Below are 57671 nucleotides of genomic sequence, written 5' to 3'. Positions count from 1 at the left end.
CAAATTTCCTCATCATTACTCTTGATATGGATAGTGGGAATATCATCCTTCATATGTAACCATATCGTAGAGTGATTATTCAGATCTTTATCAAGAACCTCTGACATCCCCCACTTTCGCTAAAATCTCGGTTAGCAACGCAACAACATCATATTGCATAATTCACCCGTTAATTTTGTAGTAAACCAATAACATCAATGTCCACGCTTTGTGAAATCTCACCGAAGGAGAGCACATCCATTTCAGGATAATGTTCTTCAACCAATTTCTTCACAAAACTCCGAATATCAAGAGACACTATTAAAATAATATCCCTGGCATTGACTCCGTTGCCATGAATACTTTTTTCTAAGCAATGAATAATTCGCTCAGTTTCTGGCGGCGGCAAATTGATAAAGGTTCCCCCGGACGTTTGTCTGATACCATTACGCACCACTGCTTCCAGGTCATGCGACATAACAAATGCACGTATTTTTCCTTCGGTTGAAAAACGGTTTGATATATAGCGAGATAACACACCACGCACATGCTCTACTAACATAATGGGATACTTTTCTTTCGGGGCCTACTGTACCAATGCCTCAAGAATTAACCTCATATTCCTGATAGAAATACGCTCTTGTAGCAAACGTTGAAAAACTTCAGTAATACGCTGAACGGTATTATTTCTGTAACACTCTTTGAGTAGCTCAGGATACTTTTTATCAAGATCGTCAAGCAGTGTTTTCCCCTCTTGGATACCGAAAAACTCGGTAATATTTCTCGCCAACAGGGTCGATGCACAGACGTAAAATTCATCCTGTGCACTGCGCGTATAAAATCCAAGACCGTGTGCTTTCTTGCATTGATCTTCCGGAAGCCAATAGGTTTTTACTTGATTAATTTCATTGACCTGAACATTGCTGTCCAGAACCTGGTACTCATCGCCGCGTAGCAAGATCTTATGCATACCGGGAAAAAATGGGAAAATGGCAGCTTCAATCTCATTAATTAAAATAATTATAGTATTGTGTGGTGTGTCTTTTTTATAGTTCATCATCACATAAGGTAAACGAACACCGTACTCAATAAAAAAGTGACGTTTTAAATATGATGAAAAACCATATTGGTCTACTATTTTCTCATGTCCAGAAAATACGGTAACGATTAAAGGAATGGTTTTTGGGATAAACTTACCGTCGATCACAACAGGTTTCCTCTTATCTTCAACGTCGTTCTCTTTCTGATCTGAACGTGATGCCATCGCTCCTTGTTGTTTCTCTTCCCGCTGGTGTTTGATATAGAGCCCAAACAGCAGTGCGGCCAACAACAGAAATATTGCTAATGGAAAACCGGGCAACAGACCAAGTGCAATGGCAAGAACGCCGGTAACCACTAGTATAAATTTATTGGAAAACATGTCCTGGATGATTTTAGAACCCAGATTATTATCTTCGCTGTTATTTACACGCGTAACAATCAAACCACCGCTAATGGAAATGAGGAGTGCGGGTATCTGTGCTACCAACGCATCACCTATCGTCAACAGCGTATAGACTGAAAGCGCTGCCGACATACTCATTCCATGTTGCATCATCCTAACCGAAATGCCGCCCAGCAGGTTAACAAATATGATGACGATCCCTGCGATTGCATCACCTTTTATAAATTTCATCGCACCATTCAGTGCGCCGTAAAGTTGACTTTCGGCCTCCAATAACGCTCGCCGCTGCCTTACTTCATTTTCGTCAATCACTCCGGCTTTGAGATCGGCATCGATGCTCATTTGTTTTCCAGGCATGGCATCAAGAGAAAAACGCGCTGCCACCTCAGCGATACGTTCAAAACCTTTAGTAATAACAATAAACTGGACGATAGTGACGATAAAGAAAATCACAAAACCGACAATGAGGTTGTCGGCAATCACAAATTCCCCGAAACTGGCAATAATGTCCCCAGCATCGGCATCCATCAACACTAAACGACTCGTACTGATAGATATCGCTAATCGAAAAATAGTACTGATTAATAAAATGGCAGGAAACGATGAAAAATCGAGAATCCTATTAATGTAAAACGATCCTAAAAATATCATCAATGCCATTGTTAAATTAAAACCAATAAGAAAATCGACCACATACGTAGGCAAAGGAATAATTAGCATCACGACGACAATAATCATTATCACTAAGATAATGAATTCAGGGCGGTTTCTAATTTGTAGAATAAAATTATGTAGCATCATATTTCAATGTCATGTCTATATCAAAGTAGTTATGCTTTACATCAGGTGTAGTAATCAGACCATGGACCTTTTCGGCGCTCTTTATCATGAAAAGATGTAAGCAGCGAAGAAATAAAATTCAATAGGTATTGCCGACACTCCGGGTCAATGTACATTCTTTCTGGCGTTTTATTATACACCCCTTTTAATAGCTGAATCACCGTTGCACGTTGCGTTAACAGTAAACGCCGCATAAAATCATGATTAAAATTATAAAGTAAACTTTCAAATTGATGACTTGCGACAATTCAATTAAGGTAAAGTATGACTATATCACTTTCATCTATTATTTTATTTCATTTTTTAAACTCTCAAGAAACGACAGCTTAGAAAATCGTTCATTCAACAGTAAATCCAAAGTATGAATAGTTCTGGCATCAGATAACCGATCGCTTAACGGACCAAATTCATCGAAATGGATACCTGGCTCATTTGATTTCATATCGGCAATAAGCGCATTCATGGTAAAAGCTAATAAACGCTGCCGGTTATGACATCCGTATTTTTCTATCCAATCCTGATAAATAAAGCTGCCTGGCATGTCTAATCCTAAAAAACGCAAGTAACAGTCACGTAAATCCTCAGCAGATAAGCTCTCTTGACCTTCCATGCTGCTAAAACGCTTTGCAAGACAGCCAATATTTATGCCGGAACGCATTTTCGGGCAATCTGAGAACTTTTCGAGCTCGGCCATCGCCTCTTTTATTCTCTTCTTTTGTAACGCAGAAAGTTGACGATTAAGCATCAGCTCACGCAATGCCAGCATGAGGTCACTGTCATTAGGGAAGAGACTTCTGCCATATTTTAACAGCCCATCCTTGTTCAAGGACAATCTGGACACTTGCTTAATCAAGGCATCATGCTTTTCGTCAGCCTTCTCTTCCAACATGGAAGAAAGAAAGTCGTTCTCAATATTGTCGTTCCTGCGGCCCATTCCGCTAAAACGCCCAAATGTACTCAGTACATCAGCAAATTCTTCGGCCGCATTACTGATCTGCTCTTGCAGATTCTTTACTGGCTGATGTTCACTATCCTCACTGGTGGCAGGCACCGTTGACCTGTTGTCTTTCTCCCGAAAATCCATTCGCAGGAGGCTTGCTCGCCCAAGCGGAGGTATCGCCATCTACATGCCTTGCCGTTTGTTCATAAATTGCCGCAACATGGTGACCGTTGATTGCAATGTTGCTGTATCCTCACCAGCAAGATTTCGACCCAGTACCGGGTTATGCTCCCAGCGCCCTTGCCAGGTTTCGCCATAAGCTAATAAGCGAGGCTGAATAAGAAAAAGCCGTACCATTTTTCTATGGCTGGTATAGGTGTAATCAAATAGCTTTCCCACTAGTGGGATATCTTTTAGCAATGGAATACCAGCACCTCGCAACTCATCCTGCTCGCGACTGTAACCACCAATCAACAAGCTGTAGCCCATCGGGACACGGGCTGTGGTGCTGATTTGTGTATTGTTCACAACGGGCAACGCGCCAATACTCTTCATGACTCCATTAGACAGCGGTATTTTTCCATCTTGGATATTGAGTATCATCTCAATTTCCTGACTTTGTTTTCCTAAACGAGGAATAACACTGATCATCGTGCCAAATGTCACTTTCTCTAATGATGAATAACGTTCTCCCAATAACCGAGTGTAGAAACTGCTATTATTATCAAACAACGCAGGGACATTTTCCTGGGTAAGAAGCTTTGGCCGGGAAACGACTTGTGCATTTCCCTTCTCAACCAAAAATTCATACTGCTTGCCGGATTCAATGAGCTTGTTGCGCCATTAAAATCAATACCAACATTTCCTATACTTGCCTGACCTTGCCAAACAATCCCTAAGGTTTCTACATCATTTTTCGAGATGTCGATAATCCATAGAGAGAGTTGGATTTGCTGTTTGGCAATATCTATAGCACGAATAAGATCGTCCACAAAAGCGACCTGTTTTTCACTCCCCTGGATAAGTAAGCTATTGGTATCGGTATCGGTATACGCCACAATATTTATTGTATTACCCGCCACGCCGCTGTAGACATCATCCTGACGGGGACGCTGGCTATAACTCCCTTCTGATAGCGGGAGCAGATTTCTCATTTGGCGAACATATCCCCCATCTTGGGTATAGCGCATATCATTTTCAACGGCATCTGGTTCACCGGATAGGGTTATATTCGCACCACTATAATTCCGTCTGTTGTTAAGCAATTGATTGAGTACTGTAGCCACACCAGGAATAGTTATTGGTGTATCCCGCAGTGAAAATTCCCTATCGTTAACAAAGGTATTTTTCAACTTGATTACCTTGATAACATTCTCTCCTGCACCTGGCTGAGAGTAAGTACTATCAATATACTTTGCTGCTGCAGCTACGAGATCAACATAAACGGGCGGCCCCGACAAATAAAACGAACCAGAACCACTGTGAGATCGAGGTGGAAAACGATCGTCATATAATCTCGTCGATTGTAAGTAGGCCTCAAGACGATTGAATGAAGCATAGGCCAGCTTAATGACACGACTCCGCATCTAATTGACATCGTAAACATAAATCGAACTGCCATCATCATACCAGATTAAGGCTATCCGACTTGATAACACATTCAATAATTGACGTGGGTTAGTCAAATCAAAATTACCTGAAATGCGTTTTTTAGCAGCTTCTGTGCTGACAATAACAGGTTTTTTTAATACTCCACCAAGCACATAAAAAAGTTGCTGCACACTATTATTATTAGCAACATAAGTCGTAGTGCTATCAGCTGAAAAAGCGTCCCTGCTGTTTATTGTATCATGTGGTGTCATGCTCTCTATCGGTAACGCACCAGATACAGGAAAAACCATGCTGATTCCTATAACAACCCCTAGTAGATAAAAATCCATTTTACCTATTCTATTCATTCAGAAAGCCTTCCAAATTCTTGAACTCCCGTGGAGTTATACCAAAAAGCGTTTTTATTTCCGTGGAGAAATGGTACGACGATGCATAACCGTTATTCCAAGCCACGGTCGCAATCGACTCATCATTATCAATCAGTTGCAACGCACTGTATACAGCCCGCCACATTCTGAGCTATTTTTTCGGTCCACAGGTAAACGCGTTATAACAAAGCTTTCTGAAATAAGATTCTGAGACACCACATTCTTTACAGGAATTATACAACTTATGTGACTTCATGCTTTTACTGTTATCAAGAACCTTATCTAGCAAAAACTGTGCAACCCAATAGCACTCAATACCGCGAATGAAATGGCATAGTTTATTGATAACATCCGTGTCGCTGATAAAGTCACGACAAAAAACCAAATCCATAAAACTCATTTGTGCGTTATCAATGACCGCACAGAAGATTTTTTCCTTTTCGAAGAGGATTTTATGTTGTAAAGGCGCAGCATGTGCCCCCCATAGTCGAGAGGACTCTTTAAATCTATATTCAGTGAAAGCTAAAAAGGTCGCCAACTGGGTAATCAACGATCGTCCTACCAGCCATTTGCCATGAAGCGATAACTCAATAGCACTATTTGACACCAATACCGCAGATTGATCTCCCGTAAAGGTGACTCGTTCCCGACTATTCATTATTGAAAAGGTGAATGTCGACTCTGAGGTTAATGGCCTGATAAAGAATAATGAGTCATTAATCCTAAAAATCTCATCCGTGATGACTGAATCCTCAACCATTGCATTATAACCAGGGGTGTATTTACAATTTTGAAAGCTTGTATTAGTGGCAATACTCTTATTCTGAAGCTCTCTAGACATAGTGACCTCTGTATAATTCGCATGACATTTATAGAAAATTGCGTCAGCCATACTGAACTGCGCAACTCATGCGCTCTAGAATAATAGCGAGCCCACGATAGTTATCGGTGCGGTGTGTAGGGCCAGAATATTCACTTAAAAACTAGAGGTCAAGACACATAAAAAAAATGTAAAAATAAATTAATCAAGATATTATATATATCATGGAAATATCATAATTATATTTAACCAAGCCACCAGAGAATACACGTTAACATTAGAATCACGAGATGTTATTTTTTTATCAAACACAAGAATACACATCATAAACTAATGATATTAGAAGAAAATAAATCACCTCGAGCTTCTTTGCTCAAAAAGCATAAAATAACCAAATCAACAACACAAAACATAACAAAAAAATCAATACAATATCATTGCTATATTGAATTAGGTCGCTATCATGTCCCTACATTTTTTTCACACGGTCTATACAGAACGCTATAATCATACGTTGCTAAATGATATATCTAACCGTATCAGTAAATGTGAGCATGAGTGTCATGACTCATCGAAAACCATCATTGTAATCATACATAACTTCATTATTAATTATTAAGAGTAGGGCAACATAAAGAATTGCCACTCATTTTAAAGGAACAAACTGTTTAGGGTAGCCATATGGATGATAGATACATTGATGATAATGCAGAAAATAGAGAAACCTTAACCCTAAAAATCTTTTTTGGCCCTATGTTTGGTTGTGAGTTAAACCTGCCTGCGGATAATTACTTCTTCAACATTCATCCCTAAATAAAGCAAAGTAATGCGGGTGATGATATGCATGAAGGTGTTACAAACATGGCTTCTTTTGCTTGTAAAACCTTATATATACCTTGCGAGGTCAACTCAGATAATCTTCGTATCTCTTTGAAAGATAAATTAGAAATTGATGGGAAACGTGGATATCAGGTTGATATACTGGGACCCGACAACGCACAAATAGCGCTCATCGAAGAGAATATTTTCTTTCAACACAAAAACATTCGATTGGCCCTTAAAAAACATTATGAAGAATGGTAAGATGAAATATCCAATTATAATTGGATCAAGGAAAACCAAACACCCTCTTGTTTTGAATCATTATTAGAAAAAACCATAATAAAAAAATCAAGAAGTATTCGTGTTTTTTTGTTGTGTTGGCACTATTTTTTATTTATATCGCTTGGTATAATTATTAGCAATAATTCAGTCAGGTAGCCTCACTCAATACAATCCTCGCTGGGTCACCCGCACCACTGAAGATTATTAAATCCAACAGTGAGATTTATGTTTTTGGCAAGGGATATCAAGAAATCACTTGGTTACATGATGTTCTTTACAAACTTAATGAAACCAACAAAGTCATCCCTATATGGATAGCAAAAACACGAAAGGAAGTTATAAAAAACTTGCATAACAAGGGTTTTACAGTTGGATTTGATACTGCCTGAATTTCCTCAACTGTATACTTACAGAAAACTTGATAATAAACAGGAAGCGTCATTAAAAATACAGGCACATCAGTCACTCCCATATGCAAAACGTATTGATGTTTTTTTTAAAGATAAAGAATCCCTTGTAAAGCAAGCCCAGCATGGGCTTGAGCGTATTCAGATCCTCTACCGCTGTGTTACTACAGACAGTGGCTTTGCGCTGATTATTAGGGATGACCTTAGTGATAGCACAATAAACTCACTAAATACGTTTATTACTGATTTTTACAATCAATGGGGAGATCAGATCATTATTTTCTCGATCAATATGAACGAAAACATATTGAAAGATAAGTCTTATCTTAATGCTTAGGGGATATCTTTTTATATCCCCTAAGCATTGGTATTTTCCACTAAACAAAAAGGACATAAATTATGGCTGATTACACCCCACAACATATCGACAGTATTTTTCTCGACAAAATGTCTGGCGAATTTGAAGCGGGCGCACAATCCTTAATGGAAAAACTGAACATAGCCAAAGAGGTCCTCACTGCCGATCCCTCAAACCCCTCTGTTCTGGCTAACTATCATTCTAAATTACAGGCTTACACGTTATTTAGAAATGCACAAACAAGCACGATCAAGGCCTATAAAGATATCGGCGCGGTCATTATTCAAAACTTCCGCTAATGCTGTTCTGAATGTTTTTTATATTACTCATGTTAAGGAATGTTCATGGAACTAACAAATAAAAAATTGATTGAGTTGACGCAACTTACACCGGAAAAAAATGATTGGGAAGAGACAGGCTCAACGATAGTCCACGACCAAGCATTTTCCATGCTGGTATCCACTACTTTTAAACAAATGGGTGAAACCGATGAGCAATTTAAACAAGCCATTAATGCCCTAAGCAACTCGCCAGCGTTTTCCAGCAACCCTGAGGCACTATTACAACTGCAAAGCTACCTTGGAGAATACAGTAATTACGTCTCATTAATCAGCACGCTGGCTCGTAAAGGCGTTAGCACGATAGAAACGCTGGAAAAAGCACAATGATGTTTTGGAAATGTGCCAAATTGCTGCTGGCCACACTACTCGCCATGTTACTCATGGCGTGTAATGAGAACCACTTGCTTGAAAATTTGACGCAGCAACAAGCAAATCAGGTATTGGCTGTTTTACAGCAATACGATATAGAAGCCTAAAAGCAAGGTGGTGGAAAAGGTGGCTACACGATCACCATTAACCGGGCTGAGACTACTGCGGCATTGTCGATTATCAATCTCTACCAGTTGCCATGGACAAGTGATGTACAAATCGGGCAGGCATTCCCAGAGAGCGCGCTGGTAGCGTCTCCCAATGCAGAGCAGGCCAGGGTCATATCACTACAAGAACAACGCCTCGAACAGTCATTACGTATTATTAGCCAGGTGGTAAATGCGAAAGTTCACATCAATTATCCATTTTTCAGTAAAGATGCCGCAAATCGTTTCACGTCCGATCATGTAGGAGTGATCATTATTCATAAGGGAAATATTGATGAAAGCGTGTTTATTTCTCAGGTAAAGTCACTCATAAAAAACAGTATCAGTAATATTCGCTACGAAAACATTTCTGTAGTACTTTTTGCTGTCCCCGCCATTCAATACGTTCCCCCCCCACCAAAATGCGTTCTGTCGAGTTCACGGTTTGGCAAGGTGCGCTGATACTCGTTCTACTTAGCGTGCTGATGGCAGGAATATATTTCATCGCAAAGATGATGCGCCGTTCATCCCCCCATGGTGCGGTAACAGCAATGACACATGATAAGGAGCCACCGGCATGAATATCTGCCATGAGCAGCTCTTTCGTATTTTGTACCATCCAGTCGCTTACGCCCACCTCTCTAATTTACCTGAGGCTTGGCGCACAAAAGAGCGTGCCAGTGAACCATTACTGAATTACTGGCTTTATCGGCGCTACCAGCTTACCGCCCCCTCTGAAACCAGGGATGCAGCATATACGTCGGCGGCAGTCATGATAAAGCCGTGGGATCACATGCCGGATATTGCTCATTTATTAGGTGGTTATCTTCTCAAATCATCTATGTCAGATCTCAACCAGGCGCTATTTTCCGATTCACTATTGCTGAGTTTTATTGCATTGCCACTGATCCACCATGTCGACCCCAGCCTGCTAATGCAAGGAGGGTATACGACACAGGCTTGCGGGGTGAGGTTCATATTAAATCACTGTGATCCGATTCCACAGGTTCTACAACAACGATTTATGCTGTTGTTCCCCACCGACATTGAACTCACCAAAATGAACGCGCCACGTACACCCGATCATATCAACTTATTCAATATGGCCACGCATTATGCGAACAATTTCCCTGGCAGAACTGCCTGAAGAGTGCCGCGATTCAGTACTCATTACGGCTAAAAACCGTAAATAACAATGCCGTTCCCAAAATGCCATTGAGCATACGTTACGCCGCTGCCATGAGATTCATGATGAACAAAAGTGGGCAGACGACGAGATAAAAAAACAGAAAGAGAAGGAAGGATTTTCCACAGGTTTCAAGCTGTTCTTCACCACAGTGCTTTCCATGCTGAACGACGATGAAACGCTACAGCATAAACGCTGGACAGAGCAAAGCAACCACTTGCAGAAGGCGCTGGCTCAAACACTACACGATCCGATCGTCGTTGAATACGTAGTTACACAGTTAAACGCGCATTGCCGCCATAGCGAGGCAATGACGCTTATCTTACCCGATGGTGTGGCTGTACCTGACGTATCGCCGCATTTGACGTGTTTAACCACGCATGAAGATCACATTACGCTTTCCTGCTGAAACACTTTGCCAACAATGGATGACACAGGCTGACAACGAAACGCAGACATTCACGCAGCAACTGAATGCATTAACACCAGCGACACTGCAAGAGATTATAGAAATACTGCAACAGGCAATACCCTAAATAATTCGAGTTGCAGGACAAAACGTTTACGTTTTGAACAACACTTGCGCTGGTAAGTGATTCGAGTGACAAATCTGCCGGGAGCAGATTTGAGCGCTGCTTGCAGCCACCTCGTTAACGGTGAGACCCAGCGATGAGCCGAATAACGAACACAGCTAGCTCATCTGCAACTTGGAGTATGACGGGTGTATATCAACCACTACATACACGACTAAGGATGAAGATTAATGATATCTCCCACGCATCTTGAAGGAACGAATACCGTATCAAAGCATGTCCCCAGTTCAGGCACTGATGACTTCGACGCACTGGTTTTGCGCTACCTTACTGTTAATCATCCAGAGGACAATTTACAAAGCATACTTGAAAAGCTGAAAGCCCTTGCGCCAAATTAGCCATTAACGTTAGCAGCGCTGAGTAAAGTAGTGAATGTCGCTAATGCAAAGATGCGCGAAGACCCCGCGCATGCGGAATACGCAAATACAATCCTCAGCAAAAAGGCCATGCAACTTACAGGGACTAATATTTTATACACGACGATGATAAATGAAATATTTTTCCCTACGGATGAGGAGAATACAGTTCTAGAAAAATTTTAAAATAATCATGGCGTTGCTTTAGACATGATCTGAGAGTGACCAACGCCACCTTTACAAGGTGGCAAGGAGCGCGTGTTTAGCGTTGATTCGTCCATTCCGACGACTGAACTTCACCATCATGGTCAATGACAACCGAATGCACGGAGGTCATCGAATTTTTCGTTAAATACCATACAGATAAGCCGTAATGATAAATACGACAACCAGCACGACATTCCTGAGACGCATATTTTTTTTCTTTGGCCTGACACAAGGAGAAATCGCCAATGAATTGACAGGAATGGACGTCAGATTGACCAGCGAGGTTCTGTCATAAACAAACTGCCCACACGACGTGTCGTACTGTGCCGTATAGAGTGTTTCGACTTCTGGGTGGGCGCTAAAAGCATCTTCTACCACACCAGTCTGAGGCTCATCAAAAGAAGGAGTCACCCCAAAACGGTATCCCAACTTAGGGATAGTCACGATGATTTGCTTATCTTTATCCTGCAAATTACGCCGCAGTGCGCGGATCACCTGCGCAATGCTTTGCGATGTTACGTATCCCCCTTCCCACACACATGACAGAAAATCACCCTGTGATACGGGATGAGGATATCTTTCGCAAAGCAAAGCCAACACATCGGACTCCTTTTTCCTCAATTGATATAAGGTGTCACCACAGCTTAATGTCCTGAGCTTGGGGCTAAAAATGAAGCCAAGAAAGTAGATATTGCCATCATTCATTAAGCTAATGTTCATTTGCATATCCGCCTGATATTTTATCTAACAAAGGAATCCACCATCAGGGAATTCTCACTACAAACCATAGTGGCAGTAATTATCTCTCCTCCTTAAATTTCTGCCACCAAGATACTCATCATCCATCCTTATGATAATCGACAATAAAAACGCACCTTAATTGTTTCATGCAGCAGCGAAAATATTTTATAAAAACGTGAAGTGGAAATAATAAAAACGATGTTTTTATTTTTAATACATTGTTTTTCATTAATGCATTGTTTTTTCTTAATGCAATGCATACATGATCATTGTAAATGAGAGGAATTAAAAACTGTTTAAAACTATTAATAACATTGCATCCAATCGATAAGACAAATCATATCAACATAAAAAAAGGCATTTAATAACCAAGTGTAACTATTGTTTCAAATAGGCTGCAAAAAGAAAAAATGAGCCAAAACCAGATATAAAATCGTCATTCCACTGGTGATCCCCTTCACATAGAAAAGTATGGAATAGCATGATTTTAAACATATTTAAGCAGAGAAAATGATATGTCAGTAAAAGACAATCACACCATAACGCCTTCACGAATTCCATGCGCAATCATTAAATAAAATGGTTCCAATATCAATACGGACTAATCTATTTTCCGTTATTCGACTACCATGGCAGATCTTTTAGAGATAAGTCATCAGAGAAAATACGTAGATATATATACAATAATAATTCCCAAGATCGGCTATCACACTTGGCCGCCAGCATATGTTATTTGGCTTTGAGCATAACACTGGCTATATTGAAAATACTTTACCAAGCCAATAAAAATAACAAAACATGATTTTAATATGAAAGCTGTCTTGTTGTGTTGGTTAGACATTGATATCTCCCCCCCTTTTCAAGATATGATTCATTTATGATATAGCACTATAATCTTCCGGGCAGGGTTAATATTGCAAAAAACGATTCTTGCAAAGCTTCCTTACCCTCGCAACTGTAGATAATAAGGGGTGCGCCCAGGTATATCTCTCCGGGCGCAATCGGACCTTATCCGTGCCACTGGAAAGGTTGGTTGATGACTTCCGATACCCCGGTAAAGGTCATACGCGTTTGCAAAATGCCAGAGCCGGAATGGTTGACCCAGCACTCTTTCTTAATTGCAAAGCGATGTGATTTCTCTTGATAGCCCACACTAGCACTCGAGAATATGCTTGGATAAGCGGGATAATTAACATTACGCGTATCACCTTGCCCCTCGACAATCTTGTGAACAATGGTCAACGGAGCCATCAGCCTCTTTTGTACTGGCAAGTAAAAAAGCGTTTTGGGTTGCACAAGCACATGGTGCATTCTGCCAAAATAGCTCCTTTGGCAACCATCATCATATTCTCCTGTGCTGGTGATAATTCTGCACAAATGATGAGAGGTATCCCAGTAGCAGCAGAATATATCCGTCGGTTTGGTCGGGTTGACACTTACCTCAGAAGTGGATGCTGTCCCTTGCAATGTGTCGTGGCCGTAAGCAACCATCTCCACGTGTACACGTTTACCGATATAGTATTCCTGCGGGCTAAAAGCGGTTTCGACGCTACCAGTCGATGAATCGATACGTTGATGATCGAGTGTGCTCCCCGATTCATCGCGTAAAGTCACCTCGACATAGCGCGGGGCATCATAAGGCGTGCTGCTGTTAACCGACCAGATGACGCGCAGTTTATCCACTGTGAAAACCGGGGACCATATATGGCCTGACTCAACAAGGTAGCCATTGTTGCCATATTTTACCCCCGTTATGCTGGGCTTAGGCGTGGTAAACACCAGCACATCGTAAGCACCGGTGCTCGTGGTATAAAACGCATTTTCCTTAATCGTAAGCCGAAGTCGAGTTTTGCCTTTTTTTAAAGGTCCTGAGATCTGCCCTTCAGGCGTGATAACTATGACATCCTGATCGCTCGAACTCCACTCAACGATGGCATCTACGGGTAGATTCACCGGTTCCTGTAGCGTGAATACGCTGAGATCCGTCGTCGTTACTAAATCTGATGCAAAACGAACGGGCACACTTCCCTTGTTTAACACGAATGAAACGTTCACCGACTCAGAGAGAAACTGCTCGGTTTCCTGCGTACGAAGAGAGATCATGGCATTGCCTGGCGCGATTGGACGTAGCTCACCGCTATCCGTTACCCTAACCACGTTTTCGCGATCGCTCTGATAGGTTAACGGTAGCAATGCACCAACATCCGGGTTCGTGAAATGGCCTTCAACTGAATAGGTCTTCCCCTCCCCCCAGACAGCCGTAATCTGTTGAGTGTTGACACTTAACCCAGGCGAAGCCTTCGCAATCTGAAGCTGATAGCTTGCACTGGCGGGATGATATTGCGCATTCCCCGCAGTCTGCACCGTGATGGTCACACTTCCCGCTTTACGCAGCGTTATTTGCCCTGTTCCCCTGGCAACCGATGCAATGTCAGGATCGGAACTTGACCACATTTGTTGCAGCGTCGCAGGTGCTCCTTTTACCGCTTGAGAGTGGCGAAATTGGTGCGTATACGTCACTTTCTGAAGGACATTGTCGAACCGCAAATCCGGCACTGCCCCTACCGAGATAGCTACAGCGCTGCCGATAGTTTTTCCTTCAACGCTCGCAGTCAGAGATACTCGCCCCTTTTCCATGGATGTCGCTCTGGCCTGATAGGAGCCATCGTTGTTATCGTGCACTGGCGTAATAGCGAACCCAGAAAGCGACGCGGCACCATGAAACACCACCGTTTTACCCGAAATCGCATTACCATAAGTATCCCGCAACATGACGTTCAGCAATGTGGCGTCTTTACCGTCTGAACCAATCTCCATTTTATCCGCGTGGAATCGAGAAGCCTGTTGGTCAACAGCTGCGGGATCAATCGTGACATCGGGTGCCCTTTTTTGGTTCTTATCGTTCAGATACGCCGTCATGCGCAAAATACCCGCCGTCTGACCTTTTAGGGTGATATGAGCAACCCCGTTGGCGTCTGTACTCATTATCCGCTCTCCCGCGTTGACATTGCCCTCCAGCTGCCAAAAAACCATCATGCCCGGTAGCGGATTACCATTGCCATCGACAATGGTTGCGCTGTAAGTAATGCCAAGGGGATCGCCAGCAGTCACCTGCGTCCTGTTGACACTCACTGCGTCGATACTCCCTTGGCTGCCATCGCCGGTCACCACTAAGGGTTGCGTAAGACTGAGTGGAACATCATTGACGCGCACGGAAAGTAACACCTCTTGTGCGTGTGTCGAACTTACCTCGATGCGATAGCTACCTTCCGCGAGCTCTTTCGTTTCACCAAACAGTACGTTGGATTTGTCGCTAACAGCAACGACGCTCTGCCCGGTGAGCGGATTACCTTTCTTATCACGCAATACCAGCAGCAAGGCAGCCTTTTCTTTTCCTGCTACCACCGTGGTGGGGTAAACCCGTAACAAGGAATTCGCTTCCGATAAGGCCCCATTGGTGAAGGTTATCGTCTCTGCCGTGCGCGTTGAATGTGGGCTTAATGCGATAACAGTAACACCAAACGCCTGGCTACTTGTTATCGAGGTCACGGCAATACCTTCGTTATTAGAAAAGCTTTGCACGTCGCTAAACCTGACCACGCTAGCATCACGATCGGAAGACCAGTTCACCCTGACACCCGGTACCGGGTTACCTTGAGCATCCTTGATCAGCGCGCGATAGTGCACCGGTGATTGCCCATCCGCAAGGTAAGGTGCCGCGGAGGGTAAGAGTTCAATCACGTTAGCCGTTTGGTGCTCAGGCTAGAATACCAGTGTAACCTGATGCGCGGATGAACCCTTGATATTCGCGGTCACCGTGGTGTTGCCTGCGCGGACACTGGTCAGTGATACCTTAGCTTCGCCTTGTACATCAGTGAACGCGGTCGCACTGATCACCGCGTCATTATCAACCCGTAACTGTATCTGCACATCGGGAACCCGGTGTCCACTGGCATCAGTGACGGTAACGGTAACCCCATTGGTCGCTTTACCGTTGGCCACGGCATTATTCGTTTCCACAACCAAACTGCTAATGACGGCACTTGAGGCATCCACTGTCAACGTGACATGCGTTGTCGCCAGCGTGATGTCACGCGCGGAAGGAGCAATGGTAAACATGGTGGGCTGTGTGCCAGCCGTTAACGTTGCGGCATATTCTCCCGCAGACTGGCGCTCAAATGCAGAAACAACCGAGGCATTCGCACTGCGTTTCGTCCTTTTTGACGTAATGCGAATCTCATTGGGATCCAGATCAACGGGATTTCCATGCAGATCTCTCACCTTAAGCGTTAAACGCTGCTGCGCTTTACCATTGGCAGGGAGCGAGACATTTTCTGGCTCAAGGCTGCTGTTTATTCCGCTTGTAATACCGTCACCTGCGTCGTCGTACTGCGCGACATATTACCTTTTACCTTGCGTATCCACCGCAACCGCACTCATGCTGTAGGTGTTGTCCCCCTGTGGGCGATAAGGCGGCAGTTGGATACTGAAACGATCGCTGCTCTCTCTGATAATTTTCCCGCCTTGAGCCAGTAATGCAGATGCATACCAGTCAATGCGCACCAGGGCATATTTGCTGTTGACCGAAATGGGAAACGTTTTCTGTTCACCGCCATATCCCATCAGTAAAGACGGGGTAAACAGATGAAGCAGGTGGGTTTTACGATACTCCAGGACAATCTGATTATTACGATCGACGAAATCAAACCGGCTGCCAGCGATACGACGCAGAGCGGTCACCTGACCAGGATCGATCTGCTGATGCCAAGGTTCATGAAAACGATAATTGAGTTCCATGCCCCATCGCATCTCGCTCTCTCCTGATTTTCCCTGACGCTGTTCGGCGTTCAGGGTCAAGAGCGGGAATGGCGTATAGCTTGTCCCTATCGTGACAGCATAAGGGTTGCGTTGACGATCATCTTTACCAAACAGAGCAACCTCATTACCATAATATTGTTCATAGACCAGCTTGCCGCCAAGCTGCGGCCAATCTGGAAAATACCCCTCGGCGCGAATATCCCAGCCATTCGCGGGGCGCGCCAGATAATCAACAACATCTGGTGATTGTTTCCAGCCAGTCATGCGTAAATAACTGTTGAAACCAAATTTTAAAAAATCACGCCAATATTCCAAGCCAAAACCGATGCGAGCATGTGACTGAGACAGGTCATAATCAAGAAAGGCGTTCCCCCCAAGAAGATAATTGTTTGAGCTATAACGCACGCCAAGTCCCACATTCGTCTGAAGGTATTCATCATTATTATGTAAACTTGTCTGCATAAAAATCAGCTGGTCTTTCTGTTCCTGCAACGGATATAGCACATCAAATTGAGAACGTTTCAGCGAAAATCCCCGATCCATGCCTAACTGTGCGCGGACAGAAGCATAGGGGCTTAACCATTGCGTAATCGCCTGGTTGGCCTGTTTCGCCGCAACACCACGCGCCATGTCAGAAGAATCGGCTCGATGGCGGTCACTTAACCATCCCCCGTCCCGGGAAGTCCATTCCGCCAGAGTGTGTTCTTCAGCGTCAGCAGACACGACAGCGGGTGCTGGCTCAGCGAATACCCGTGGCATGGAAAATGTACCAATAAGTGGAAAGCAGACCTGAATGCCTATATTTACCCAGGCAAAAAATTTCTGACAGAGTGTCATTTTCCTCTCGAGAGTAATACTCATATTTTATTCACCGTGAAAAAAGAAAAAACGAATTACAACAATCAAGAAATAAGAACATGGCCATCTGCTATGAAAGTCTATTTATTCATCACTAGAAATTTCAAAAACCAATTAATGTCGACCAGAATACGAAAAGGTAGGTTACGCCAAAAGCCGAGACAAACAAATTAACACCACATCAACATGATATATTGGAACATATAACCCCATGAAAGCTCTTCCTAATTTCGATACATCTATTTAAAAAAATAGAAAAAAGCGCACAAACCAAAAACCTACTCAAATAAAATAAAGAAAATGAAAATTATTTCAATATTTTTTCGCGCATTTATCTTTTACCTTCTGACTATCTCAGCATTATCAGGTTACATACTGGGTAAACAGCATTTGCTCTTGGCAGGAATGATTGGTGCTATCATGGAGCCACATCTGTCTGAAACGCTCCTTTGGCTGAAGGGCAAAGAGGGATTTCAACTGCAACGGCCAGAGAGGCATACATCTGAGGTCTGACTAATGAGTACAGCGTCAACAGGTAGCGATGCCCTCTTTGGCACGCTATTGGGATATGCGCCCGGCGGCGTAGCAATTTATTCTTAAAATTACAGTACGTTACCTCCAGAACACGATCACCGAGATGCCAGTTTCCGCAGCTATATTGGCAACGAATATATGAGGCATAAATGGCAGTGCGTTGAGTTTGCCCTCCGTTTTTTGTTCCTGAACTATAGCTCGGTCTTTACGGATGTTGGGATGGCCTATGAAATCTTCTCCTTACGCTTCCTGCGCCAAGTGGTTAACGACAATCTGCTGCCACTTCAAGCCTTTGCTAATGGCTCCCTGCGTCCTCCCGTCGCCGGGGCCTTGCTTATCTTGCAGAAAGGCGGCGAGTTCAAACACACGAGCCACGTCGCAGTGATTACCCAACTGCTGGGTAATAAGGTCAGGATTGCCGAACAAAACGTTCACCACACGCCACTCCCTCCCGGTCAGCAGTGAACACGGGAATTAACGCTGGAAGTGCGTGAAGGCCACTACACCCTCAAAGATACCTTTAGCGACACCACCATCCTGGGTTGGATGATTCAGACCAGCAACACGGAGCACAGTCTACCGCAGCCAACTGTTCCTCCGGCAGCATTGGCGCTCGGTAGCGGGCGGTTGGAAAATAAAGGGCAGTTCGACGGCAAATGGCTCAATGAGGCCGATCCGTTACAGAATGCCTATGCACAGGCAAACGGCCACCGCATTAATGCCGATCCCTGCCGTTACTTCACCATGACGGAACGTGCTGAGCAGGAACTGATCAAGGCCACCAATGAACTGCATTTGATGTATCTGCATGCAACAGATAAGGTCTTGAAAGATGACGATCTGTTAGCACTGTTTGATATTCCCAGAATCCTGTGGCCACGGTTGCGGCTTTCCTGGCAACGCCGGCGTCACCATATGATCACAGGGCGGCTCGATTTTTGTATGGATGAACGTGGACTGAAAGTCTATGAATACAATGCAGATTCAGCATCATGCCATACAGAAGGCGGGCTGATTCTTGAACAATGGATGAAGCAGGGCAATATCACCGCAGGATATAACCCGTCGGAAGCCTTGCTTGACGAATTGGCGGGTGCCTGGCAGCACAGCCACGCCGCTCCCTTTGTCCACATCATGCAGGACAAAGATGTGGAAGAAAGCTATCACGCGCAGTTTATGCTACGTGCACTGACACAGGCAGGCTTTGACAGCAAAATCCTCTACGGACTGAATGACTTAGGCTGGGATAGCGCCGGGCAACTGATTGATAGCGAACATCGCCCGGTTAACTGTGTGTGGAAAACCTGGGCATGGGAAACCGTGGTTGAGCAGCTTCGTGAAGTCAGCGATACCGAATATGCCGCGTAGCCAATTCGTACCGGCCATCCGCAAAATGAGGTGCGCCTTATTGACGTGCTGCTGCGCCCCGAAGTGCGCGTGTTTGAACCGCTGTGGACCATGATCCCCGGAAACAAGGCATACTGCCCGTATTGTGGTCGCTGTTTCCCCACCATCGCTATTTACTCGATACCGACTTTGTGGTGAATGAGGAATTGGCGCAAACGGGATATGCGGTAAAACCGATATCGGGCCGCTGTGGCAACAACATTGATCTGATCAACCGGCATGAAGAAGTGCTGGACCAGACCCACGGCCAGTTTGTTGACCGGAAAAACATCTATCAACAGCTCTGGTGCCTGCCGAAGGTAGATAGGAAGTATCTTCAGGTTTGTACCTTCACCATCGGCGGTAGCTATGGTGGCGCGTGCTTGCGTGGCGATGATACGCTGGTGATCAAAAAGGAAAGTGATATCGAGCCGCTTATTGTTTTGTCTGACGAGGATCCCCAGCAGAACAAATAATGCGCAAAAAGGGTATATACCCTAAATAATTCGAGTTGCAGGACAAAACGTTAACGTTTTGAACAGTGCTTGCGCTGGCCCTTGAGGGCGAGACTCATTTATGAGTCTCGTAACGCGGCTAGTGAAGGAATCCCGATGAGCTTACTCAAGTAAGTGATTCGGGTGAGTGAACGCAGCCAACGCACCTGCAACTTGAAGTATGACGGGTATACCACCATTTACGGTATACCCTCTATTAATCGCCAAAACATCAACGACAATCTTCGGAGATATTAATGAATTTATCGTTATAGATAATAAACTTGCTTCCGTTTTGCTTTAAATACGCATCGCGCAGTACGTCCCCCGGTCGTAAATAGAAAGTACGCCCTTCATCTTCCGTCGCTTCACAGTCAGGTTTGACAATAAACTTGAAGAAGGTATTCCCCTCGTTTTTCAATACCCCAGTGGCTTTGTCAAAAGCCCATTTAAAATTTATTTTCTTCGGTCGAACAACAAAAATGGCATCAATAACCACGATCGGTTCCAGCGTAATGGACGATCCCGAATGTATCGAGGCGTTAAGCGCTTTAGCCGGAATCTCACGAAATGAGATCCGATAATATCGCTCTTTATCATCATGAGGGCCGTTATAGAAGAATTTAAAATAATCCCCCTCTCCCTTTTGCAACGTCAGCGTTTTCGGCGAATAAAGCACTTCCCCATCCGCCGGGCGCGTACGGACCTCCTTTTCACCGGGCTTGTCGATGCCTATGACGGATACGGTATAAACCCTAGCCGAATCATTGTTATTCAACACCCGCTTTGCCATAAAGCTGCCGTCCTGTGGCAACGAAAAGGTCAGGTTACCAATGTAAATGGCATATGCAGCGTGCGGGCTGTAAAAAAAAGCCAGAGCAGCAAGCACACAAAGAGATCTAATTAATGTTACGCCAGGTTGCTTGCACATGAATTTCTCCAGAGGCACTCACCTCGCCAAACCACCCTTCATTATTTACCGTTCTCTGCGAGATCGGGTTATTCATCGGGATCGAAAACCTCACTGTTGATTTATTCAGCAAACCAACATCCCCCTAGCCATCGCTCCACGGCGTGCTGAGCCATAAGGCATCGGTCATGTCACGCCAATTGCCGTCACATCCTACATCATAGGATGTCATATTCCCCGACCTGGAGGTAAACGCCAACGATGCTGGAAACGGCACCTGTGCCACGCCGTCCGGTGAAGAGAAAATACAATAGGCTCGACCTGCAATCGAACGCGTGGGTCCGTTAACTTTAATCAACACCTCATCAGCCGCCGTTTTTCCGCTGGTCGTAACAATGTAGCCAAAGTCCAGCGCGGGACTCTCCGTAGCAACATTTTCTTCTTTAGACGACGCGAAGTCATAATCATCAGAAATAATACTGATACTAAAATCCCGAGGCTTGATAATCAGCCGGTTTGACGTTGAAAATTCATACCAGCCAGATTCTGGCGACGTCGTATTGTAAAATCTGAAATTAAACAAATCACTGATACCCAAAGAAACCATCTTTTTAAACAGATTACTGGAGAAGAAAACATAAATGGAATCTGAGGATTTCATTTGGTTAAACGTAAAGTAATAACTTATCCCACTCACTGGCCGCCATGTGTTCCCATCAAGGCTCAACTGCATATCATATAATGTAACCCCGGCGGAAAGCGCGGCATTATTTATCGACGGAAAAACATGAATTGACTCATTACTCACCCCATTATTGGCTAACGTATAACTAACCATTTTGCAGCTAACGCCAGTTAAAGTACCAATGGTCTGAATTCTGCATTGAGAATTTCCCTCACCCAACGTTGGCCGACCATCACTGTTAATAAACACTTCTGCCAGCGCATTGGTATTAATCAGTTTCAGATGTGCGCCTTTGGTATGTGTCACGTTACGTGTATACCAATACCCTGAAGCCTGATCTTTACAACGTGCGCCCGTATTTGCATCATAAGACACTGACGTCATGCAGGAATTAATGGTCGTCGTGAAACTGCCACCCACAGGCACCTGCTGTAAATAGTGATAAAATGAATCCGACATCATACCGTGCATCCATTTTTGATCGCCGCTCGGTACGGTTACACCGTAAAAACCTTTGGTATCGGTGGTTTGCGGTAAAATCAGGCTGGTATTCAAGTTACAACCATTGTACCAACTGATACAACGCAACCCCTGCAACGGATTGGATACCGGTGGGTTATCCAGCCACATATCAAATTTCCAGTTAGCGTATAACCCCGTATTATAACCATTGTCGATATAGCCGAGGCTCTGTTGCACATAACCGCCCGCCCCGATAGATTTCAACCCGATCCAGCGGTTTGCCCCGGTTATCCGAGGATCCAGTGCACCAGCAGGAGTCACAAAAAGTTGTCATCCGCGTTGTTTTCCACAAAAACATAGGACATCGCGGGCGCATCAGGCCAGTTGGTTTTTGTCACGGCAGCGTTTGCTGAAACAATGACGATCAGCGCACTGCAAGCACTGAGTAAGGCCCATCCATTACCCTTCATGATATTCTCCAGATGACAAATTACTGGCATAGCTACTCAACCCGATACAAACCACATCACCAACCCATACGGCACCTCGAGCCTTGCTCAAATCGAGTTCCGCTTCACAGCGCTGGTTATTGCCATAGCCGTAGTCGATAACCGGATATTTTTTATCAACATCAATAACAAATTCGCCGTTCTCATCCGTACTGGTAGGGCCGATATGGTTATTAATCCGTGCATTCGCTAACAACGAGCCATCCTCAGCGCGAATGCGACCGAATACCGTCACTCGCTGTTTTATTTCTGGTTCAATAACAGCCACGTTGCCGGGATAAAGTGTCAATTGACGTTTGCGGCCGGTCACGATGTCGTAGCTATCAACAGCGTCCTTACTGTTCTGAATCTCAATTTCGTAGCGACTATAAAGAGAAAGCGGCAAATAATTGCGTTTACCGTCCAATTGGAAGGTTCTTCCGTTCACTTTCGCACTCAGCTTGCCATCATCAGCCACATCTGTTTTGAAGATAGTGCCCGCGTTCCCATCGGTGCGTCCGCTTGCCGCCAGTTGATTACCCTGAATACCGACGCTGCCCTTCGCCGTCAGGTTGGTATTCACATAGCCATCGGCGCTGCTGTTCACATTCAGCGTCCCCGCAGAATATTTGGTATCAAACTGCGTGTAGGCACCGCCACTCATTGATTTGTCATCCCCAGTGTCGCCCGATATTGCTCTGGACACATTGGCACCCAAGGTACGGATCGCCCCTTCATTAAACTGCTTGCGAGCCGACAGATTCGCCATGGTATAGCCGTTCTGATGCGTGGTACCGGCGCTAAACCAATTTCCCAACGGCATAGAGAAATCCAGCGCAATATATCGGCCCGTATTACTGCTGCTGCCGCTGTAGCCATTACTGCTGCCGTTGCTGCTATACCCATTACTATACTATAGCCATTTTGATAACGCTGGATCCCCATACGCAACCCCAAAGTTCCCCGCGTACCGCTGTATAACATCTGGCTGTAATCCACGTTGTAATAATTACTGTTATTATGCCTGTCGTTGTTATAGCTAACGTTCAGTACGCCCAATTTAGACCACAGCACATTCATATTGAGCGTGCCGCCAATTGCGCGGTTATCAGCATCGTTACGGCGCAAATCATCGCCAATCGAGGCTTTTTCGATATTGACCCATAAGGAACTGAATCCACCGGGCAGCGCAGCGGTAACGTTACCAATGCTGCTCACAGAGCTGTCATTGGCCACCATTTGTTGTACGTTGGCACCGATCGATTCCGTTATCGGTACAGACACTCGACCTTCACCAATCATCGCACTGTCGTAGCCATACCCGGTGGCAGACCAGTTGGTCAGTCCAGCAGACCCCGACAATGATCCCCCGAGCAGATAGGTATCTTTTGCTGGCTTGGTTTTTTTACCGCTCTCGTATCAGCGCTCCATATGCATACTGCAGCCCCACATTTGCCAACCCAATGGCGCGCCTGCCGCTCGACCCCGCGTGAACAACTTATTCACGCGCTCGACACACCGGCTGATCATTCGGCCATTGACGACAACGGCAACATCCACATCGTAAATACCGTATGGCAACCCACGTGTATCCACTTCATGGCTGCCCATTCCAAAGTTCTGAACACTGAGCAGACGGCCTTCGCGCGAAATATGCACCTCTCCCGCCGCAGACATGAATACAACAATCGACGTAGCCGACTGCGAATTGTCGAACACCGTCGAACTTGCTGCATTTCCCCAGGATGCACAGTAAATCTTACCAGAAGAGAGCGCGGTCATCGGCCCTAATGACTGGAGGTTCCAGGTATCAAGCATCCCGGCGGCAAAGCGATACCCACCAAAATCTCGCTCATACATCGTTTTATACATCGTGCTGTCTCGCTGGCTGGAGCCCATGCCATAAAAAGCGCAGTCGAGCACCATATGATGTTCACGCAATGCCGTGACATTATTCAGCGAAAGATAACTTGAGGTATTATCGCCACCGTTACGCATCTGGTTGTTGTACACCCCCAGGTTGTAATTCAGGGTGCTACTGAGCGCATCGACGCTGGCATTACCAATATCTTCGCTACGCGGGCGGAATAACGTCCCGAGTGCTTCTTGTCGAACCACCAGTTTCAAAATCAATTGCTTCAAGTTGAATTTCAGCCAGGCATCATCAACAACGTTTATTTCCAGATTCTCATTAAAGGGTGCATCGGTTAGAGATGCTAATGCATTGCGTGTTTTTTCATTCACCGTAGCGGTGTCATCTTTTTCCTCGAGATGTACCAATTTGACTTTCACATTACCATAGTCCAACCAGATAACCGCATTACCGATACGTTGATCGTTTTGTGATTCGGCACTGCCATCCAGATGAATAAATAACGGTATACTCATTCCATCTTGCAATGCATTGCGGAAAGCTTGGGGTATCATGACACCGCCAATTTGTTGAACGGTTTTCTGCGTCGCCGCTACGTCAAACGCAACAGAAAATAACACCATTATAGATATTACAATTTTTTTGATTTCGATATTTATTTGCAATTTGTACATAGCATTAATTCTGTCAGGTTTGTTGCTCATTTAACGGAAACGAATTTTTCAGCCTGCCACATGGCAACTCGGCCTTTTTTATCCTCAGTATTGACGCGAGAAAAAACACGTGATTTTCCCGGCATAAGGTAATAATTTTCGTTGCACTCTTTGCCATCAACCGGTTTTAAGCAAGGACCGTAGGCAATCACGCGTAACGTTGCATTTCCGGTATTGGTTATTTTTCCATTGGCATACTGGTAGCCAAAGGTCACTTTTCTTGGCGCCACCACCAGGATCGTACCAATTCGTGCTGAGGCAGTCACAACAGCACTTTTATTTGACGACCCGCTCTGCGCATCGCTCAGCGCCTGATCAAACCAGACAATCCGATAATAACGTTCTTTATCATCATTGAATCCCTGATAGAAAAAGCGGACAACGTCACTATTTTGCGCTGGCAGAAGTGAGTAACAACTCATCTTTCTTTTCCATTGGAATAATGATGCCATCTTTAAGCGGGGAAGATAATCTTTCCACTTTGACATTCACCAGTCGACCATCATTAGTGGTATTTTTAATTTCTTTGCTAAGCGTGGTACTATCGCTGTGAATAAAGGCAGTAACATCCCCCACATCTAATGCTAACGCGGGCGCAATATTCACTAAGAATAAACTCATTATGAAAATAATAGGTTTCATGATTCTTCCGTATTACATATTGAAAAAAGGCGGGTTACCCCGCTTTTTTTTGCAGAGTGAGCTTAGCTGGTCCAGGTCGCATCGAACTGAACGCTAACATCACCGCTCCAGATTCCTTCCGGCAACTGGCTGTAATCAGCCACTGGCGTGGTGCCATCACTGGTGCCGCTAATAATGGCAAAGGTAAATGCATCTTGAGCCGTGGTGCGACCGGTCTGGTTATAACCGTTGGACAATGCGCTCAGGTTTCCACCGAGAACACCGTTAGCGGTATCGATCAGCACGGTATCAGCCATTTTTTCAATGGCAGTGCCGTTATAATCGACGCCAACATTCAGCGTGGAGCCGGATGAATCTAATTGCGTCAACGTATTGCTGACCAGGCGAGACGTCAGTTTGAAAGAGGTTGCGCTGGTGTCGCCTTCAACCGCCACATCAAACAGCCCTTTTTGAGAGTTAAAGCCGTTCACACCCTCGGCATATTGAAATGCGAGACTGCCGAGCGGCGTGACAACCAGCTTGCTAGTGGTGTCTTTTTTAGCCGTCGCTGACCATGTCGCCATCGCCTGGGCGGTTACATCAGCAGCTTGCGCAGCACCTATATTGACAACTGCCGCAGCCAACGCGAGCATCATAATACTTTTTTTCATTCTTACATCCTTAAGATTATTACTGCTTATGTTTAATAGAGAGAAAAAATAAAACTTACTGCATTTTATAAAAGGTAAAACCTCATTAACTAAAAAAACATCTCAATAGCATCAACTCCTTAATGATAAAGCATCTAAAAAAGCTTCATTCCAAAAGGGATTTTAAAAATAAGATATTGTTTTTTTCATGGCAAAATAAACCGCACCAGATCATCATAATTACTGGCAATATCAATTTAAAGCGCCCAACTCAATTTCTTTAAAACACAACGAAAGTATATACAACATCATCACTGAGATGTAATGATTCCCCAAGATTAAATTGATGTTTTTTACACGTGCAGAAAACTCTCTCCACGATATCTCTTTCATAAACATAATTTTGATTATGAAATAAAACACCAAACAGAAAAATTAGATTTTAAAATTGAAAAACATGAAACAACTTAACACCCAATTTTTTTCAATTGCGTATTTTATGTTATATAGTCTTTTACTGCCTATTTGCAGTTCTCCAGCGATTTCTTTCAAAGAACACCCGTCAAGTACCAGGAATAAGACAGACACTTCCTTTTCTGTCATTCGCCCACGTACTCTCATTGTATTCATCTTTCTTAAATAGATTTTATCTATAGACTTCAAGATATTTTCATAACCATCACTGGTGTACAACACTGAAAAAACTCTGTCATCCCGTTGCTTCCAGTAGGCAGCCAGAGGCTCCATTAATTTGTCAGAAACAAGGATCAAACGCAACCCAGAACGCGTAAGGTAATCCAGCCAACGAGCATTGGTGAAAATTTTTATGTTCGCCAATGAGAAGTCAACAAAGACAAACCCGCCGCCCATATAGTTGTATTTACTATTCGCAACAACATCAACCAATCCGATGCTGAGGTAATAGTTACTTTCAGGCCATACACAGAACTGCTCTTTAATGCAATTAATGGTTCTTAAAGATGGAAAAGGTAATAATTCACACCGAAACTGACAACTTACACAACTCAGCCCATTAAATATTTTTGTAGTATTTACTTTCATCGTTCATTTTTCCTAATTATCCTACTTGCTACCTCTCTATAATTTCGCCAACGCATAATAATTAGCAGGCATTTTATGCAAACAGAAAAATATAGCAATAGTTTTTTATCATTTACATTAAACGACAAAAGATTAATTTTCCTAAGAACAAAACTCACACACAAGAATAGATATATATAAAAAGTTACAAATCAACGATCTAAAACAAACCAAATCTCAAGAAATAATTTAAAATAAGAAAACTCCACCATTCACTAAGAATTTTCCATATTAATTTACAAGGCTGCACCAAAATAGACACTGCAAAAATGTTATTAATACATTTAATAACGGAACAAATTGACAATACTTTAGCAGTAGCAAATTCAACAATTTTTACCTGCCACACGGAAAAATGGCATCGTAGTCATCGTGGGTATCCGTCGCATTATCGTCATACCGATCAGTATCCATGCCTATCGTTTGCAAATCATCCACCTAAATTTACGATACGCTTCGCGCATGAAGAGGCTGGTATCAAAATCAGATACATTTTCCACTACTGCTTTGATAACGTTCGGAATAGCGAACCTCTGTGGGTGAATCCCTGCGGGGGGAAGTGGTAAGATATACCGTGCCCTGGAGTAGAAATGTTGCTGGCAGGGTCTTTTGGTTTAAGCAAATGCTTGCAGCATAAGTGGCTTGTCCATTGAATCCCCAATAGCTAAAAATGAGTAAGACAGAGATGAATGAACCTATCGAGAAGGATTTCACCGACCATACGCCCATGATGCAGCAGTATTTCAGGCTAAAGGCACAGCATCCTGACATCTTGCTGTTTTACCGTATGGGCGACTTTTATGAGTTGTTTTACGATGATGCCAAACGTGCGTCACAGCTATTGGATATTTCGCTCACCAAACGCGGTGCTTCAGCCGGTGAACCCATCCCCATGGCAGGCGTTCCGCATCACGCGGTTGAAAACTACCTGGCAAAACTGGTGCAGCAAGGCGAATCCGTCGCCATCTGCGAACAAATTGGCGATCCAGCGACCAGCAAAGGCCCCGTAGAGCGCAAAGTGGTACGTATCGTTACCCCAGGGACGATCAGTGACGAAGCGCTGTTGCAGGAAAAGCAGGACAATCTTTTAGCTGCCATTTGGCAGGACGGGCGTGGCTTTGGCTATGCCACATTGGATATCAGCTCCGGGCGTTTTCGCGTTATGGAGCCGGCCGATGAAGAGACCATGGCGGCAGAGCTGCAACGCACCAATCCTGCTGAGTTGCTTTATCCGGAATCGTTTGGTGCCACTCATTTGATCGAACATCGCTATGGGTTGCGCCGCCGTCCGCTGTGGGAATTTGAGTTGGAAACCGCGCGGCAGCAGCTCAATATGCAGTTTGGCACACGCGACCTGATAGGGTTCGGGGTTGAACAGGCAAAACTGGCGCTGCGTGCCGCAGGCTGCCTGCTACAGTATGCCAAAGATACCCAGCGAACCTCACTGCCACATATCCGCAGTATCACTATGGAACGCCAGCAAGACGGCATCATTATGGATGCCTCCACGCGTCGTAATCTGGAGCTGACACAGAATCTGGCAGGCGGCGTCGAAAATACGCTTGCCGCCATTCTGGATTGCACCGTCACTCCGATGGGCAGCCGTATGCTTAAGCGCTGGTTGCATATGCCCACGCTTGACAGACAAGCGCTAACGCAACGCCAGAGCACCATTCGCGCGTTGCAGCCACTGGCGGAAGCCCTCCAGCCGCCATTGCGACAAATTGGAGACCTGGAGCGTATTTTGGCTCGTCTGGCGCTGCGTACCGCCCGACCGCGCGATCTGGCGCGGATGCGCCATGCATTTCACCAATATCCGGCCATCCATGCGCTGCTGGCAGAAAGCACCGAAGACTATGTCCAACAGCTTTCTCAGCATGTTCATCAGTTTGACGAGCTGTGCGCTCTGTTGGAACGTGCCGTGGTAGAAGCGCCACCGGTGCTGGTGCGCGATGGTGGTGTGATCGCCAGCGGCTACAACGCCGAACTGGATGAATGGCGTGCGCTGGCTGACGGTGCCAGCGATTACCTCGATCGTTTGGAGATACGTGAGCGCGAAAAACTGGGGCTTGATACCCTCAAAGTCGGGTTTAACGGCGTGCACGGTTATTACATTCAAGTGAGCCGCGGACAGAGCCATTTGGTGCCGATTCACTATGTACGCCGCCAAACGCTGAAGAATGCCGAACGCTACATTATTCCTGAATTGAAAGAGTACGAAGATAAAGTGCTCACTTCCAAAGGCAAGGCGCTGGCGCTGGAAAAAGCCCTGTACGACGACTTGTTTGACCAACTGTTGCCACACCTTGAGGCATTGCAACAAAGTGCCGCCACGTTGGCAGAACTTGACGTTCTCACCAACCTGGCAGAACGAGCAGATACGCTGAATTATGTGTGCCCGACGCTGAGTGAACAGCCAGGGTTAAAAATTGAAGGGGGCCGTCATCCGGTGGTGGAGCAGGTGTTGAGCGAGCTGTTTATTGCCAACCCGCTGTCGCTCACACCGCAGCGTCGTATGCTGATCGTTACCGGCCCGAACATGGGCGGTAAGAGTACCTATATGCGTCAGGCCGCGCTGATCGTGCTGATGGCCCATATTGGCAGCTTTGTACCTGCTGATAAGGCCACCATTGGGCCAGTTGATCGCATATTCACACGCATTGGTGCCGCAGACGATCTCGCCTCTGGGCGTTCCACTTTCATGGTGGAGATGACGGAGACCGCCAACATTCTGCACAATGCCACTGCCAACAGCCTGATATTGATGGATGAAATTGGGCGTGGCACATCGACCTATGATGGTTTATCCCTGGCCTGGGCCTGCGCGGAAAATCTGGCGCAGCTCATCAAGGCCATGACATTGTTTGCAACCCATTACTTTGAATTAACCCATTTGCCAGAAAAAATGGAAGGCGTTGCGAATGTACATCTGGATGCACTGGAGCACGGTGACACCATCGCGTTTATGCACAGCGTTCAGGAGGGGGCCGCCAGCAAGAGCTATGGCCTCGCCGTTGCCGCACTGGCGGGCGTGCCCAAAGAGGTGATTAAACGCGCGCGGCAAAAGCTTAAAGAGCTGGAATCACTTTCCAATCACGCCTCTGCCAGCCATGTGGATGGTGCGCAACTGGCGTTGTTAACCAGTGAAGAGCCCGCTCCGGCGGTCGAAGCACTGGAAGCGCTGGATCCCGATACGTTAACGCCGCGTCAGGCGCTGGAATGGCTGTATAAACTGAAAGCGATGGTATAACTTTTTACGGCAAGCGGCCTTTCTCAGGAAGGCCGGTTTTTATCCGGTCCGGTCGCTTTGGTATTGTTACTCGTTACAGTGGTCTTGCCCTTTCATCTGAAATGGCGCACTGCTCGGGACCAGGCTTTTTACCTCCATCCCCTCTTCCATCGAAGGCACAACGGCAAAATGCGCGCTGAAGGTAAGCAGCACCTCGTCTCCCGATGATTTACGCACCTGTAAATAGCGTTTTTCCATCACGATATTGTTTACCACCGGGTAGGTGACACCGGTAAAACAATCAGCAAACACCGCCGCATCGGCCATATAGTGGTATAAACCGCGCATTGCCATTGGGGTAATCGGCAATTGCACTTTGATCGCCGTCAGACGATAGGTGTTTGACGATACAATCGGCGCGCCGTCTCGATCGAGCATTTCCAGACCATTCTCCAGCGGTCTGAAATAACTTTTTTCGCCTTGCACATCGGTGAGCACAAGCTTATCCACCGTGCGCGCCCATTTGCCATAGATGGCAAACACGCGATTGCCAGGGCGATCGGTTTGATAATGATGCTGCAGTATGAACGTGCCATTTTCAGCCAGGAATAATGACGTATCGATACCGGCACAATCTGCACAAGGCAATACACCACGATAACTCTGCGCCATGGGTTGCAATGCTTCCTCACGCACTGGCTTGGGCGTATGAGATCCCATCAACCCTGCTGCCACAAAAACCAGTAGTAAGCCAAGCGCCATTTTTTTCACGCTATTCTCCTCCCCACCTTCTCCTGTCACCCAGGATCATGACGATTATTGAGCCGGTTGCCACTCAGCAAAGGTAATTTCCAGATTATTCTTATCATCAGACAACCACACCGAACGATCCTGAAGGGTTGCCTGTAACGTCATCGTGCACTGTGCCATTGCAGCCAACGCCTGCAATTGGCGATCGTCTAAAAAACGGACGGTAAGATTGCGATACGGCCGCAACTTTTGCTCCATCGATTGCCACCAGACATGGGCCGCTCGCTCACTATAGACATAGAGCACAACGTTGGAAGACTGGTTGCAGGCTTTTTTGAGTCGGCGCTCATCTGGCAGCCCCAATTCAATCCACAGTTTCAGCGCCAGTGTATCATCACGCAACCAGATTTCCGGTTCGTCATCGGCACATAACCCATTGGTGAAGCTTAAGTTTTCATCCACATGACAGATCCACGCCAGCAGTCGCAGCATCATACGCTGTTCAGTTTCTGAGGGGTACTGCGCCAAGGTCAAATTGGCATCGTAATAAAAAGAGCGGTCCAAATCCGCAATGTTCACTGCTGCTTTATAAATCGTTGCTTTTAATGCCATCCGATACCTCTTCTCCATCTGCAACCAGTGTACCTTGAGAACCGGTGAGACGCAGAGCATACCGATAGCAATTCAGAAAACAGACCGGTCGCAGCTTCAAGTCTACTGAGTAAAAGGGTAAAATTGTGCGCTAACTGAAGCATTGCTTAACACCGGAATGCTGATATCCTGCTGATGCCTATGCTATAGTCCTCTTGATAACGAATACTTATTTTCGTGGGATTATCTCCCCTTATCAGCAAAAAACGAGGCCATCGCGGCGACAACAGGCACAAAAGCCTACGGCGGTGGGCTTCCAAGGGAGGATATTGTGCAGCAACATTCTGAATTGGTTCGTCGTTTATACGCTGAGATCGCCAGCGGCAATCTGGGCTACATACCCGATACATTAGGTTGTGTTTTGCAAACTCTGGATGGGATCGCAGCCAATGGCGACTTGCCGTCCACCGTCAGGGAACAGGCGGCCTTCGCCGCAGCTAACTTATTGGTGAGCGATTATGTCAATGAGTAACGAATATCAACCCATCAATTGTGATGATTACGATAGCCTTGAGGCTACGTGCCAGCAACATCTGACGCTGACGCTAGAGTTGCGCAGCGGTGAAACCCTCACAGGCAAGGCCAAGGATATTGTCTCGCGCAAGCAAGTGGAATATATGGTGGTGGAAGAAAATGGCGCACTGCGAGAGTTGCGTCTGGATCATATCGTGAGCTTCAGTAATCCAGGTATCGGCAAAGTGGTGGTGAGTGAATCCTGATTGGCCACACAACCAACACGCGATACAACATTTAGTCAACGGACAACCCAGGTTGTCCGTTTTGCATTAGGACAAAAAATTCGATACTTGCCGTAGTTGATAAGATAGAAACCCAATCCCCGATAAAAACCCGAGTGACAATAAACACATCCTAGACGAAGCTTTATAAGCAAACATTAGTAACCGTTTTTTTGGGAGTTCGAGTATGTGTAACGTGGAAACAAACAATGTAGTGAATCAGAATGACTACTCATGTGGCAATGAGATTACGACAATCGGAAACTGGTCTACAGCCTCTCAGATAAATCCCAATCCGAAAAAGTGGGCTGAAATAGTGCAACACATCAGTAACACTCATAAAGAATTTACAAACGACAAATGGGATATTTTCTTTTCACATCTACAAACGGTTGCCAATACCGATTGCTCATCTTTTTTTGCACATGACAAAAAATTATCTAATGATATTAAAATCCTACAGGAAAACTTAAAAACAATCATCGCAATTTTAGATAAAGCCCCCGTATTGCATGAAAAAAAACTCATTAAAAGCACTCCAACTTGAATTAGATGTTGAAATAACAAAAGTAAAGGACATTGTTAATAAATTATATGAACCACATGGCGGAAACAAGTTAATCTACAATAAAAGATCAAAAGAGAGTAATGATTCAATGTTATTTAACACAACAGTGATCCTTTCTGTCGCATCCATATTGCTATCTGTAGCGTTATTTGCACTCCCTCTGGTCTTCCCGGCAATGCTCGTCACAGGCGCTACAGTGTTAACGATTTTACGTGGAATTAGTGCTTTGGTTTCTTATGTTAGCGGTTCTTTAGCTATTTACGAAGGGATAAAAAAGGCGAATAAAAATCAACAAAACTTCAAGGGCGAGAATTTACAGAGACGTTATCTGCATTACATAATTACTTGAATAAACTCAATTTCCCTCATACAACAGATGAGACAGTAAATAGACCAGTTATGCTGAGAGATAATAACACCCCTTTACAGGATAAAGAGGCTAAAGATAGATTATTCCCACCAGACATACAACAGTTATTAAAAATACCAGAAATACAGAAGTTGTTAACAATAATACAACAACGGCACAATGGGCCATATCCAGATATATTAGAAAACGCTTACGGCGCATAAAGTTGTTTGGATAACCATTTTAGCTGCCACATTACATTCTTGGCATTACTCGATTAGCGCTGATATATTCTGTTATCAGCGCTACGCCATACTCCACGCCACCTGCCACGCCGCAGTACCATCATGAGCCTCTCCTTCCCGCATCACAAAGACGCCAACGGCTGCGATAGGGTATTCGTTGTAATACAGAATAGGAATCTGTTCACGCATCCAGGGAGGAATCGCATATTCCTGCCACAGTTTTTTCGCAGATCGTCCGCCACTGCGCCCAACAATATGCAGTTTCCCTTTCAGGCCAAAACCCACGCTCACTTGCTCATCAGAACGCGGGCGTCGGATACGCATACCTTGTTCGTCCAAGGACAGATAACCTAACCGGTGCGGAAACATTAGTTTGCCCTGCTCAGGTTGCCAGGGTAACACCAGGTCGACGACGTTTACACACTCGGCAATACAGTATAAACGCTGACGAAAGCGTCGAATCTGTACAGTTCCCAATTGTAACAACGGTTCTGCATCCTGGCGGCTGAGAGCCACATCCTGCCACAGATGCAGCAATTGTTCGCGTGAAGGCATCGCCACCTCGTGCACTCTCAGCCAACGCCGCAACAACGCAAAACGGTGTGGTTCGCTCAGGGGGAGCAAAGCATCAATCACCAACGCGCCTTTCGCGTCACAGGCCGACTGAAGCGATGGCGCCAACAATTCATCCAATAGTTGTTCCTGCTCGGCACACAGTCGCGCGCTGCGCGCCACTGCTTCTGAAAATGACGGCCAGCGCTGTTTTAGTTGCGGTAATACCTGCAAACGGAGAAAGTTGCGATCGTAACGCGCGTCGCAATTGCTCTCGTCTTTCACCCGCGTGAGTCGATAATGATGGGCATAATCTTCAAGTTGCGCTCGCGCAACGCCCAGCAATGGACGTAGCAAGCGATTAGCACCCAACTGCCCCGTAGCCCCCATCGCTGAAAGCCCGGCTGGCCCGCTGCCACGCTTGAGCGCTAACAGGAACGTTTCGCTCTGATCGTCGAGATGCTGTGCGGTAAGCAGCACCTCTTCAGGTAACAGATGTTGACGTAATGCCTGGTAACGCGCTTCGCGTGCTGCCGCTTCAACACCACGCTCACGCGCATCCACCGTGACAGGCAGCACCGAACAGGGAATATCCCATTGCTGGCAGGTATGCATGCAGTGCTGCGCCCAACGCTCAGCGTGAGTACTTAACCCATGGTGCACATAGGCGGCACGCACAACAATATCCGAGCGCTGCTGCATCAATTGATACAGCATATGCAGCAGCACGCTGGAATCCAGCCCGCCACTATAAGCCACCAGCACATGCTGACAGCCAGAGAGTTGCACCGCTACGTTTTCCAGTAGCGCAGCCACGTCGCTCCGCTCACTGCTCATAAAGCTCCAACGGTAATCCATCTGGATCGCGTAAGAAAGTGAAGCGATGCTGGGTAAATTCATCCACCCGCACCGGCTCACAGGCAACACCTGCACGTTGCAGTGCGTCACACGCCTCGTCAATGTCAGCTACCGCAAAAGCAAGATGGCGCAGGCCACAGGATTCAGGCTGAGTAGGCCGTGGCGGTGGAGAGGGAAACGAGAACAATTCGATAACGTAAAGCCCCTTTAACGCCAGATCGCCTTTCCATGAGTCGCGCTCTGCCCGATAGGTTTCCGCCAACAGTTCAAACCCAAGGACATCGCAATAAAATGCCTTACTGCGCTGGTAGTCAGAGGCAATAATAGCAATATGGTGAATGGCCGTTAACGCCAGCATGCGCACTCCTTGTTGTGGCAAGGTGATGATAGAAATAGCCGCATAATAGCAAAAAGTCCGCCTCCTTGCGGAAAGCGGACTTTATTCAGCGCGATAGGTCTGGGATCAGCAGTAACCGTAGTTCATCAAACGGTGGTAACGGCGATCGAGCAGCGCCTCTTTATCCAATTCATCCAGCTCACGCAAGTCTGACAGCAGTTGTGCTTTCAGCGACGCCGCCATGGCTTCCACATCACGGTGCGCAGAACCGAGCGGCTCAGGAATGATAGCATCAATCAGATTCAGCTCTTTGAGACGCGGGGCGATGATTCCCATCGCTTCCGCCGCCAGCGGCGCTTTATCGGCGCTTTTCCACAGGATAGAGGCACAGCCTTCTGGTGAAATCACAGAATAGGTGCTGTATTGCAGCATGTTGACCTTGTCACCCACACCAATCGCCAATGCACCACCGGACCCCCCCTCGCCAATCACCGTACAGATAATCGGTACGCTCAGGCCGGACATCTCACGCAGATTGCGCGCAATGGCTTCCGACTGGCCGCGCTCTTCAGCACCAACGCCTGGGTACGCGCCCGGCGTGTCGATAAAGGTGATAATCGGCAGGTTAAAACGCTCTGCCATCTCCATCAGGCGCAGCGCTTTACGGTAGCCTTCAGGCGCAGGCATACCGAAATTGCGGCGAATTTTCTCTTTGGTTTCGCGCCCTTTCTGATGACCAATGATCATCACCGGACGCCCATCCAAACGCGCAATGCCGCCTACAATCGCTTTGTCATCGGCATAGGCGCGATCACCCGCCAACTCATCAAAGTCGGTGAAATTATGGCTGACATAGTCCAGCGTGTAGGGACGCTGCGGATGACGAGCCAATTGCGCAATCTGCCAGGCACCCAGATCGGCAAAAATCTTGCGCGTCAGTTCAACGCTTTTTTCCCGCAGCCGCTGGATCTCTTCGTCCATATTAATATCCAATTTTTCATCTTGACGGCTGACTGAGGTCAGCGAGTTAATTTTCGCTTCCAACTCTGCAATCGGCTGCTCAAAATCAAGAAAATTCAGACTCATAGTATTCCTATTTTAGTCAAATTCCAGTTCCACCTGGGTGTTCCCCAGCAGTGTGCGCAGGTCATTAAGCAGCACATCGGTTGGCGTCACACGCCATGCCGCGCCAAAACGTAACCGGACGCAGGCATCTTCTCGCTGGTAGTAAAGGTGTACCGGGATCGTCCCCGATCGATGAGGTTCCAACGATTGGCGGAGACGGTTTAATAGCTGGTCATCAATTTGCCTGTCAGTCAGCGAGATAGCAAGCCCGCGCGCATATTTTTCACGCGCTTCACTGATATCCATGACCTCTCGGGCCATCATTTTAAGGCCCCCGCTAAAGTCATCAAAGCTGACCTGTCCACTGACGATCAGAATTCGTTCTTTTTCAAGCAGATGCTGATACTTATCCAACGCTTCGATAAACAACATCACTTCCAAACGGCCGGAACGATCGTCCAGTGTACACACGCCAATGCGATTACCTCGCTTGGTGACCATTACGCGGGCAGCCAGCACCAAGCCGACCACCGTTGTTACTTTGCCCCGATCCGTCGGGTGCATGTCTTTCAAACGCAAGCCGGCAGCATAGCGTTCAATTTCCTTGAGATACTGCGTGATCGGATGGCCCGTCAGATAAAGCCCTAACGTTTCCCGCTCACCGTCCAACACCACCTGCTCCGGCCAGGGAGCTACCGTGCTGTAGGACTGTTCTACCTGCTCCGGCGCTTCCGCCAGAACACCAAACATATCGGCCTGACCAATAGCTTCGGCCTTGGCATGCTGATCGGCGGCCTTCAACGCATCGTTGAGCGAATTCATCAACGCCGCGCGATGGGGCCCCAGCCGGTCAAACGCACCGGACATGATCAGCTTTTCCAGCACGCGGCGATTCAGTTTCTTGATATCAGTACGGGCACAGAGATCGAACAGCTCGCGGAAATATCCACCCTGATTTCGCGCATCGATGATAGCTTCTATCGCCCCTTCACCGACGCCCTTGATCGCGCCGATACCATAAACAATTTCCCCGTCATTATTAACGTGAAAATGGTACAGCCCGCTGTTGATATCCGGCGGCAGGATTTTTAGCCCCATACGCCAGCACTCATCCACCAGCCCCACCACTTTATCCGTGTTATCCATATCCGCCGTCATCACAGCGGCCATGAATTCGGCAGGATAATGCGCCTTGAGCCACAGCGTTTGATATGACACCAGTGCGTAAGCAGCTGAGTGCGATTTGTTAAACCCATACCCGGCAAATTTTTCCACCAGGTCGAAGATCTTCATCGACAATTCGCCGTCGACGCCCATCTTCTTCGCACCGTCCTCAAACACGGAGCGCTGCTTGGCCATTTCTTCGGGTTTTTTCTTACCCATAGCACGGCGCAGCATGTCCGCGCCGCCCAGCGTATAGCCGGAAAGCACCTGGGCTATCTGCATCACCTGTTCCTGATACAGGATGATACCATAGGTCGGCTTTAGCACCGGCTTCAGCGATTCGTGCTGCCACTGTATATCAGGATAGGAGATTTCTTCACGTCCGTGCTTACGGTCGATAAAGTTATCCACCATCCCTGACTGCAAAGGCCCCGGACGGAACAACGCCACCAGAGCGATCATGTCTTCAAAGCAGTCCGGCTTCAAACGTTTGATCAGGTCTTTCATGCCGCGCGATTCAAGCTGGAACACCGCCGTGGTTTCCGAACGTTGCAGCATGTCGAAACTTTTTTTATCATCGAGAGGGATGGCCGCGATATCAATCGGCTCCAGCCCCTGCCTGGCACAACGGGCGTTAATCATCTCTAGCGCCCAGTCGATGATAGTCAGCGTGCGCAGCCCCAGGAAGTCAAACTTCACCAACCCGGCATATTCCACGTCGTTCTTGTCGAATTGTGTAACCGGATGATTCCCTTCCGAATCGCAATAGAGCGGTGCGAAATCGGTGATTTTGGTCGGCGATATTACCACCCCACCGGCGTGTTTACCCACGTTGCGCGTCACCCCTTCCAGTTTGCGCGCCATATCGATAAGCGCTTTGACTTCTTCGTCGGCGTCGTAAATTTCCTGTAGCTGCGGTTCAACAGCAAAGGCTTTTTCCAGCGTCATGCCCGGATCGGGCGGTACCAGCTTGGAGATACGGTCGACAAACCCGTAAGGGTGTCCGAGCACGCGACCTACGTCGCGAATAACCGCTTTGGCTGCCATGGTTCCAAAGGTGATGATCTGCGATACCGCGTCGCGCCCGTACATCTCAGCAACGTGATCGATAACCCGGTCACGTTTTTCCATACAGAAGTCGACGTCGAAGTCAGGCATCGATACACGTTCCGGGTTAAGGAAACGTTCGAACAGCAAGTCAAATTCAAGCGGATCGAGATCGGTGATTTTCAGTGAGTAGGCCACCAGCGAGCCGGCACCCGAACCGCGCCCCGGGCCTACCGGAACATCGTTGTCTTTTGACCACTGGATAAACGCCATCACGATCAGGAAGTAGCCAGGGAACCCCATCTGGTTGATAACGTTGAGTTCGATTTCCAAACGCTCGTCATATTCCGGGCGACGCTGCTTACGCACCTCTTCGTCAGGGAACAGGAACTCGAGACGCTCTTCCAGCCCTTCACGGGCCTGTTTAACCAGAAAATCTTCGGTGGACATATCACCGGTCGGAAATTGGGGCAGGAAATACTCCCCCAGACGGATGGTGACATTACAGCGTTTGGCTATCTCGATGCTGTTCACCAGCGCTTCCGGGATGTCGGCAAACAGCTCACAGATCTCGTCTTCGCTGCGCATATATTGCTGCGCGCTGTAATTACGCGGACGCTTTGCGTCATCGAGCGTATAGCCATCGTGGATAGCAACGCGAATCTCATGGGCATCGAACTCATCGGCGTTGATGAATCGAACATCGTTGGTCGCCACCACTGGGAGGTGGTGCTTCATGGCTAATTCAATTGCCGCGTGAAGATAGCTCTCTTCATCCGGGCGACCGGTGCGAATCAGTTCCAGATAATAGCGGCCAGGAAAGTGCTCTTGATAAAAGTCTAGGCTTTGCTCGACCAACGCCTGATTGCCGCGCAGGATAAATTTGCCGACGTCGCCCTGCCGGGCACCTGAAATCAGCAGCAAACCTTTACCGTATTCGATCAACCAGTCGCGTTCGATGGTGGGGCCTTCGGCACCATAGCCGCGCTGATAAGCATGGGAGATCAGCAGGATGAGGTTTTGATACCCCTCGTTGTCCATGGCGAGCAGAGTGAGCTGTGCAAGTTCATTGCCCAGCACATCGCTGCTTACCAGAACATCCGCGCCGACAATGGGTTTAACGCCCGCACCGTGTGCGCCACCGTAAAATTTCACTAACCCGCACAGGTTGGTGAAATCCGTGATCGCCAGGGCTGGCATGCCCAGCGCGGCCGCCTTTTTTACCAGCGGCCCGACTTTTGCCAACCCATCGATCATGGAATAGTCACTGTGCACACGCAGATGGACAAAACGTGGTTCGGCCATATCCAGATCCTAGACGTTGTCGAAAACAGCCCCGCGTTACGAGCAGGGCACCGATATTACCTGATTGCGCGCGGTTGACGGACTATGCCAACCCCAATACGCGTTTTACGGGGGCGAAGCTGCGCCGATGGTACTCAGTAGCACCTAAGAGAGCGAGTTTTTCAAGGTGATAAGCCGTCGGGTAACCCTTGTGCTGCGCAAAGCCATATTCAGGGAAACGGACATCCAACTCGACCATTTCCCGGTCTCGCGTCACTTTGGCGAGAATCGATGCGGCACTGATCTCGGCAACACGGCTGTCGCCCTTCACCACCGCCAATGCAGGCATGGGCAATAGCGGGCAGCGATTGCCGTCTATCAGCACATAATCGGGTGCCAGATGCAACCCTGCTACGGCACGCTGCATCGCCAGCATCGTGGCATGCAGGATATTCAATTGGTCAATCTCTTCGGGCTCGGCGCGTCCCAAACTCCATGACAGCGCTTTGTCTTTGATTTCATCATAAAGCGCCAGACGGCGTTTTTCACTGAGCTGTTTTGAATCAGCCAACCCAGCGATTGGACGCTGCGGATCGAGAATCACCGCAGCGGTGACAACCGCCCCCACCAACGGGCCGCGCCCCACTTCATCTACACCAGCTATGCGCGTTGCATCCGGATAGACAAAAACATCATACATGGTTCACTTCACATCGGGCCAATTCCATTACAGCCTGTGCCGCCTGCGTATCCGCATCACAACGAATCTGTTGGTGCAGCGCCAAAAAGGTCTCGTGCAACTGTTTCACGTCTTCCCCGCCTTCCAGCCAAGGAAGCAACGCCGCCGCCAGCTTGTCTGGCGTGCACTCTTCTTGCAGCAACTCTTTTACCAATTCGCGCCCTGCCAACAAATTCGGTAACGACACCCAGGGGGTTTTTACCAAGCGCTTTGCCAGCCAGAACGTAAAGGGCTTCACGCGGTAGCCCACGACTATCGGGCATTTTGCCAGCATGCACTCCAACGCTGCGGTGCCGGACGCCAGCAGCGCCGCACCGCTGGCGATCATCGCTTCACGCGCCTGACCATCCAACAAATGCACATCCAGCTCGGGGGCCGTTTCTTGCTTAATGCGTTCAAATTGTTCACGCCGCTTGGCATTCACCAACGGCACCAACACAGCTAAATCAGGATAGCGTTGGCGTAATAGCTGTGCGCTGCGTAAAAAATCGGCGCTCAGCATCTCCACCTCAGCCCCGCGACTACCCGGCAGCAGCGCCAGACAATGGCGCTCAGGCGCGATGCCTAAATGTGCGCGCGCCGCCAGTTTGTCCGGCTGTAACGGCATGGCATCGGCCATGGTGTGGCCGATAAAGCGGCAAGGCACGTTGAATTTGTCGTAAAACGCTTTTTCAAAGGGAAGAAACGCCAACACCAGATCGGTGGCACGCCCAATTTTGAAAACGCGTTTCTGGCGCCAGGCCCACACGGAGGGGCTGACGTAATGAATGGTGCGAATACCGCGCGCTTTGAGGCGGCCTTCGAGCGTGATATTAAAATCGGGCGCATCAATGCCAACAAAAACGTCGGGCGCAAGCTTAGTGAAACGCTGCGTAAGATCACGGCGGATCGACAGTAGGCGCGGCAAACGCCCTAACACCTCGACGATCCCCATCACTGCGAGCTCTTCCATCTCATACCAGGTTTCACACCCGGCTTCCTGCATGCGTGGCCCGGCTACGCCGACAAAGCGAACGTCAGGCATCTGGCTTTTCAGCGCTCGGATCAGGCCCGCACCAAGAATGTCGCCGGAGGTTTCTCCGGCGACGATACCAATCACAAGGGGACGCGTTGACATGAATTACCGGATAATGCCGCGGGTAGAACGGGCAAAGAAATCGATAAATGCTTGAACCGCAGGATGATCTTTTGCCAGCGCTTCGATTTTCGGTTTCACCTCTTCCAACGTTCTCCCACTGCGGTACAGCAGCTTGTAGGCGTTACGAATCGCCTGCTGGGTCTCTTTTTCGAACCCGCGGCGTTTCAGCCCTTCAATGTTGAGGCCAAACGGCGTCGCATGGTTACCTTGAGCAATGACGTACGGCGGCACATCTTGCGCCACGCCGGAACAGCCGCCGACCATAACGTGTGCACCGATGACACAGAACTGGTGCACCGCTGTCATTCCACCGATGATAGCAAAATCATCGACTTCTACGTGTCCACCCAGCGTGGCATTGTTCGCCAGAATGCAGCGGTTACCAATGACGCAGTCATGGGCGATATGCGTGTTGATCATCAGCAGATTATCGCTGCCGACTTTAGTCAATCCACCACCTTGTTCCGTACCACGATGAATCGTGACACTTTCACGAATACGGTTACGATCGCCGATCTCTACGCGAGTAGGTTCACCCGTGTATTTCAGATCCTGATTTACCTCACCAATGGAGGAAAATTGGTAGATCTCATTATCACGGCCGATTTTAGTGATCCCATTTACCACAACATGGGATTTTAATACCGTGCCTTCGCCGATCTCAACGTGAGAACCGACATAGCAGAACGGGCCAATGTGTACACGTGCACCAATAATGGCACCGTCTTCAACAATAGCGCTGGGATGAATAAAGGCGGTTTGATCAATCACGTTATCAGGCCTCCCGACGACGAGCACACATCATGGACGCTTCACAGGCCACTTCGCCATCCACTTTGGCGACACCTTTGAAACGTGCAACACCACGGCGCTCTTTAATGAATTCAACTTCAAGAATCATCTGATCCCCTGGCTGCACCGGACGTTTGAAACGCGCTTCGTCCACAGCCGCGAAGTAGTAAAGTTCACCCGGTTCCAGTTTACCCACGCTTTTAAATGCCAGAATGCCCGTGGCCTGGGCCATGGCTTCCAGAATCAGCACGCCGGGGAAAATGGGCTTACCGGGGAAATGTCCCTGAAAGAAGGGCTCGTTGAAAGAGACGTTTTTCACCGCACGCAGGAATTTCCCTTCTTCGAAATCCAATACGCGGTCCACCAGCAAAAAGGGAAAGCGGTGCGGTAGTAGTTCTAAAATCTCTTCAATATGCAGAGTATGAGTGTTAGTAGTCAAAATACTCTTCCTGTCCGTAAAACTGATGCCATCAACAACACGGCCTGCGAGATCCCAAAAGGAGGATCATCTGGCAGGCCGCAAATAAGGATTTTTACGCCGGCCTAAGCAGGCAATCCACAACAACCAACGCGTACAAACCCGTCTCCATCAAGCCGCCGCCACTGCTTTGGCGAGGCTGGCACAGAGATTAATCCTGGTTGACTTTACGCTCAACGGCTTTCAGCCGTTTGCTCATATCATCAATACTCATCACCAGCGCTGCGGTTTTACGCCACGTTTTGTTTGGCTGTAAGGGAATTCCCGATGAGTATACGCCGGGTTCGGTGATAGGTCTAATGACCATCCCCATGCCGGTAACCGTGACCTTATCGCAAATTTCCATATGACCATTGATCACACTGGCACCGCCAATCATGCAGTAACGGCCAATTTTCAGGCTACCAGCCATGATAACGCCACCAGCGACTGCTGTATTGTCGCCAATCACGACGTTGTGTGCAATCTGGCATTGGTTATCAATGATAACGTCGTCACCAATAATGGTGTCATCCAGTGCACCGCGGTCAATGGTGGTGTTAGCACCAATCTCAACGCGATCGCCGATGCGTACTGTTCCTAACTGCGGGATCTTGACCCAATTGCCACGCTCGTTGGCATAGCCAAAACCATCGGAACCAATCACAGCACCAGATTGAATCAGACATTGCGCCCCTAACTCAACCCGATGATAAACCGTTACATTGGCCCACAGACGAGAACCTGCGCCAATCCTGGCGTGTTTCCCGACAAAACAACCGGCACCGATCACCACACCATCGCCTAACTCTACGCCTGACTCGATAACCGCATTCGCACCGATGGCGACATTGCGCCCCAGCACGACATCATCAGCAATCACCACACTGGGTGCGATATCCTGCGCAGGTTGCGGGGTAGTATCCATCAATTGCGCCATACGCGCATAAGTCAGATACGGGTTTTTCACCACCAACGCGGCTGCCTTGCAGTAGGGCAGATCAGCTTCTGTCACCACCACGGCTGATGCCTGTGTCGTGCTCAGTTGCTCACGGTAGCGGCTGTCTGAAAAAAAGGTGATTTGTCCAGAACGTGCCGAATGCATAGAAGCAACACCGGTGATGACGATATCGCCATCACCGTGTAATTGCGCATCCAACTGTGCTGCCAAGGCGTCCAGTCGAATTGAAACCATGAGTTATTTAACCTGTTTCAGCACATCAGCCGTGATGTCTTTCGCGTTACCGACATAGGCAACTGCGTTGGCATCAATCACGATATCGTAGCCATCTTTGCTGGCAACGCTTTTGATGGCATCCTGAATACGGCTCAGTATCTTGTTACGTTCTTCCATCTGACGACGGCGATTGTCTTGTTCAAACGCCTGTGCATTGTTGGAGAACTGCTCACGCTGCGCCATCAGATCGTTTTCAGATTTGCTGCGATCGCTGGCTTTCATGGTAGAACCATCACGCTGCAATTTTTGCATTTTGGTTTGCAGATCGCTTTCCATTTTCTGCAATTCAGAAGCACGGCCTTTAAACTCGTTTTCCAACTGCTTGGCAACGGTTTCACGCTGCGGCAACTGCTGGAAAATGCTGGCAACGTTGACAACGGCAATCTTGTCGGCCGCTTGAACGCTGGCAGACGCAGCCAGAGCTAAACCGAGACCTGCGGCACACAACCACTTTTTCACGTTATTACTCCTCAACCTGATCTTTTTTATCACACATTAACGTGCACAAAGCTCTGGGTCAGCGCACGCGGCGCGTTACCAGAGCCCTATACTTCACTTAGAGACGACGTGTTTGTCGTGACACTACCACGTTTTACCAATGTTAAACTGGAACTGTTCCGACTTGTCTCCGTCAATTTTCTTGACCGGCTGGGCATAGGAGAACACCAATGGCCCAAGCGGTGACATCCACTGCACGGCAAGGCCGGTGGACACACGAATATTGCCCGGTTCGCTGTAGTCAGGCACACCCGCCGCCAGGGTTTTGTCCGTGTTCTTCCAGTTAGTATCCCAAACCGTACCTGCATCCACAAACAACGAGGTGCGCAGCGAACTGGCATACTTATCGCTAGCAAACGGTGTGGGCAGAATCAGTTCCGCACTGGCAACCGCCATAGCGTTACCGCCCACAGCATCATCCGAATTATCCACACGGCAAGCCGAGTAACTGTTTGGCAACGGCTTTTCACACCGGTAGTAAGCCGCTTTAGGACCAATGGTATTCGACTGGAAGCCACGTACCGTACTGGAACCACCGGCATAGAAGTTGTCGTAGAACGGCACATCTTTGCTGCCAATACCGTCCGCATAACCGGCACGCGCACGGCCCATTAACACCCAGTGGTGGTTTTCACTCAACGGATAGTAGGCCGCTGAATCAAAGGTCAGCTTATAATATTCGTTGTCGGAACCCGGCACCGTCACTTTAGCGTTGAAGCTGGCACGGCTCCCTTCCGTCGGGAAGAAGCCACGGTCCAGACTATTGTAGACCCATCCGGCGTTGAGGAAGAAATCGTTGGAGTTAAAATCGGCGCTGGAGTGATTACCCGATTCTACAACCGGCGGGTTAACACCCACCGAATTAAGATAACGCCACATCGCCACTTGCGGTGACATATCTGACACATCGTTATGTACATAGTCCAGACCAAGACGCAATGAATTGTTCTCGTTGATCGGGAAACCTAACGTTGTGCCTACGCCATAGCTGCGGTTGGTATAGTCAGAAAGTTCAGCATCGTAGGCTTTAAAATCGTTATAGAAAATACGACCGCCGAGGCTGACGCCATCTACGGTAAAGTAGGGGTTGGTCATCGACAGCTCGACATAGGTCTGGTAGCTGTTTTTGGTCCCGCTGATGCCGACAGAGTTACCAGTACCCAGCCAGTTGTCTTGCTGAACCCCAGCCTGGAAGCTGACACCACTCTCCGTACCGAAGCCGACACCGAAGTTCAACGTACCGGTGTTACGCTCTTTCACTTTGTAGGTGACGTATACCTGATCGGCGGTGCCCGGCACACGCAGAGTTTCTACGTCAACGCTTTCAAAGTAGCCGAGACGGTTGAGGAGCTCTTTACCCTGCTCAACCAGATCGTTACCCAACCATGCCCCTTCCATCTGGCGCATTTCGCGACGCAGCACGGAATCTTTGGAGGTATCGTTACCCTCGAAGCGCACACGGCGCACCGAGAAGCGGTTACCGGCATCAACGTTGATGTTGAGCTTAACGGTTTTGTCCCCGTCGCTGATTTCAGGCTGTGTCACCACGCGCGGATAAGCGTAGCCATAACGGCCCAGCAGCTTTTTGATATCCTCTTCCATGCGTGTCACTTTGGCGCCGTTATACAGCTCGCCGGGGTTCACTTTCGTCAGCCCTTCAATCTCGGCAGAGTGACCCGCCAGATTACCGCGCACCGTTACCCCAGACAGCTTGTACTGATCGCCTTCCGTGATGTTGATGGTGATGTAGATACCCTTTTTGTCAGGCGTCAGGCTCACCTGAGTGGAGTCAATCGTGAAACGTGCGTAGCCGCGATCGAGATAGAAGCTGCGCAGCGTCTCCAGGTCGCCAAAGAGTTTCTGTTTCTGGTATTTACGATCGCCCATGACGTTCCACCACGGCACGTCATCGCGCAGTTGGAATTGGGCAATCAATTCATCAGAGGTGAAGGCTTTGTTGCCAACGATATTGATCTGCTGGATTTGCGCGGAAACCCCTTCGGTAAACACCAGTTTGAGGTCAACACGGTTGCGCGGCAACGGTGTCACCACCGCCTTCACGGAGGCGCTGTATTTACCGACGCTGTAGTAGAAATCCTCCAGTCCCTTCTCGATAGAAGAGAGGGTCGTGCGGTCTAACGCTTCGCCGACGCGCACACTGGACGCTTCCATGTTTTCTTTCAGCATCTCATCCTTGACCGCTTTATTGCCGGAGAACGTGATGCTGGCGATGGTAGGCCGTTCTTTCACCTGCACAATCAAGGTTTCACCGTCACGCAGTACCCGGACATCCTCGAAGTTTCCGGTCGCGAACAGAGCACGAATGGTATTCCCGATATCGTCATCAATGACGGTATCACCCACACGGACAGGCATGCTGAGTAGTGCCGCACCGACAGCAACACGCTGCAAGCCCTCGAAATGAATATCCTTCACTACAAATCCGTCTGCACCGTATACGGTGGCGCTGCTGAACAGCAGCGACGCTATGAGCAACTTTTTCATCGCCATCGTTGTTATGCGTTTTTCCTAACCTACTCCCCCGCCTAAAGGCGAGAGAAATCATTAAAAAGTGCGAGCCCCATTAACAGCATCAACACCACCGTGCCGATACGATAACAAAAGTCCTGCACACGCTCAGAAACCGGCCTGCCTTTCAGTTTTTCAACCAGCAGAAAGAGCAGGTGTCCACCATCCAAAACCGGTAGCGGGAACAAATTGATAATGCCCAGATTTACACTGATCAATGCCAAAAACATCAGGTAGTAAATCAGCCCATAGTCGGCCGACATGCCGGCCCCCTGAGCGATAGAGATTGGCCCGCTCAGGTTATTGAGCTTAACATCGCCTGTTATCAGTTTTCCCAGCATACTGACGGTTAACCGCTTCAGCTGCCAGGTTTTATCCGCAGCTTGATAAATCGCACTGAACGGCCCGTATTGCCGCACCGTCCGGTACTCTTCGGGCAGCGGGATGACTTTTGGCACCACCCCGGCAAACCCTTCTACCCTGCCACCGGTCGTTTTGCTGTCCGGCGTCAAGATTAGAGAGCGGGTCTCACCGTTTCGTTCAATGTCCAGCGCAATATCTGCATCCGGCTTGTCACGCACCGTACTGGCAAACTGCGACCAGCGCGTCAGCGGTTGCCCATCGACTTTAACGATCCTGTCCCCGACTTGCAAACCGGCTTTTTGCGCTGCCGACCCATCCTGTACCTGCGTCAGCACCGCATCGATTTGCGGCATACGCGGCACCATGCCCAATGAGGCGGCGGGATCCTGCCTTTCAGGGTTGAACTGCCAGTCACGCAAATCCAGCGTTTTACGCACCACGGACGAAGAACCAAGCGGCGCAACGTCAAGCGTTACCTCGTTATCACCAATCTTGCCGATCAGTGTTAAACGCGCTGTGTCCCAGTCAGGCGTTTCGATACCATCGACTGCTTTTAGTTCCATCCCCGGCGACATTTGCGCCATAGCAGCAACGGAGTTGGGCACTATTTCGCCAACCACGGGCCGTACACCCGGCACGCCAATAATAAACACCAGCCAATAGGCGGCAATCGCAAACAGGAAATTGGCAATTGGACCCGCACTCACGATGGCAGCACGTTGCCACACAGTTTTACGGTTAAAAGAGAGATGATGCTGTTCCGGCGAGACGGTATCCACACGCTCGTCGAGCATTTTGACATAGCCACCCAGTGGAATTAAGGCAATGACAAACTCAGTCCCCCGCCGATCGCGCCAACGCCATAGCGCCTTGCCAAATCCGACAGAAAAACGCTCAACCTTAACCCCACAGCGACGAGCAACCCAGAAGTGGCCAAATTCATGCACCGTAATCAATACGCTCAGTGCAACAACAAATGCAGCCAAACTCCAAAGGACATTCATCATCTGTCAGGTCATCCTAAACCGTTTTAAACACTAAAAACATCAGGCAGGCAAATACCGGGATCGCCGCCGTCAGGCTATCGATGCGGTCAAGCACGCCGCCATGACCGGGAATCAGGTGGCTGCTGTCTTTAATACCGGCTTCCCGTTTAAACATGCTTTCTGTCAAATCGCCCAGTACAGATGCCAGCGCCGCAATCACCGAACAGACGAGCAGTGTAAATGGCGCAACGCCCAAAGGCGCATAAACACTAAACAGCAGAGAGATAATCGCGGAGGTGGCTAACCCACCGACAAAGCCCTCCCAGGTTTTCCCCGGAGATACTTTGGGTGCCAGTTTATGCTTGCCAAACAGTTTACCAAACATGTACGCGCCACTGTCTGCGCCCCACACCAGCAACATCACGTAGAGCAACCACCAGGCACCGAAGAAGGGATCGCTATCATAATGGTGCTGGCGTAACGCCACCATCCCCCAGAAGAAAGGCACGATGGTCAACACGCCAAACAGCAGGCGCAGCGCTTTGGAACAGCGCCAAAATCCCGCAGAACCGGGGTACGAGAGCACCAACAGCAGTGCGGCACACCACCACACCAGTGATACCCATAGCGAAACACGAATAGGCAGCAGATGAACCGAATAGTGATAGTTGGGCAATGATAGCGTCATCAACGCCAGCAGTGCGCCACACATAAAGGCAAGAGACAAACGCTGGGCAGAAGAGCCTAATCCGGCGAATTGCCCCCACTCCCAGGCGGCCAGCATGCAAACGCCGAGCGTTACTAGTGCAAATCCCTTCGGTGGCAGCAGAAACAATGCCGCAATGACCAACGGGATTAAAATCAAGCCAGTTATCAATCGATACTTCAGCACACCTTCCCCCTATGATGCGTCAGCATCGGAAGGTGCAGTTCCACCGAAACGCCGTTCGCGTTGCGCAAATGCATTCATCGCACCTTCAAAATCGTGTTCATCGAAATCAGGCCAAAGGACATCGGTAAAGTAAAGCTCAGCATAAGCAATCTGCCACAGCAAAAAATTACTGATGCGGTGTTCTCCCCCCGTCCTGATGACCAAATCGACCGGCGTTTGATCGCCCAAACACAGGGCGTGGGATAAGGTATCTTCGTCGATCGTGTCCGGGCGGAGCGTGCCTTCCTGCACCTGCTCAGCCAATTGTCTGACGCCCTGAATAATATCCCAACGTCCGCCATAATTCGCGGCAATATTCAGTATTAACCCTGGATTATTTTTTGTCAGTGCTTCAGAGCGGCGAATGCGCTCTTGTAGACGCGGGCTGAAACGGCTGATATCACCGATAATACGCAACTGAACGCCGTGTTTATGCAGGCTTTTGACCTCGCTGTCCAGCGCTCGAACAAACAGTTCCATCAGCGCTTTCACTTCTTGCGCCGGCCGGTTCCAGTTTTCGCTACTAAAGGCATATAAGGTCAAGGCATCGAGCCGATGGCTTACCGCAAAGCTCACCGCACGGCGCACCGCCTTCACACCAGCCTGATGGCCAAAAACGCGCAGCTTGCCACGATTTTTCGCCCAACGGCCATTACCATCCATGATGATTGCGACATGCCTTGGCCCGCTTTCGGGTGGCGTAATGGGTGTTTGTTGATTATCAGACGGCATAACGCGAACTTAATTTCCTCAAGTAAGAAAACAATCCATCCCTAACATCAGACCCGTTAGCACAAAAAAGCCGTGAACGAGCACGGCTGTACGTACTTCGCCAGCGTTTTCGCACTGACCTAGACGCGAATGGCGCAGACTATATCACCTTGATCCCGCATGAACAAATTGTGCCGCGACGATCGCGTCCGCAAGCACACGTTGTCAGTGGAAACCGCGTAACGCCTCCCGGCCTTTCTCGCGAGCCCAGCGGTCAATGGCCAGGACATCGTCAACGGACTCTGGCTCAGCGCAGGAAAGTTGCTCCATCACGCGCTGATTCAACGACGCAATATCGGTAAAGCGAATCTCACCGTGCAAAAAGGCGTCGACGGCAACTTCATTAGCCCCATTCAGCGCAGTCGTTGCCGCCTGGCCCTGATTGCACGCAGCGATCGCTAACTGCAAGCAGGGATAACGCGTCATGTCCGGCTCGCTGAACGTGAGCGGGCCAAGACGCATAAAATCCAGCGGTGCCACGTTAGACACCACGCGTTGCGGATAGGCCATGGCGTGCGCGATCGGCGTGCGCATATCCGGTGTGCCAAGTTGCGCCAAAACGCTGCCATCCCGATAGCGCACCATGGAGTGAATAACAGACTGCGGATGGATGATCACTTCCATCTGCGCCGCAGACGCATTAAACAACCAACGCGCCTCGATGTACTCCAGCCCCTTGTTCATCATGGTGGCAGAGTCCACAGAAATCTTGCGGCCCATGGACCAGTTGGGGTGAGCACATGCCTGATCGGGCGTCATCGCCGCCAATGCGGCCAGCGGTGTTTCTCTAAATGGGCCACCCGAACCGGTCAGAACAATACGTTCCACCCCATGCTCCGTTAATGAAGCGTAACCCAATTGGCGTTGAATGTGCTCAGGTAAACTCTGAAAAATGGCGTTGTGTTCACTGTCTATCGGCAGCAGTTGCGCACCGTATTGTGCAACAGCGTTCATAAACAGTCGGCCACAGGTTACCAAAGATTCTTTATTCGCCAACAGTACTTGTTTACCAGCCTTGATGGCCGCGAGCGTTGGCAACAATCCTGCGGCCCCCACAATTGCCGCCATCACTTGATCGACGCCATCGAGCGCGGCCAACTCACATGCAGCCTGCTCACCCGCCAGCACTTCGGTACGGCAGCCTGCGGCCATCAGTCGTTCACGTAACAGTGTCGCAGCCTGGGGATCGGACATGGAGGCATAGGCAGGTTGGAATTGCAGGCATTGCGCCAGCATCACATCAACGTATCTCCCAGCGACCAGGGCAGTAACGGCGAATTTGTCCGGATTGGCTTTCACTACCGCCAGCGTACTAACGCCAATCGAACCGGTTGAACCGAGGATCGTCAGTTGCTTCATGAAATTGCTCTAAAAAAATAAAGCGCCGCCAGTGGGTGTACTGGCTGGCGCTTTTATTTTGGAAGCCGATTAAAACTCCATCAGCTCATTTTCTTTTTCTGCCAGCGCGACATCAACTTTCTTGATATAAGCGTCAGTCAGTTTTTGCACCTCATCCTGCGCGCGGCGTTCTTCATCTTCACTGATCGCTTTATCTTTCAGCAGCGCTTTCAGCTTGTCGTTCGCATCACGGCGCACGTTACGCACGGAGACACGCCCTTGTTCCGCTTCACCACGCACCACTTTGGTCAAATCTTTGCGGCGCTCTTCCGTCAACGGCAGCAATGGGACACGGATTACCGCACCCGCAGAGGACGGGTTTAACCCCAGATCGGAAGCCATGATCGCTTTTTCAACGGCCGGGCCCAAGGTGCGGTCAAACACCGTGATCGCCAGAGTGCGCGTGTCTTCAACCACAATGTTTGCCACTTGGCGCAGCGGCGTAGCAGAACCGTAATATTCTACCTGGATGCCATCCAGCAGGCTCGGTGAAGCGCGGCCAGTACGAACTCTGCTAATTTGGTGCTTAAACGCTTCTACACATTTTTCCATGCGTGTATCAGCATCTTTTCTGATGTCATTAATCACGTTGCGGACCCTTGATACTGGTTGCCGGACAGGTTATTTCCCTGCGCTTTATCATGAAACCAACGCGCATGATAAAAGCAGACAGGGATGCATACAGCAAACCCGGTAAATCATTGATGCTTGCGCCGGGATGCCGACGCAGCGCGTTATCTATTGGTATTACGAAAATAAAGCAGTACCACCAAGATCAGGATAGTACCTTATTTTTCAGTACACCCGTTATTACTTCGTGATCAAGGTGCCTTCTTTTTCACCCATGACCACGCGGCGCAATGCTCCGGGTTTGTTCATGTTGAAAACGCGGATCGGTAAATTATGATCTCGAGCCAGCGTAAAGGCCGCCAAATCCATCACTTTCAGTTCCCGTTCGAGAACATCCTGATAGGTTAGCGTTTCATGAAGCGTCGCAGTGGGATCTTTAACCGGATCCGCAGAAAAAACACCATCCACTTTGGTGGCTTTCAGCACCACGTCAGCTTCAATCTCGATACCGCGCAGACAAGCGGCAGAATCGGTAGTGAAGAAGGGATTGCCGGTACCAGCGGAGAAAATCACCACGCGATTGTTACGCAGCAGGCTGATAGCCTCAGCCCAGCTGTAATTGTCGCACACGCCGTTGAGCGGAATGGCTGACATCAAGCGCGCGTTGACATAAGCACGGTGCAGCGCATCGCGCATTGCCAAGCCGTTCATGACGGTGGCCAACATCCCCATGTGATCGCCCACCACGCGATTCATACCGGCCTGTGCCAGACCGGCACCGCGGAACAGGTTGCCACCACCGATAACGACGCCGACCTGAATGCCCAGCTCAACCAGTTCTTTAATTTCCTGAGCCATGCGGTCCAGGATGCTCGCATCGATACCAAAACCTTCGGCTCCTTGTAATGCTTCGCCACTCAGCTTAAGCAGGATACGTTGATATACGGGTTTTGCGTTGGTTGCCATGGTGTTATTGTCCTAACGGGCTATCATCATAATGGGAATGTGATTACTGTCACGCCTTAGTGCTTCATACCACGCGCGTCATTAAACCGACGCATAAATGCGCAGTGGCAGTAAAACGTGTTGAAAATGTTGGCTGGATATACCCAACTTCATGTCACTTTCCCATGGGTACGCCCTGTGGGTAGTCCCCGTGGATAGTGTGCGTCAGTTTACTCGGAAATGCGCCGAGTGAACCTCACCAACGCCGCGGTACATGAAGTATGACGGGTATAAAAAGGAACCGCCAACTGGCGGCTCCTTTTTTGCATCTTAAGACTGCTTGCTCATCGCGGCGACTTCAGCAGCGAAGCCAACTTCCGCTTTCTCAATGCCTTCACCCACTTCGAAACGGATGAAGCTGATGACGTCAGCTTTGTGCTCTTTCAGCAGATCGCCAACGGTTTTGTTGGGATCCATCACGAAGTGTTGACCGGTCAGAGAGATTTCGCCGGTGAATTTACGCATACGGCCTTCGACCATTTTTTCTGCGATTTCACGTGGTTTGCCAGATTGCATGGCAATGTCCAACTGGATCTGGTGCTCACGTGCAACCACATCTGCTGGAACGTCTTCAGCTTTCACGTACTCAGGTTTGCTGGCGGCAATGTGCATAGCAACGTGCTTAACCAGTTCTTCGTCAGCGCCGGTAGCGGCAACCAGTACGCCAATGCGTGCGCCGTGCAGGTATGCACCCAGCACGTCACCTTCCTGAATAGCGATACGACGAATATTGATGTTTTCACCAATTTTCGCGACCAGCGTAGTACGCTGCTCTTCGAATTTCGTTTTCAGAACGTCAACGTCAGTGATGCGTTCGTTCAGCGCAGCCGTTGCAACTTCTTCACCGAAAGCTTTGAAGCCATCATCTTTAGCAACGAAGTCAGTTTCGCAGTTCAGCTCAACGATAACGCCGTATTTGCCGTCAGCCGCGATCTTGGTCAGAATCACACCTTCAGCAGCAACACGGCCTGCTTTTTTCGCAGCTTTAGCCTGGCCAGATTTACGCATGTTATCGATAGCAAGTTCGATATCACCGTTAGCTTCGACCAGCGCTTTCTTGCATTCCATCATGCCAGCGCCAGTACGCTCGCGCAGTTCTTTTACCAGGGCAGCGGTAATTTCAGCCATTATCTTTTCCTCGGTTATCTCGTGGGAGATAAGTAAAAGGGGGCCATTAAGGCCCCCTAACCAACATATTCAATACCTGGTTAATAAGGGCTCGACGGAGCCAGTCTTATTATTCAGCTTCTACCAAGCCTTCTTCCGCTTGAACAGCCAGATCTTGAGAACGGCCTTCACGGACAGCGGTAGCAACAGCGCTCAGGTACAGGGTTACTGCACGGATGGCGTCGTCGTTGCCAGGGATGATGAAGTCAACGCCATCCGGATCGGTGTTGGTATCAACCACAGCAAATACCGGGATACCCAGGTTGTTTGCTTCTTTGATGGCGATGTGTTCATGGTCAGCGTCAACCACAAACAGAGCATCTGGCAGGCCGCCCATATCTTTGATACCGCCCAGGCTGTTTTCCAGCTTGTCCAGTTCACGAGTACGCATCAGAGCTTCTTTTTTGGTCAGCTTGTCGAAGGTACCGTCTTGAGATTGGGTTTCCAGATCTTTCAAACGCTTGATGGACTGACGAACGGTTTTCCAGTTAGTCAGCATACCGCCCAACCAGCGATGGTTCACGAAGAACTGGTCGCAGTTGTTCGCAGCGTCTTTTACCGCATCGCTTGCAGCGCGTTTCGTACCAACGAACAGGATTTTGCCTTTGCGAGAAGAGATTTTACTCAGCTCAGCCAGTGCATCGTTGAACATCGGAACGGTTTTTTCAAGGTTGATGATGTGAACTTTGTTACGCGCACCAAAAATGAAAGGTTTCATTTTCGGGTTCCAGTAACGGGTCTGGTGACCGAAGTGTACGCCAGCCTTGAGCATATCGCGCATGGAAACAGTTGCCATGATTACCTCTATAAATTGAGTATGGGGTTAAGCCTCCACATGTCCCATTACACCGACTCTTCAGCCACGTCATAAGACATTGACCTTCGAGCACCCCGGTGAACGTGTCGACATGTGTGTGTTAGTTACACATATGAGTTTAGTGAATTCCGCTGAACCTGTTAGCCAGACCCAGTCAGATCACCGGCGCGCTTTATACCATAAAGTCCCCACCGACACCAACTTTTGTTGCACCCTTTACCCGATTTTCTCCTGACGCACCGCCATTGTATCCAAATGGGGATTTGGCACCATCCGTCAGGGCTGATAACATAAGTGGTTAGTGAGTAACCTTAAATTCGTCGACTGCTTCGACACCTGCGGACAATTTTGCATGGCTATATCAATAAAAACCCCTGAAGACATCGAGAAAATGCGCGTCGCTGGCCGCCTGGCGGCGGAAGTGCTGGAAATCATCGAACCGTATGTGGTTCCTGGTGTCAGCACTGGCGAACTCGATGGTATCTGCCACGACCATATTACCAACAAGCAGCAGGCCATTTCTGCCAGCCTCGGTTATCACGGCTTCCCGAAATCGGTGTGTATCTCTATCAACGAAGTGGTATGCCACGGCATTCCCAGCGATGAGCGTTTGCTGAAAGACGGTGACATCGTTAATATCGACGTCACGGTCATCAAAGACGACTTCCACGGTGACACCTCCAAGATGTTCATCGCCGGTAAACCCACCATTCTGGGCGAACGTCTGTGCCGTATCACGCAGGAAAGTCTCTATCAGGCGCTGAAAATGGTCAAGCCAGGCATCCGGCTGCGTGCCCTGGGTAAAGCCATCCAGGTATTCGCGGAAAGCAATGATTTCTCCGTAGTACGTGAATATTGCGGCCACGGTATTGGTCGCGGTTTCCATGAGGAACCTCAGGTACTGCATTACGATGCCGATGACGGCTGCGTAGTGCTGCAAGCAGGCATGGCATTCACCATTGAGCCGATGCTTAACGCGGGCGATTTCCGTATCCGTACCATGAAAGACGGTTGGACGGTAAAAACCAAAGATCGCAGCTTGTCGGCGCAATACGAGCATACTATTGTGGTAACCGAAAACGGTTGCGAAATTATGACGCTGAGGAAAGACGACACCATCCCCAACATCATTTCGCACCCGGCATAATGGTGCGCCAGCCCTACGGTTATCTTTCGGCGGCGGCCAGGGATACCGTTAACAGGGCTGGCGTCTCTTTTATGGCGTTTGCCAGGCAACGCTTAAGGGCTGTGAATTTATGAATGACAACAACGCTTCTCACTCCGCCGACGTGTTCACCGCTGACATACAGCCCCCCGCCTCACCATTAACCTACAGCGACAGCTAATTGGATTGCTCAGCGCTCAAACTGTCCATGGAGCGTTTTCAGACATGGTTAGGCGCTGAATTTCGCGCCGGAGTAGCAGCCGAAAGGCTGATTACCGCCAGAACCTTTTTTATCGACCATCTGCTGCAACGTCTGTGGGCGTTTTACGGTTTCGAATCTGCCGCACAAACGGCGCTAGTGACCGTTGGTGGATACGGGCGCGGTGAGCTGCACCCGCTGTCGGATATTGATGTGCTGGTGCTCAGCGGGCAGTCGCTCAGCGCCCATCAATCTCAACAGGTGGACGCGTTTATCACGCTGCTGTGGGATCTCAAGCTTGAAGTCGATCATAGCGTGCGCACGCTGGATGAGTGCCTGCAAGAAGGCAGAGCGGATATTTCCGTGGCGACAAATCTTATAGAATCACGCCTGATCTGCGGCGATGTCGCACTGTTTCTCTCCTTATAAAAACAGATTGTTAGCGAAGATTTTTGGCCTTCCTCCGCCTTTTTCCCGGCCAAAATCACCGAACAGCAAGAACGACACCAGCGCTACCACAGCACTAGCTACAATCTTGAACCTGATATAAAAATCTATGGTCACCCCCGTTTTTGCAACACTGATTTTCGATTGATGTTGGGCTTACTTAAATCTATCCGGCGTCTTTATGGGCAAGGATGCCCGCGCCACGATGAGTTCCGCGCCTGAT

General features: G+C 48.3%; 45 protein-coding genes and 7 pseudogenes (1 of these 52 running past the window's edge). 15 read left to right on the top strand and 37 right to left on the bottom strand.

All coding sequences use genetic code 11. The features are described from left to right. The 6 genes and pseudogenes from CS369_RS03490 to CS369_RS03465 all read right to left on the bottom strand — a co-directional run. On the bottom strand, positions 1-53 hold the 5' end (the start) of the coding sequence (locus tag CS369_RS03490) for a hypothetical protein (protein ID WP_244664752.1). Its footprint begins 250 nt before the window's first position; the window shows 53 of its 303 coding nt (coding positions 1-53); its start codon is at positions 51-53; the stop codon falls past the left edge of the window. 116 nt (positions 54-169) lie between these two features. Beyond that, positions 170-2221: pseudogene (locus tag CS369_RS03485) on the bottom strand (EscV/YscV/HrcV family type III secretion system export apparatus protein). 328 nt (positions 2222-2549) lie between these two features. Continuing rightward, positions 2550-3386, bottom strand: coding sequence for an HrpJ domain-containing protein (locus tag CS369_RS03480; protein WP_196905996.1), 837 nt, complete (start codon positions 3384-3386; stop codon positions 2550-2552). Then, positions 3387-5161, bottom strand: a pseudogene (gene sctC / locus CS369_RS03475) (type III secretion system outer membrane ring subunit SctC). Continuing rightward, positions 5154-5327: a helix-turn-helix domain-containing protein gene (locus tag CS369_RS25025; protein ID WP_374191026.1), complete on the bottom strand. Its 174-nt coding sequence runs from the start codon at positions 5325-5327 to the stop codon at positions 5154-5156. The pseudogene sctC and the gene CS369_RS25025 overlap by 8 nt, the downstream one beginning before the upstream one ends. A 6-nt stretch (positions 5328-5333) precedes the next feature. Next, on the bottom strand, positions 5334-6074 hold the full coding sequence (locus CS369_RS03465; RefSeq protein WP_196905994.1) for a hypothetical protein: 741 nt from the start codon (positions 6072-6074) through the stop codon (positions 5334-5336). Positions 6075-6842: 768 nt separating this feature from the next. Between CS369_RS03465 and CS369_RS03460 the strand changes: the two genes are divergently transcribed. The 7 genes from CS369_RS03460 (at position 6843) to CS369_RS03425 (ending at position 10322) form a co-directional block, all read left to right on the top strand. Beyond that, a complete protein-coding gene (locus CS369_RS03460) occupies positions 6843-7085 on the top strand; it encodes a hypothetical protein (RefSeq protein WP_196905993.1) in 243 nt (80 codons plus the stop codon). Between the two features lie 390 nt (positions 7086-7475). Further along, on the top strand, positions 7476-7850 hold the full coding sequence (locus tag CS369_RS03450) for a PrgH/EprH family type III secretion apparatus protein (protein ID WP_196905992.1): 375 nt from the start codon (positions 7476-7478) through the stop codon (positions 7848-7850). A 62-nt stretch (positions 7851-7912) separates the two neighbouring features. Further along, the gene (gene sctF, locus CS369_RS03445) at positions 7913-8170 is read left to right on the top strand and encodes a type III secretion system needle filament subunit SctF (RefSeq protein ID WP_196905991.1); all 258 of its coding nucleotides are present in this window, start codon (positions 7913-7915) and stop codon (positions 8168-8170) included. Positions 8171-8215: 45 nt separating this feature from the next. Continuing rightward, positions 8216-8539 (top strand): type III secretion system inner rod subunit SctI, encoded by a 324-nt coding sequence (sctI, locus tag CS369_RS03440; RefSeq protein ID WP_196905990.1) that lies wholly within the window; start codon positions 8216-8218, stop codon positions 8537-8539. Between the two features lie 212 nt (positions 8540-8751). Further along, complete coding sequence (locus CS369_RS03435) at positions 8752-9189, top strand: hypothetical protein (RefSeq protein ID WP_374191025.1); 438 nt, start codon at positions 8752-8754, stop codon at positions 9187-9189. A gap of 115 nt (positions 9190-9304) precedes the next feature. Next, a complete protein-coding gene (locus CS369_RS03430) occupies positions 9305-9874 on the top strand; it encodes an oxidoreductase (RefSeq protein ID WP_196905989.1) in 570 nt (189 codons plus the stop codon). A 199-nt stretch (positions 9875-10073) separates the two neighbouring features. Beyond that, a complete protein-coding gene (locus tag CS369_RS03425; RefSeq protein ID WP_196905988.1) occupies positions 10074-10322 on the top strand; it encodes a hypothetical protein in 249 nt (82 codons plus the stop codon). An 888-nt stretch (positions 10323-11210) separates the two neighbouring features. Here the strand turns inward: CS369_RS03425 and CS369_RS03420 are convergent. The 4 genes from CS369_RS03420 to CS369_RS03405 form a co-directional block, all read right to left on the bottom strand. Then, the gene (locus CS369_RS03420) at positions 11211-11789 is read right to left on the bottom strand and encodes a winged helix-turn-helix domain-containing protein (protein WP_244664751.1); all 579 of its coding nucleotides are present in this window, start codon (positions 11787-11789) and stop codon (positions 11211-11213) included. Positions 11790-12818: 1029 nt separating this feature from the next. Continuing rightward, entirely contained in the window at positions 12819-15551 is a 2733-nt protein-coding gene (locus tag CS369_RS03415) for an Ig-like domain-containing protein (RefSeq protein WP_196905987.1), read from the bottom strand. 21 nt (positions 15552-15572) lie between these two features. Continuing rightward, complete coding sequence (locus CS369_RS03410; RefSeq protein ID WP_244664753.1) at positions 15573-16166, bottom strand: Ig-like domain-containing protein; 594 nt, start codon at positions 16164-16166, stop codon at positions 15573-15575. 45 nt (positions 16167-16211) lie between these two features. After that, the gene (locus CS369_RS03405; RefSeq protein WP_196905985.1) at positions 16212-17489 is read right to left on the bottom strand and encodes an inverse autotransporter beta domain-containing protein; all 1278 of its coding nucleotides are present in this window, start codon (positions 17487-17489) and stop codon (positions 16212-16214) included. Between the two features lie 513 nt (positions 17490-18002). On the opposite strand from CS369_RS03405, the pseudogene gss reads away from it, so the two are divergent. After that, positions 18003-19882 (top strand): annotated as a pseudogene (gss, locus tag CS369_RS24395) (bifunctional glutathionylspermidine amidase/synthase). Positions 19883-20132: 250 nt separating this feature from the next. Here gss and CS369_RS03395 read toward each other — a convergent pair. From CS369_RS03395 to CS369_RS03370, 6 genes and pseudogenes are all read right to left on the bottom strand, one after another. Further along, entirely contained in the window at positions 20133-20831 is a 699-nt protein-coding gene (locus CS369_RS03395) for a fimbria/pilus periplasmic chaperone (RefSeq protein ID WP_196905984.1), read from the bottom strand. Continuing rightward, positions 20800-22427: pseudogene (locus tag CS369_RS03390) on the bottom strand (hypothetical protein). The gene CS369_RS03395 and the pseudogene CS369_RS03390 overlap by 32 nt, the downstream one beginning before the upstream one ends. Beyond that, positions 22417-24992: pseudogene (locus CS369_RS03385) on the bottom strand (CS1-pili formation C-terminal domain-containing protein). The pseudogenes CS369_RS03390 and CS369_RS03385 overlap by 11 nt, the downstream one beginning before the upstream one ends. A gap of 26 nt (positions 24993-25018) precedes the next feature. After that, positions 25019-25673: pseudogene (locus CS369_RS03380) on the bottom strand (hypothetical protein). A 62-nt stretch (positions 25674-25735) separates the two neighbouring features. Next, complete coding sequence (locus CS369_RS03375) at positions 25736-26323, bottom strand: common pilus major fimbrillin subunit EcpA (protein ID WP_196905983.1); 588 nt, start codon at positions 26321-26323, stop codon at positions 25736-25738. Between the two features lie 414 nt (positions 26324-26737). Then, positions 26738-27364, bottom strand: coding sequence for a hypothetical protein (locus CS369_RS03370; protein ID WP_196905982.1), 627 nt, complete (start codon positions 27362-27364; stop codon positions 26738-26740). 724 nt (positions 27365-28088) lie between these two features. On the opposite strand from CS369_RS03370, the gene mutS reads away from it, so the two are divergent. Further along, positions 28089-30653 (top strand): DNA mismatch repair protein MutS, encoded by a 2565-nt coding sequence (gene mutS, locus CS369_RS03365; RefSeq protein WP_196905981.1) that lies wholly within the window; start codon positions 28089-28091, stop codon positions 30651-30653. 66 nt (positions 30654-30719) lie between these two features. Here the strand turns inward: mutS and nlpE are convergent, their stop codons facing one another. Next, on the bottom strand, positions 30720-31403 hold the full coding sequence (gene nlpE, locus CS369_RS03360) for an envelope stress response activation lipoprotein NlpE (protein ID WP_244664749.1): 684 nt from the start codon (positions 31401-31403) through the stop codon (positions 30720-30722). A 45-nt stretch (positions 31404-31448) separates the two neighbouring features. Next, positions 31449-31994: a YaeQ family protein gene (locus tag CS369_RS03355; RefSeq protein ID WP_196905980.1), complete on the bottom strand. Its 546-nt coding sequence runs from the start codon at positions 31992-31994 to the stop codon at positions 31449-31451. A 310-nt stretch (positions 31995-32304) separates the two neighbouring features. Here CS369_RS03355 and CS369_RS03350 point away from each other — a divergent pair, with 310 nt between their 5' ends. The 4 genes from CS369_RS03350 (at position 32305) to CS369_RS03335 (ending at position 33687) form a co-directional block, all read left to right on the top strand. Continuing rightward, entirely contained in the window at positions 32305-32505 is a 201-nt protein-coding gene (locus CS369_RS03350) for a YaeP family protein (RefSeq protein ID WP_196905979.1), read from the top strand. After that, positions 32492-32752, top strand: coding sequence for a Rho-binding antiterminator (rof, locus tag CS369_RS03345; RefSeq protein ID WP_196905978.1), 261 nt, complete (start codon positions 32492-32494; stop codon positions 32750-32752). Before CS369_RS03350 ends, rof begins: the two co-directional genes overlap by 14 nt. Positions 32753-32957: 205 nt before the next feature. Beyond that, on the top strand, positions 32958-33317 hold the full coding sequence (locus tag CS369_RS03340; protein ID WP_196905977.1) for a hypothetical protein: 360 nt from the start codon (positions 32958-32960) through the stop codon (positions 33315-33317). Further along, positions 33283-33687 (top strand): hypothetical protein, encoded by a 405-nt coding sequence (locus CS369_RS03335; RefSeq protein ID WP_196905976.1) that lies wholly within the window; start codon positions 33283-33285, stop codon positions 33685-33687. Before CS369_RS03340 ends, CS369_RS03335 begins: the two co-directional genes overlap by 35 nt. A gap of 305 nt (positions 33688-33992) precedes the next feature. Here the strand turns inward: CS369_RS03335 and tilS are convergent, their stop codons facing one another. From tilS to rpsB, 19 genes are all read right to left on the bottom strand, one after another. Then, positions 33993-35384 carry a tRNA lysidine(34) synthetase TilS gene (tilS, locus tag CS369_RS03330; protein WP_307833646.1) on the bottom strand — a complete coding sequence of 464 codons (1392 nt, stop codon included), beginning with the start codon at positions 35382-35384 and terminating at the stop codon, positions 33993-33995. Continuing rightward, on the bottom strand, positions 35311-35700 hold the full coding sequence (locus CS369_RS03325) for a VOC family protein (protein WP_196905975.1): 390 nt from the start codon (positions 35698-35700) through the stop codon (positions 35311-35313). Before CS369_RS03325 ends, tilS begins: the two co-directional genes overlap by 74 nt. 105 nt (positions 35701-35805) lie before the next feature. Further along, on the bottom strand, positions 35806-36765 hold the full coding sequence (gene accA / locus CS369_RS03320; protein ID WP_196905974.1) for an acetyl-CoA carboxylase carboxyl transferase subunit alpha: 960 nt from the start codon (positions 36763-36765) through the stop codon (positions 35806-35808). A 12-nt stretch (positions 36766-36777) separates the two neighbouring features. Next, positions 36778-40260 (bottom strand): DNA polymerase III subunit alpha, encoded by a 3483-nt coding sequence (gene dnaE / locus CS369_RS03315; protein ID WP_196905973.1) that lies wholly within the window; start codon positions 40258-40260, stop codon positions 36778-36780. A gap of 82 nt (positions 40261-40342) precedes the next feature. Further along, positions 40343-40939 (bottom strand): ribonuclease HII, encoded by a 597-nt coding sequence (gene rnhB / locus CS369_RS03310; protein WP_196905972.1) that lies wholly within the window; start codon positions 40937-40939, stop codon positions 40343-40345. Then, complete coding sequence (gene lpxB / locus CS369_RS03305) at positions 40932-42095, bottom strand: lipid-A-disaccharide synthase (protein WP_196905971.1); 1164 nt, start codon at positions 42093-42095, stop codon at positions 40932-40934. The genes rnhB and lpxB overlap by 8 nt, the downstream gene beginning before the upstream one ends. Before the next feature lie 3 nt (positions 42096-42098). After that, positions 42099-42887 (bottom strand): acyl-ACP--UDP-N-acetylglucosamine O-acyltransferase, encoded by a 789-nt coding sequence (lpxA, locus tag CS369_RS03300; RefSeq protein ID WP_196905970.1) that lies wholly within the window; start codon positions 42885-42887, stop codon positions 42099-42101. Between the two features lie 4 nt (positions 42888-42891). Beyond that, positions 42892-43347, bottom strand: coding sequence for a 3-hydroxyacyl-ACP dehydratase FabZ (gene fabZ / locus CS369_RS03295; RefSeq protein WP_195315614.1), 456 nt, complete (start codon positions 43345-43347; stop codon positions 42892-42894). Between the two features lie 190 nt (positions 43348-43537). Continuing rightward, the gene (gene lpxD / locus CS369_RS03290; RefSeq protein WP_196905969.1) at positions 43538-44560 is read right to left on the bottom strand and encodes a UDP-3-O-(3-hydroxymyristoyl)glucosamine N-acyltransferase; all 1023 of its coding nucleotides are present in this window, start codon (positions 44558-44560) and stop codon (positions 43538-43540) included. Positions 44561-44563: 3 nt separating this feature from the next. Further along, entirely contained in the window at positions 44564-45061 is a 498-nt protein-coding gene (gene skp / locus CS369_RS03285; protein WP_196905968.1) for a molecular chaperone Skp, read from the bottom strand. A gap of 123 nt (positions 45062-45184) precedes the next feature. After that, positions 45185-47611, bottom strand: a complete 2427-nt coding sequence (gene bamA / locus CS369_RS03280; RefSeq protein ID WP_196905967.1) for an outer membrane protein assembly factor BamA — start codon at positions 47609-47611, stop codon at positions 45185-45187. Positions 47612-47646: 35 nt separating this feature from the next. Next, entirely contained in the window at positions 47647-48999 is a 1353-nt protein-coding gene (gene rseP, locus CS369_RS03275) for a sigma E protease regulator RseP (RefSeq protein WP_196905966.1), read from the bottom strand. A 13-nt stretch (positions 49000-49012) separates the two neighbouring features. Continuing rightward, positions 49013-49870: a phosphatidate cytidylyltransferase gene (gene cdsA / locus CS369_RS03270; protein ID WP_196905965.1), complete on the bottom strand. Its 858-nt coding sequence runs from the start codon at positions 49868-49870 to the stop codon at positions 49013-49015. A 9-nt stretch (positions 49871-49879) separates the two neighbouring features. After that, the gene (ispU, locus tag CS369_RS03265; RefSeq protein WP_196905964.1) at positions 49880-50641 is read right to left on the bottom strand and encodes a (2E,6E)-farnesyl-diphosphate-specific ditrans,polycis-undecaprenyl-diphosphate synthase; all 762 of its coding nucleotides are present in this window, start codon (positions 50639-50641) and stop codon (positions 49880-49882) included. Between the two features lie 204 nt (positions 50642-50845). Next, positions 50846-52039: a 1-deoxy-D-xylulose-5-phosphate reductoisomerase gene (ispC, locus tag CS369_RS03260; protein WP_196905963.1), complete on the bottom strand. Its 1194-nt coding sequence runs from the start codon at positions 52037-52039 to the stop codon at positions 50846-50848. A gap of 69 nt (positions 52040-52108) precedes the next feature. After that, positions 52109-52666 carry a ribosome recycling factor gene (gene frr, locus CS369_RS03255; RefSeq protein ID WP_196905962.1) on the bottom strand — a complete coding sequence of 186 codons (558 nt, stop codon included), beginning with the start codon at positions 52664-52666 and terminating at the stop codon, positions 52109-52111. Between the two features lie 222 nt (positions 52667-52888). After that, positions 52889-53614: a UMP kinase gene (gene pyrH, locus CS369_RS03250; protein ID WP_196905961.1), complete on the bottom strand. Its 726-nt coding sequence runs from the start codon at positions 53612-53614 to the stop codon at positions 52889-52891. A 309-nt stretch (positions 53615-53923) separates the two neighbouring features. After that, positions 53924-54781, bottom strand: coding sequence for a translation elongation factor Ts (gene tsf / locus CS369_RS03245; RefSeq protein ID WP_196905960.1), 858 nt, complete (start codon positions 54779-54781; stop codon positions 53924-53926). A gap of 109 nt (positions 54782-54890) precedes the next feature. Further along, positions 54891-55616 carry a 30S ribosomal protein S2 gene (gene rpsB, locus CS369_RS03240; RefSeq protein WP_196905959.1) on the bottom strand — a complete coding sequence of 242 codons (726 nt, stop codon included), beginning with the start codon at positions 55614-55616 and terminating at the stop codon, positions 54891-54893. Positions 55617-55989: 373 nt separating this feature from the next. On the opposite strand from rpsB, the gene map reads away from it, so the two are divergent. Beyond that, positions 55990-56784, top strand: a complete 795-nt coding sequence (gene map / locus CS369_RS03235; protein ID WP_196905958.1) for a type I methionyl aminopeptidase — start codon at positions 55990-55992, stop codon at positions 56782-56784. Between the two features lie 199 nt (positions 56785-56983). Then, positions 56984-57553 (top strand): annotated as a pseudogene (locus tag CS369_RS03230) (nucleotidyltransferase domain-containing protein); the annotation flags it as partial. Positions 57554-57671 lie beyond the last annotated feature (118 nt).

Origin of the sequence: Candidatus Symbiopectobacterium sp. 'North America' (assembly GCF_015762685.1) — a bacterium.
Lineage (GTDB): Bacteria > Pseudomonadota > Gammaproteobacteria > Enterobacterales > Enterobacteriaceae > Symbiopectobacterium.
Note: the sequence above shows the minus strand (reverse complement) of the source record. Positions and strands in the feature narration are given on the sequence as shown.

Coding starts and splice junctions, on each gene's coding strand:
- rpsB (WP_196905959.1), bottom strand. CDS start 55,616: ATGGCAACTGTTTCCATGCGCGATATGCTCAAGGCTGGCGTACACTTC.
- CS369_RS03340 (WP_196905977.1), top strand. CDS start 32,958: ATGTGTAACGTGGAAACAAACAATGTAGTGAATCAGAATGACTACTCA.
- ispC (WP_196905963.1), bottom strand. CDS start 52,039: ATGAAGCAACTGACGATCCTCGGTTCAACCGGTTCGATTGGCGTTAGT.
- lpxB (WP_196905971.1), bottom strand. CDS start 42,095: ATGTCAACGCGTCCCCTTGTGATTGGTATCGTCGCCGGAGAAACCTCC.
- CS369_RS03405 (WP_196905985.1), bottom strand. CDS start 17,489: ATGAGTATTACTCTCGAGAGGAAAATGACACTCTGTCAGAAATTTTTT.
- tsf (WP_196905960.1), bottom strand. CDS start 54,781: ATGGCTGAAATTACCGCTGCCCTGGTAAAAGAACTGCGCGAGCGTACT.
- CS369_RS03465 (WP_196905994.1), bottom strand. CDS start 6,074: ATGGCTGACGCAATTTTCTATAAATGTCATGCGAATTATACAGAGGTC.
- lpxD (WP_196905969.1), bottom strand. CDS start 44,560: ATGGTTTCAATTCGACTGGACGCCTTGGCAGCACAGTTGGATGCGCAA.
- pyrH (WP_196905961.1), bottom strand. CDS start 53,614: ATGGCAACCAACGCAAAACCCGTATATCAACGTATCCTGCTTAAGCTG.
- accA (WP_196905974.1), bottom strand. CDS start 36,765: ATGAGTCTGAATTTTCTTGATTTTGAGCAGCCGATTGCAGAGTTGGAA.
- CS369_RS03460 (WP_196905993.1), top strand. CDS start 6,843: ATGCATGAAGGTGTTACAAACATGGCTTCTTTTGCTTGTAAAACCTTA.
- tilS (WP_307833646.1), bottom strand. CDS start 35,384: ATGAATTTACCCAGCATCGCTTCACTTTCTTACGCGATCCAGATGGAT.
- rnhB (WP_196905972.1), bottom strand. CDS start 40,939: ATGTATGATGTTTTTGTCTATCCGGATGCAACGCGCATAGCTGGTGTA.
- CS369_RS03325 (WP_196905975.1), bottom strand. CDS start 35,700: ATGCTGGCGTTAACGGCCATTCACCATATTGCTATTATTGCCTCTGAC.
- CS369_RS03375 (WP_196905983.1), bottom strand. CDS start 26,323: ATGAAAAAAAGTATTATGATGCTCGCGTTGGCTGCGGCAGTTGTCAAT.
- mutS (WP_196905981.1), top strand. CDS start 28,089: ATGAATGAACCTATCGAGAAGGATTTCACCGACCATACGCCCATGATG.
- CS369_RS03425 (WP_196905988.1), top strand. CDS start 10,074: ATGCTGAACGACGATGAAACGCTACAGCATAAACGCTGGACAGAGCAA.
- CS369_RS03430 (WP_196905989.1), top strand. CDS start 9,305: ATGAATATCTGCCATGAGCAGCTCTTTCGTATTTTGTACCATCCAGTC.
- CS369_RS03335 (WP_196905976.1), top strand. CDS start 33,283: ATGAAAAAAAACTCATTAAAAGCACTCCAACTTGAATTAGATGTTGAA.
- CS369_RS25025 (WP_374191026.1), bottom strand. CDS start 5,327: ATGTGGCGGGCTGTATACAGTGCGTTGCAACTGATTGATAATGATGAG.
- ispU (WP_196905964.1), bottom strand. CDS start 50,641: ATGCCGTCTGATAATCAACAAACACCCATTACGCCACCCGAAAGCGGG.
- CS369_RS03480 (WP_196905996.1), bottom strand. CDS start 3,386: ATGGCGATACCTCCGCTTGGGCGAGCAAGCCTCCTGCGAATGGATTTT.
- sctI (WP_196905990.1), top strand. CDS start 8,216: ATGGAACTAACAAATAAAAAATTGATTGAGTTGACGCAACTTACACCG.
- CS369_RS03355 (WP_196905980.1), bottom strand. CDS start 31,994: ATGGCATTAAAAGCAACGATTTATAAAGCAGCAGTGAACATTGCGGAT.
- bamA (WP_196905967.1), bottom strand. CDS start 47,611: ATGGCGATGAAAAAGTTGCTCATAGCGTCGCTGCTGTTCAGCAGCGCC.
- rseP (WP_196905966.1), bottom strand. CDS start 48,999: ATGATGAATGTCCTTTGGAGTTTGGCTGCATTTGTTGTTGCACTGAGC.
- sctF (WP_196905991.1), top strand. CDS start 7,913: ATGGCTGATTACACCCCACAACATATCGACAGTATTTTTCTCGACAAA.
- dnaE (WP_196905973.1), bottom strand. CDS start 40,260: ATGGCCGAACCACGTTTTGTCCATCTGCGTGTGCACAGTGACTATTCC.
- CS369_RS03395 (WP_196905984.1), bottom strand. CDS start 20,831: ATGTGCAAGCAACCTGGCGTAACATTAATTAGATCTCTTTGTGTGCTT.
- map (WP_196905958.1), top strand. CDS start 55,990: ATGGCTATATCAATAAAAACCCCTGAAGACATCGAGAAAATGCGCGTC.
- CS369_RS03420 (WP_244664751.1), bottom strand. CDS start 11,789: ATGAACATTAGCTTAATGAATGATGGCAATATCTACTTTCTTGGCTTC.
- CS369_RS03370 (WP_196905982.1), bottom strand. CDS start 27,364: ATGAAAGTAAATACTACAAAAATATTTAATGGGCTGAGTTGTGTAAGT.
- rof (WP_196905978.1), top strand. CDS start 32,492: ATGTCAATGAGTAACGAATATCAACCCATCAATTGTGATGATTACGAT.